The organism is Pedobacter sp. ASV28, from assembly GCF_016428855.1.
Taxonomy (GTDB): Bacteria; Bacteroidota; Bacteroidia; order Sphingobacteriales; family Sphingobacteriaceae; genus Pedobacter.
The window spans coordinates 57,672-115,342 of sequence record NZ_JAELTN010000004.1 but is presented as its reverse complement, the minus strand read 5'-3'; the positions used below and the strand labels follow the sequence as shown (position 1 = coordinate 115,342).

Annotated in this window: 46 protein-coding genes and 2 tRNA genes (2 of these 48 cut by a window edge); 36 read left to right on the top strand and 12 right to left on the bottom strand. The window is 38.1% G+C overall.

Annotated elements, in window-relative coordinates:
- The 16 genes from JHD79_RS02640 to JHD79_RS02565 all read left to right on the top strand — a co-directional run.
- Positions 1-1,557 carry the 3' portion of an ABC transporter permease gene (locus JHD79_RS02640; RefSeq protein WP_199117540.1) on the top strand. Its footprint begins 825 nt before the window's first position, so the window shows 1,557 of its 2,382 coding nt (coding positions 826-2,382); the start codon falls outside the window, past its left edge; it ends in the stop codon at positions 1,555-1,557.
- A 72-nt stretch (positions 1,558-1,629) separates the two neighbouring features.
- A complete protein-coding gene (locus JHD79_RS02635) occupies positions 1,630-4,020 on the top strand; it encodes an ABC transporter permease (RefSeq protein ID WP_199117539.1) in 2,391 nt (796 codons plus the stop codon).
- Between the two features lie 109 nt (positions 4,021-4,129).
- Positions 4,130-6,496 (top strand): ABC transporter permease, encoded by a 2,367-nt coding sequence (locus JHD79_RS02630; protein WP_199117538.1) that lies wholly within the window; start codon positions 4,130-4,132, stop codon positions 6,494-6,496.
- Positions 6,497-6,637: 141 nt separating this feature from the next.
- On the top strand, positions 6,638-9,031 hold the full coding sequence (locus JHD79_RS02625) for an ABC transporter permease (RefSeq protein WP_199117537.1): 2,394 nt from the start codon (positions 6,638-6,640) through the stop codon (positions 9,029-9,031).
- A gap of 79 nt (positions 9,032-9,110) precedes the next feature.
- Complete coding sequence (locus JHD79_RS02620; RefSeq protein WP_199117563.1) at positions 9,111-9,791, top strand: ABC transporter ATP-binding protein; 681 nt, start codon at positions 9,111-9,113, stop codon at positions 9,789-9,791.
- Positions 9,792-9,826: 35 nt separating this feature from the next.
- Positions 9,827-12,244, top strand: coding sequence for an ABC transporter permease (locus tag JHD79_RS02615; protein WP_199117536.1), 2,418 nt, complete (start codon positions 9,827-9,829; stop codon positions 12,242-12,244).
- Positions 12,245-12,342: 98 nt separating this feature from the next.
- Complete coding sequence (locus JHD79_RS02610) at positions 12,343-12,759, top strand: ABC transporter permease (protein ID WP_199117535.1); 417 nt, start codon at positions 12,343-12,345, stop codon at positions 12,757-12,759.
- Between the two features lie 222 nt (positions 12,760-12,981).
- Complete coding sequence (locus JHD79_RS02605; protein ID WP_199117534.1) at positions 12,982-13,779, top strand: helical backbone metal receptor; 798 nt, start codon at positions 12,982-12,984, stop codon at positions 13,777-13,779.
- Between the two features lie 61 nt (positions 13,780-13,840).
- The gene (locus JHD79_RS02600) at positions 13,841-14,143 is read left to right on the top strand and encodes a hypothetical protein (RefSeq protein ID WP_199117533.1); all 303 of its coding nucleotides are present in this window, start codon (positions 13,841-13,843) and stop codon (positions 14,141-14,143) included.
- A 183-nt stretch (positions 14,144-14,326) separates the two neighbouring features.
- Complete coding sequence (locus JHD79_RS02595; protein WP_199117532.1) at positions 14,327-15,145, top strand: hypothetical protein; 819 nt, start codon at positions 14,327-14,329, stop codon at positions 15,143-15,145.
- A 186-nt stretch (positions 15,146-15,331) separates the two neighbouring features.
- A tRNA-Leu gene (locus tag JHD79_RS02590) sits at positions 15,332-15,413 on the top strand.
- Between the two features lie 72 nt (positions 15,414-15,485).
- A complete protein-coding gene (gene tig / locus JHD79_RS02585) occupies positions 15,486-16,832 on the top strand; it encodes a trigger factor (protein ID WP_199117531.1) in 1,347 nt (448 codons plus the stop codon).
- A gap of 59 nt (positions 16,833-16,891) precedes the next feature.
- Positions 16,892-17,248, top strand: coding sequence for a four helix bundle protein (locus tag JHD79_RS02580; protein WP_199117530.1), 357 nt, complete (start codon positions 16,892-16,894; stop codon positions 17,246-17,248).
- A 209-nt stretch (positions 17,249-17,457) separates the two neighbouring features.
- Positions 17,458-18,144 (top strand): ATP-dependent Clp endopeptidase proteolytic subunit ClpP, encoded by a 687-nt coding sequence (gene clpP / locus JHD79_RS02575; RefSeq protein WP_199117562.1) that lies wholly within the window; start codon positions 17,458-17,460, stop codon positions 18,142-18,144.
- Positions 18,145-18,233: 89 nt separating this feature from the next.
- Positions 18,234-19,472, top strand: a complete 1,239-nt coding sequence (gene clpX / locus JHD79_RS02570) for an ATP-dependent Clp protease ATP-binding subunit ClpX (protein WP_199117529.1) — start codon at positions 18,234-18,236, stop codon at positions 19,470-19,472.
- 72 nt (positions 19,473-19,544) lie between these two features.
- Positions 19,545-20,408, top strand: coding sequence for an AMP nucleosidase (locus JHD79_RS02565; protein ID WP_199117528.1), 864 nt, complete (start codon positions 19,545-19,547; stop codon positions 20,406-20,408).
- Between the two features lie 465 nt (positions 20,409-20,873).
- On the opposite strand, the gene JHD79_RS02560 is transcribed toward JHD79_RS02565, so the two are convergent.
- From JHD79_RS02560 to sppA, 5 genes are all read right to left on the bottom strand, one after another.
- On the bottom strand, positions 20,874-21,368 hold the full coding sequence (locus JHD79_RS02560) for a histidine phosphatase family protein (RefSeq protein WP_199117527.1): 495 nt from the start codon (positions 21,366-21,368) through the stop codon (positions 20,874-20,876).
- A complete protein-coding gene (locus JHD79_RS02555; RefSeq protein WP_199117526.1) occupies positions 21,343-22,395 on the bottom strand; it encodes a glycosyltransferase family 9 protein in 1,053 nt (350 codons plus the stop codon). Before JHD79_RS02555 ends, JHD79_RS02560 begins: the two co-directional genes overlap by 26 nt.
- A 28-nt stretch (positions 22,396-22,423) precedes the next feature.
- Entirely contained in the window at positions 22,424-23,026 is a 603-nt protein-coding gene (locus JHD79_RS02550) for a DUF4254 domain-containing protein (RefSeq protein WP_199117525.1), read from the bottom strand.
- Between the two features lie 94 nt (positions 23,027-23,120).
- Positions 23,121-24,812, bottom strand: coding sequence for a DNA polymerase/3'-5' exonuclease PolX (locus JHD79_RS02545; RefSeq protein ID WP_199117524.1), 1,692 nt, complete (start codon positions 24,810-24,812; stop codon positions 23,121-23,123).
- 97 nt (positions 24,813-24,909) lie between these two features.
- Positions 24,910-26,676: a signal peptide peptidase SppA gene (gene sppA, locus JHD79_RS02540; RefSeq protein ID WP_199117523.1), complete on the bottom strand. Its 1,767-nt coding sequence runs from the start codon at positions 26,674-26,676 to the stop codon at positions 24,910-24,912.
- A gap of 95 nt (positions 26,677-26,771) precedes the next feature.
- Here sppA and folK point away from each other — a divergent pair, with 95 nt between their 5' ends.
- The gene (gene folK, locus JHD79_RS02535) at positions 26,772-27,308 is read left to right on the top strand and encodes a 2-amino-4-hydroxy-6-hydroxymethyldihydropteridine diphosphokinase (RefSeq protein WP_233164530.1); all 537 of its coding nucleotides are present in this window, start codon (positions 26,772-26,774) and stop codon (positions 27,306-27,308) included.
- Positions 27,301-27,678, top strand: coding sequence for an Hpt domain-containing protein (locus JHD79_RS02530; protein WP_199117522.1), 378 nt, complete (start codon positions 27,301-27,303; stop codon positions 27,676-27,678). Before folK ends, JHD79_RS02530 begins: the two co-directional genes overlap by 8 nt.
- Here JHD79_RS02530 and pssA read toward each other — a convergent pair.
- Positions 27,675-28,355 carry a CDP-diacylglycerol--serine O-phosphatidyltransferase gene (gene pssA, locus JHD79_RS02525; protein WP_199117521.1) on the bottom strand — a complete coding sequence of 227 codons (681 nt, stop codon included), beginning with the start codon at positions 28,353-28,355 and terminating at the stop codon, positions 27,675-27,677. The two genes, JHD79_RS02530 and pssA, sit on opposite strands and share 4 nt — an antisense overlap.
- Before the next feature lie 73 nt (positions 28,356-28,428).
- A complete protein-coding gene (rho, locus tag JHD79_RS02520; RefSeq protein ID WP_199117520.1) occupies positions 28,429-30,162 on the bottom strand; it encodes a transcription termination factor Rho in 1,734 nt (577 codons plus the stop codon).
- Between the two features lie 284 nt (positions 30,163-30,446).
- Here rho and pyrF point away from each other — a divergent pair, with 284 nt between their 5' ends.
- The 4 genes from pyrF (at position 30,447) to JHD79_RS02500 (ending at position 33,876) form a co-directional block, all read left to right on the top strand.
- Entirely contained in the window at positions 30,447-31,277 is an 831-nt protein-coding gene (gene pyrF / locus JHD79_RS02515; protein ID WP_199117519.1) for an orotidine-5'-phosphate decarboxylase, read from the top strand.
- On the top strand, positions 31,274-32,170 hold the full coding sequence (locus JHD79_RS02510) for a DMT family transporter (RefSeq protein ID WP_199117518.1): 897 nt from the start codon (positions 31,274-31,276) through the stop codon (positions 32,168-32,170). Before pyrF ends, JHD79_RS02510 begins: the two co-directional genes overlap by 4 nt.
- Before the next feature lie 92 nt (positions 32,171-32,262).
- Positions 32,263-33,543: a DUF2851 family protein gene (locus tag JHD79_RS02505; protein ID WP_199117517.1), complete on the top strand. Its 1,281-nt coding sequence runs from the start codon at positions 32,263-32,265 to the stop codon at positions 33,541-33,543.
- 114 nt (positions 33,544-33,657) lie between these two features.
- Positions 33,658-33,876 carry a PspC family transcriptional regulator gene (locus JHD79_RS02500; protein ID WP_199117516.1) on the top strand — a complete coding sequence of 73 codons (219 nt, stop codon included), beginning with the start codon at positions 33,658-33,660 and terminating at the stop codon, positions 33,874-33,876.
- Positions 33,877-33,978: 102 nt separating this feature from the next.
- On the opposite strand, the gene JHD79_RS02495 is transcribed toward JHD79_RS02500, so the two are convergent.
- Entirely contained in the window at positions 33,979-34,635 is a 657-nt protein-coding gene (locus tag JHD79_RS02495) for an ankyrin repeat domain-containing protein (protein WP_199117515.1), read from the bottom strand.
- 449 nt (positions 34,636-35,084) lie between these two features.
- On the opposite strand from JHD79_RS02495, the gene JHD79_RS02490 reads away from it, so the two are divergent.
- The 6 genes from JHD79_RS02490 to JHD79_RS23100 all read left to right on the top strand — a co-directional run bounded on the left by JHD79_RS02490 (position 35,085) and on the right by JHD79_RS23100 (position 40,227).
- On the top strand, positions 35,085-37,688 hold the full coding sequence (locus tag JHD79_RS02490) for a DNA translocase FtsK (protein WP_199117514.1): 2,604 nt from the start codon (positions 35,085-35,087) through the stop codon (positions 37,686-37,688).
- A 34-nt stretch (positions 37,689-37,722) separates the two neighbouring features.
- The gene (locus JHD79_RS02485; protein WP_199117513.1) at positions 37,723-38,373 is read left to right on the top strand and encodes an outer membrane lipoprotein carrier protein LolA; all 651 of its coding nucleotides are present in this window, start codon (positions 37,723-37,725) and stop codon (positions 38,371-38,373) included.
- A 138-nt stretch (positions 38,374-38,511) separates the two neighbouring features.
- On the top strand, positions 38,512-39,276 hold the full coding sequence (locus JHD79_RS02480) for an MBL fold metallo-hydrolase (RefSeq protein ID WP_199117512.1): 765 nt from the start codon (positions 38,512-38,514) through the stop codon (positions 39,274-39,276).
- 18 nt (positions 39,277-39,294) lie between these two features.
- Positions 39,295-39,378: transfer RNA gene (locus JHD79_RS02475), tRNA-Leu, on the top strand.
- A 380-nt stretch (positions 39,379-39,758) separates the two neighbouring features.
- Positions 39,759-40,124, top strand: a complete 366-nt coding sequence (locus JHD79_RS02470; RefSeq protein WP_199117560.1) for a hypothetical protein — start codon at positions 39,759-39,761, stop codon at positions 40,122-40,124.
- A complete protein-coding gene (locus tag JHD79_RS23100; RefSeq protein ID WP_199117559.1) occupies positions 40,117-40,227 on the top strand; it encodes a hypothetical protein in 111 nt (36 codons plus the stop codon). Before JHD79_RS02470 ends, JHD79_RS23100 begins: the two co-directional genes overlap by 8 nt.
- A gap of 119 nt (positions 40,228-40,346) precedes the next feature.
- Here the strand turns inward: JHD79_RS23100 and JHD79_RS02460 are convergent, their stop codons facing one another.
- The 4 genes from JHD79_RS02460 to JHD79_RS02445 form a co-directional block, all read right to left on the bottom strand.
- Positions 40,347-41,909: a serine hydrolase gene (locus JHD79_RS02460; protein ID WP_199117511.1), complete on the bottom strand. Its 1,563-nt coding sequence runs from the start codon at positions 41,907-41,909 to the stop codon at positions 40,347-40,349.
- Between the two features lie 116 nt (positions 41,910-42,025).
- Entirely contained in the window at positions 42,026-42,838 is an 813-nt protein-coding gene (locus JHD79_RS02455; RefSeq protein WP_199117510.1) for an AraC family transcriptional regulator, read from the bottom strand.
- Between the two features lie 231 nt (positions 42,839-43,069).
- Positions 43,070-44,248, bottom strand: coding sequence for a galactokinase (locus JHD79_RS02450; protein ID WP_199117509.1), 1,179 nt, complete (start codon positions 44,246-44,248; stop codon positions 43,070-43,072).
- 1 nt (position 44,249) lies between these two features.
- Complete coding sequence (locus JHD79_RS02445) at positions 44,250-45,311, bottom strand: UDP-glucose--hexose-1-phosphate uridylyltransferase (RefSeq protein WP_199117508.1); 1,062 nt, start codon at positions 45,309-45,311, stop codon at positions 44,250-44,252.
- Between the two features lie 137 nt (positions 45,312-45,448).
- On the opposite strand from JHD79_RS02445, the gene JHD79_RS02440 reads away from it, so the two are divergent.
- The 8 genes from JHD79_RS02440 to JHD79_RS02405 form a co-directional block, all read left to right on the top strand.
- Positions 45,449-46,153 (top strand): NUDIX domain-containing protein, encoded by a 705-nt coding sequence (locus tag JHD79_RS02440; protein ID WP_199117507.1) that lies wholly within the window; start codon positions 45,449-45,451, stop codon positions 46,151-46,153.
- A 428-nt stretch (positions 46,154-46,581) separates the two neighbouring features.
- Complete coding sequence (locus JHD79_RS02435; RefSeq protein ID WP_370583300.1) at positions 46,582-48,060, top strand: DUF4832 domain-containing protein; 1,479 nt, start codon at positions 46,582-46,584, stop codon at positions 48,058-48,060.
- A 16-nt stretch (positions 48,061-48,076) separates the two neighbouring features.
- Positions 48,077-50,131, top strand: coding sequence for an alpha-galactosidase (locus tag JHD79_RS02430; protein ID WP_233164528.1), 2,055 nt, complete (start codon positions 48,077-48,079; stop codon positions 50,129-50,131).
- 11 nt (positions 50,132-50,142) lie between these two features.
- Positions 50,143-52,131 (top strand): glycoside hydrolase family 97 protein, encoded by a 1,989-nt coding sequence (locus tag JHD79_RS02425; RefSeq protein ID WP_199117505.1) that lies wholly within the window; start codon positions 50,143-50,145, stop codon positions 52,129-52,131.
- Positions 52,132-52,138: 7 nt separating this feature from the next.
- Positions 52,139-53,926, top strand: a complete 1,788-nt coding sequence (locus tag JHD79_RS02420) for a glycoside hydrolase family 2 protein (protein WP_199117504.1) — start codon at positions 52,139-52,141, stop codon at positions 53,924-53,926.
- A 199-nt stretch (positions 53,927-54,125) separates the two neighbouring features.
- Positions 54,126-56,852 carry a sugar-binding domain-containing protein gene (locus JHD79_RS02415; protein WP_233164527.1) on the top strand — a complete coding sequence of 909 codons (2,727 nt, stop codon included), beginning with the start codon at positions 54,126-54,128 and terminating at the stop codon, positions 56,850-56,852.
- Positions 56,853-56,860: 8 nt separating this feature from the next.
- Positions 56,861-57,631, top strand: coding sequence for a hypothetical protein (locus JHD79_RS02410; RefSeq protein ID WP_233164526.1), 771 nt, complete (start codon positions 56,861-56,863; stop codon positions 57,629-57,631).
- Between the two features lie 5 nt (positions 57,632-57,636).
- A protein-coding gene (locus JHD79_RS02405; protein ID WP_199117503.1) for a glycoside hydrolase family 3 N-terminal domain-containing protein crosses the window boundary here: on the top strand, positions 57,637-57,671 show its 5' portion. The gene runs 2,161 nt beyond the window's last position; the window shows 35 of its 2,196 coding nt (coding positions 1-35); the start codon lies at positions 57,637-57,639; its stop codon lies off the right edge, out of view.

Genomic DNA, 57,671 nt, shown 5'->3' with positions numbered 1-57,671 from the left:
GCTGGGGGTAAAATAGACGAAGTAAAGTTATTTGCTTTTCTGGCCATCTGTGTTTTGTTTATTGCCTGCATCAATTACATGAACTTATCTACTGCTCGTTCAGAAAAAAGAGCCAGGGAAGTTGGCGTTAGAAAAGCATTAGGTTCCGCAAGAGGCTCATTAATGGGGCAGTTTATGTTAGAATCTATATTGCTTTCATTTTTGGCCATGATGATTGCTTTTGCCTTGCTAGAAATTTCTCTCCCTTATTTTAATAATTTATTGGCTATCCATATTCAAATAAATTATGCTTCTGTTTTATTTTGGACTGTATTAGTTGGTGTAGCGTTAATAACTGGATTTTTAGCCGGTAGTTACCCCGCTTTCTATTTATCATCATTTATTCCGGTTAAGGTTTTAAAAGGATTTAAGGGAAATACCGGAACCTTATCATTTAGAAGATTGCTAGTGGTTTTGCAGTTCACTTTATCTATTTGCATGATTATTTCGGCAATTGTTGTTTATGACCAGATTCAGTTCCTGAAAAATAAACCACTTGGTTTTGAGCAGAATAATATGGTGCAGTTGGATTTAGAAGGGGAATTGAGAAATCCATCTAAACTAGAGTTATTTAAAACCCAGCTCAAAAATAGCGGGGCGATTATTTCTGCATCGGAGTTTGCGCAACAATTTACAAATGGAGGTTCAATTACTGGTGATATCAGTTGGCCAGGTAAACCAGCTGGCGATAATTCAATCATTAGTTACAGAAGTACTGGTTTCGATTTTAGCAATACAATAGGTGCCAAAATTGTTGCAGGCAGAGACTTTTCTCCAAAGTTTACGGCTGATACCAGTACTTCAGTTATGTTAAATGAAACGGCTGTAAAGCACATGAACTTAAAAAATCCTGTTGGTACCATTATTACCTGGGCAGATAATCCGCCCTTAAAAGTAGTGGGCGTAATTAAAGATTATTTTAATGAGGATATCGGAAAAAAAGTTGAGCCAACCATTTACTATTACAATGTTAAGAAGAGCAATGTTTTATTAATGAGGTTAAATGCCAATCAATCTTTAAGTACAAGTATTGGGAATATAAAAAACATCAGTCAACAATTAAATCCTGCTTATCCTGCACAAATCACTTTTGTTAATAATGGGATGGAAGAAAAATTACAAAGCGAAAGGCTGCTAAGCGTATTATCGAATATTTTTGGTGGCTTTGCTATTTTCATTTCCTGTTTAGGCTTATTAGGTTTGGCGCTGTATATGGCAGAACAACGTAGTAAGGAAATCAGCATAAGAAAAGTTTTAGGTGCGAATTTGGGCGATATTCTAGTGCTCTTAAATAAAGATTTTTTAAAGCTGGTTGTCATTTCAAATATCATCGCTATGCCTATAGCATATATCTTGGTTAACAACTGGTTGCAGAAATATGATTATAAAACAGATATTAATTATCTGCCATTTTTACTGGCTATAGTAGCTTCGTTATGTATTGCTGTGCTTACCGTAAGCTTACAAACGTTTAAGGTAGCTAAAGCTAATGCAATTGATGCGCTGAAATATGAATAAATGGGATAACAAGTCATAGGATTTAATTTTTGACACCTATAACTTAATAACTTACCACATAAAGCTTAAAAAATGTTCAGACTAAACCTAAAAATAGCGTTACGGAACCTTTGGAAGAACAAAGGTTATACACTGATCAATGTGTTTGGCTTATCTATAGGTATGGCAAGCTGTATCCTTATCTTTTTGTTTGTTCGGTATCAACTAAGTTTTGATGAAGGCATAAAAAATGAAAACCGGATCTACAGGTTTGTAACCAATTGGAAATATAATTCCTTTGATGACTATTCTGCAGGTGTGCCTATTCCGCTTTTTAAAGTGGCAAAAGAAGAAATTGTTGGGATAGAGAAAAGTGCCGCCATCATACGCCGTGGCGGAACTCTACATGTTAAAGATGAAAAGGGTAAGGATAGGATTAAAAGTCGCGAGACAATATTTTATGCCGAACCCGATTTTTTCGAAATTTTTGATATCAATTGGTTTTTTGGTAAACCTGTATCTGCACTTGGTGAACCGAACACGGTAGCATTATCAGAGACAATGGCACAAAAATATTTCGGTAGTTCAAAAAATGCCATGGACAAGCGTATTACACTAGGTACCAAAACAGCATTAAGGGTTGTAGGTATATTTAAGGATAGACCGCAGAATTCTACTTTCCCTTTAAAAGTGGTGGTCAGCTACCAAACCTTTCCAAGTAGAAATGATGACTGTTGGGACTGTGTAAATTCAAGCACCGAATGTTATGTAATGCTTAAAGATGGTTTAAGAGCTGGTGATTTACAGGCCTCGTTGGCACAGTTTAATAAAAAATATTATACTGATCATAACATTGCTGGTAATCAAAATAATCAGCTTGAAGCATTAAGGGATATCCATTTTAGTGAACGTTATGACAATTTTTCGGATTCCAGCATTACTAAAACCGAAATTTTTGGTTTGATCGTTATTGCTTTGTTTCTCCTACTCACCGCTTGTATCAATTTCGTAAATCTTAGTACTGCACAAGCAATTAATAGAGCTAAAGAGGTGGGTATAAGGAAAGTAATGGGTAGTGAACGAAGACATCTTGTTGTACAGTTCTTGAGTGAAACCCTTATCATTACGCTAATTGCCATGCTAATGGCCTGTGTATGGGCCGAACTGGCCATTCCACAGATGGAAAATCTATTTGATGGACGTATTTCATTCAGCCTGTTTCAGCATCCGATCATCTTTGTATTCATGGTTTTATTGGTGTTGTTTGTAGGTTTCCTGGCCGGATTTTACCCTGCCATTGTAATGTCTGGATTTAATCCGGCGCTAGCCATCAAAAATAAGGTGAAGTTAAATGGTTCAGGCCTCAGCTTAAGAAAAATCTTGGTGATAGTACAATTTTCTATTTCTATTGTTTTGATTATTAGTACGATAGTGGTTTTTGAACAAATGAAATATGTAAAGCAAAAATCGTTAGGCTTTAATGCTAAGGAAGTGGCAATGGTAGATATTCCAAATGATAGCTTAAGTAGGACAAAATTTGAAAATTTTAAGGAAAGGGTACTGAAAATACCAGGTGTTAAAATGCTGAGCTATTGTCAGGATCCTCCACTCTCGCAAAATATAAATTCTACAGATTTTAGTTATAATGGAATCAAAAACAAAGATTTTGAAGTAAGGACAAGTAGAGTAGATGAAGACTATTTTAAGCTTTTTGACCTCAAGATTATTGCCGGAAAAATCTTTGCAAAAAGCGATACGGCCAATGGGTATGTAGTCAACGAAAGCTTCTTGAAAAAGATGTATATCGATGATCCGCAAGATGCCCTTGGAAAAATGATTACTGCCGATGGAAATACCTTGCCCATTGTGGGGGTGGTCAAAGATTTTAACGACAGATCCTTAAAAGAAAGTATCTCGGGTTTGGCCATTTCTGCTGGCAAGAAAAATTATTGGAGCGCAGCCATCAAAATGGATGGTAAACCACTCATGTCTACCACTAAGCAGGTCGAAACCCTATGGAACAACTTATTTCCAGACCATGTTTACAGTGTAAGCTTTGTAAATGAAAAAATAAATGATTATTACGAGAGCGAGAAGATAATGGGTGCCCTATTTAAAGTATTTGCGGGGGTAATTATTTTCATTTCTTTTATTGGTTTATTTGGCCTGATGTCTTTTGTGGCTACACAACGTACAAAAGAAATGGCCATTAGGAAAGTATTAGGGGCAAGCACGTTTCAATTGGTTGGCATGCTGAACAACTCTTTTCTGTTGATGGTCCTTATGGCAAATTTAGTAGCATGGCCCGTGGCCTACCTATTTGTGAAAAGTTGGTTAAGTACGTTTGCCTATCGGATGGAGCTTAGCATCTGGCCTTTCGTTTGGGCAATGAGCATTACCATGATTGTTACCCTGCTAACCATTAGTATTCGCTCTTATAGGGCAGCGGTTGCTAATACCATAGAGGCTTTGAAATATGAATAAACTAAAAACCTAACCACCAAGATTAAAGGAACAAGAAATAAAAGCATTGACAAACAATCTTGGTACCTTATACTAAACTAAATACTTGATACTAAAAAATACGAATAAGATGTTCAAATTAAACTTAAAAATAGCCTTTCGCAATTTATGGAAGAATAAAGGATTTTCTTTAATAAATATAGGCGGTTTAGCTATAGGAATAGCAAGTTGTATGATTTTGCTTTTATACGTAGCATATGAGTTTGGTTACGATAAACAGTTTAAAAACTATAATACTACTTATGTGGCCTACACCAATATGAAGGCAAATGGCAAAACATTTAGTTGGGCTTGGACGCCTGGTTTATTGGCGCCCGAACTTAAAGATAAATATGCTAACGTGGCCAACGCCGCTAGGTTATCTTATCCTTTCGAACAAATGATAAGTCATAACGAACAGAAACTTAAAGATAGGGCAATTTTTGCAGATCCTTCTTTCTTGAAAATATTAGATTACAAATTCTTAAAGGGTAATTCCAATGGGTTACTTCAAAATATAAATACGGTTATCTTAACCAAAACCTTGGCCAAGAATTTGTTTCATGATGAAAATCCCATTGGCAAAACTGTAAAATTAGACCATAGTGAGGCCTTGACCGTTGAAGCCGTTATAGATGATTTACCCGAAAATAGCAGTATAAAATTTAGCTATATCATGCCTTGGAAATTATATGAAAAAAGAGAAAAATGGATACAAGAACAAGGTTGGGGAAGTAATTTCTGTTTAACCTTGGTACAGTTACATAACGGTTCATTGGACCAGCTCAATGATTCACTTAAGGGGCTTTATCAGCGAAACCAAAAAAATTTAACCAATGAATTGTTTTTGCACCCTTTGTCAAAGTGGCATTTATATAATGAGTTTGAGAATGGGAAATTGGTAGGGGGAAAGATAGGACAGCTAAAAATATTTTTATTGTTGGCCATTTGTATTCTTTTAATTGCCTGCGTTAATTTTATGAACCTCTCTACTGCTCGTTCTGAAAAAAGGGCCAAAGAAGTTGGTGTTCGCAAGGCAATAGGATCAAACAGAAAATCGTTGATTGGCCAATTTATATTAGAAAGTACTTTGTTAACCTTTATAGGAACAATTGTTGCATTTATCTTGGTGGAAATTAGCCTACCATATTTTAATAACTTGTTAGATATTAATCTGGTCATTCAATACCAGGATTGGAGGTACTGGACCATATTGTTGGGGCTGGTGTTGTTTACGGGGCTCATTGCAGGTAGTTATCCTGCATTTTATCTTTCTTCTTTTGAGCCTATAAAAGTACTTAAAGGTTTCAGCATTAAATCTGGTTCCTCTTTTTCCATTAGAAAAATATTGGTTGTTTTTCAGTTTGTTTTTGCCGCTTGCCTTATTGTTTGTACGGCGGTGATTTATCAGCAGTTAAACTACATTAAAAATAAGCCTATCGGCTATAACAAGGGAAACCTGATACAGATGGTTGTCCAGGGAAATTTAAAAAGTCAGAAAAAATTAGAATTACTTAAGGAACGATTGCTAAAATCGGGCGCAGCCAAAAATGTTTCCTTACTGAGTATGAACATCGATGAAGGAGGTAATAATACTTCTGATGTAAGTTGGCTGGGCAAGAGAACCGATGACAAAATATTATTTAATCAGCGGGGAATAGGTTATGATTTCGTGGAAACGATTGGCTCGGAAATGGTTGCAGGAAGAGAGTTTTCCATTAAGTTTCCTAGCGATTCGGATAAGGTAATATTCAATGAGGCTGCCATTAAGGCAATGGGACTTAAAAATCCACTTGGTACGATAATCGATTTTGGAGGAAGAAGAGCTGTCATTATTGGCGTAATGAAAGATTTTGTATCAGAATCGCCTTACCAGAAAGTAGCACCAATGGTGTTTTATTCATCTTATAACAATAGCGGGGGCGTAGTAATGATCCGTCTAAACGAAACGAATAACCTTAGTAATTCCCTAAGTCAGATTGATCAGATTGTCAAGGAGATTAATCCAGATTATCCAGTAGATAGGCGCTTTGTAAGCGATTCTTTCGAAGAAAAGTTCCAGGATGAAAAACTATTGGGTACACTTTCCAATTGGTTTGGCGGTTTTGCCATATTTATTTCTTCATTAGGCTTATTGGGTTTGGCCTTGTTTATGGCAGAACAGCGCAAAAAAGAAATCAGTATCCGTAAGGTTTTAGGGGCCAGTACGGCAAACATTCTCACCTTACTGAATAAGGACTTCATCAAATTGGTGGCCATATCAAATGTCATAGCCTTTCCATTAGCTTATATCATTGTTAATAAATGGCTATCTGGTTATGAATATAAAATATCGATCTCCTTTTTGCCATTCCTTATTGCCATTGGCTTATCTGTTCTGGTAGCTGTATTAACCGTCAGTTTACAATCTATAAAAGTGGCAAAAGCTAACCCGGTAGACGCTTTGAAATATGAATAATACAAAGTTACAAGTAGTGAGTTGCTAATTAGTCCCTGGCCCATAAATAAAATGTTAGGGTATGGCATTGTTGAGAAATAAAATAACTTGATTTAATATACATCATGCCAAAATCCGTAATAAATAACCCATAACCCGATTATGTTCAAATTAAACTTAAAAATTGCCCTAAGAAATCTTTGGAAATATAAAGGATATACTGCAATTAATATATTGGGACTGTCAATCGGTCTGGCAAGTTGTATCTTGATCTTTATTTTTATCAGGTATCAGTTAAGCTATGATAAAGATTATACAAATGGCAATAGGATTTATAGGGTAGTATCTTCGTGGAAATATGTAGGCGCAAGTGATTTCTTTTCACAGGGTGTTCCTAGGCCATTGGCTCCTGCAATGCGAAATGATTTCTCCCAATTAGAAAAAGTAGCCGCTATACAACAAAGTGAGGGTATTATAAAAGTACATCCTCGAGCAGGTGCTGCGGAAATTAAGGTATCTGAAGATGTTTACTATGCAGAGCCCTCTTTTTTTGAGATCTTCGATTACCAATGGTTGTTTGGAAAACCAAATTCAGCTTTAAGTGAGCCAAATACGGTAGTGCTTTCCGAAAAAACTGCCAATACCTATTTTGGTGATTGGCGTAAAGCCTTGGGCAACAGTATAAACTTTGACAATAAAACAGATTTTAAGGTCGCTGGCATTTTTAGGGATAATCCCAAAAATAGTAGCTTTCCACTGAAAGTTGTGTTCAGCTATGCCAGTTATAACGATAGGAATAGTAAAAGTTGGGGGGCTGTTTCTTCAGGTTCAGAATGTTATGTGTTACTTAAAAAAGGAGTAACCGTAGATCAGCTAAATGCACCTTTGGAAAGCTTTATCAAAAAATATTATGTGGATAAAGGTCCAGGCAAAGAAGAGCACTCTTTTCAGCCGCTTAGTGATATTCACCATAATGCAGACTATGGTAATTTTGAAGGGAGTACAACGCCTTATAAACAACTGATCGGCCTAGGTGTTATTGGTTTATTCTTATTGTTCACAGCTTGTATCAACTTTGTTAACCTCGCTACGGCACAGGCAATCAGCAGGTCTAAAGAAGTAGGAGTACGTAAGGTCATGGGCAGTAAACGTACTCAATTGATTTGGCAATTTTTGAGCGAAACCTCAATGATTACCTTACTTGCCTTATTATTAGCTTGTGTGCTAACAGAGTTGGCCATTCCGGCAATGGAAAGTTTGCTTAATGAAAATAGCACTTTCAGCCTTTTTGGCCATCCCATTATTTTTGTCTTTTTACTGGCTATGTTAGTGCTGGTTAGTTTTTTGGCAGGTTTGTATCCTGCAATGGTCATGTCAGGTTTTAGCCCGGTATTGGCCATTAAAAACAAGGTAAGTGCTGCGGGGGCTGGTGGTGTTGGTCTGCGTAAAACATTAGTGGTGGTACAATTTGCCATTACGGCGATATTAATAGTGAGCACCTTGGTGGTCATTCAGCAGATGAGTTATATCCGCAATAAATCTTTAGGATTTAATACAGAGTCCATTGCCATGGTCAGTTTACCTACCGATAGTCTCAGCCAATTGAAATACAATAGTTTTAAGGAAGCTATTCTGGGTGAGACAGGAGTAGAACGTGTTAGTTTTTGTAACGAAGCGCCATCATCATTAAGTAGCAGGGAAATGAATTTTGCCTATAACAGCTCAAAAGATGCCGATTTCCAAGTGAATTTGAAGTTCGCCGATGATGAATATTTTAAAACTTTCGGCCTGAAATTGATTGCGGGTACGCCATTACCTAAAAGCGATACCTTAAAAGGCTTTTTGGTAAATGAAACCCTGCTAAAAAAATTAAATGTTGTTCATCCTAACGAAGCATTGGGAAAAATAATTAGGTTAAACGGACATAAAAACCCCATACTGGGGGTGGTAAAAGATTTTAACAATACAACACTACGTGAAGCCATTTCACCGATCGTTATTTTTTCAAGTAAGAACAACTACCGTAGATTGGCCATTAAACTGGAAGCCAAGGGAATGGTGGCTACCATGAAAGCCGTTGAGAAGATATTCAATCATACTTTCCCGAATGACATTTATCGTTCTAGATTTATAGATGATCAACTTAAAAATTATTATCATACCGAGCAGGTAATGGGCGTGCTGTTCAAGGTATTTTCCGGAGTGGTCATTTTCATCTCTTTTATCGGTCTGTTCGGTTTGATTTCTTTTGTAGCTACCCAAAGAACAAAGGAGATTGCCATTCGCAAAGTATTGGGGGCATCTCACCTAGAACTGATCAAGATGTTAAATAGCACATTTTTATGGTTGGTGTTGATAGCTAATATGATAGCTTGGCCCATTGCCTATGTTTTTATTTCTAAGTGGTTGTCAAATTTTGAGTATAGAATAAGCTTAAGTGCCTGGCCATTCGCAATAGCGATGTTCATTTCTATGCTCATCACACTGCTTACGGTAACCTTAAGATCCTATAAAGCTGCAAACGCCAATACCATTGATGCTTTAAAATACGAATAGGATGGTTGTAGGTCATGATCTAAGTTTTAAGCCATAGATCATGACCCGCAACCTGTAATATATAACCCACAATCCAATGATGATCGAATTAAAAAATATAGAAAAATATTACGCAAATAAGGGCGTAAAAAGTTACATCCTTCGTCATGTAACAACCAGCATTAAACAAGGTGAATTTGTGTCTATTATGGGGCCATCTGGTGCCGGAAAATCTACACTCCTTAATATCTTGGGCATGCTAGAAGAACCGACCTATGGTGAGTATCATTTTATGGGCGAAGATATAACCGCCATGAATGAACGTAAAAGGATAGAATTATATAGAAACCATATCGGTTTTGTATTTCAGGCCTATCACTTGATCGATGAAATGACAGTGGCCGAGAATATTGAGGCCCCTTTATTGTACAAGAAAATACCAGGTGCCGAACGTAAAAGCCGTATAGCAGACGTATTGGATCGTTTTAACATGGTGGCTAAAAAGGATTTGTTTCCCAACCAGCTTTCTGGCGGGCAGCAGCAATTGGTAGGCATAGCCCGGGCATTGGTTGCCCAGCCATCTATCATCTTGGCAGACGAACCAACGGGCAATCTTCAATCTGCCCAAGCAGAACAAATCATGGATTTATTTAAGAAACTGAATAAGGAAGAAAACATCACCATTCTACAGGTTACCCACTCGGAAAAAAATGCATTATATGGCAACCGTATGCTCACTATAGAAGATGGTGTGGTGAAAGAGGATGTCCAAATAAAATAATAATATAAAAGGTCTTATACTAACTACCTGGCAAAATGTTCAAACTTAACCTAAAAATCGCTTTACGTAATCTGTTTAAGAACAAGGTTTATACCGCTATCAATATTGGCGGGTTGGCCATTGGACTAACTGCGTTTGTGCTACTTTTGTTATTTGTTAACCATGAAGCGAATTACGATAAATGGAACCCCGAATTGGATAAGGTATATCAGATTAGGGAACGGCATGATTTCTTTACGCCAGATAATAAACAAAATTGGCAGGAGGTCAATGAATCAAGGATAGGAGCACTATTACAGCAAAAGATACCCCAGTTTAAATATATAACTAAGGTCGATAATTCTTGGGGCGATGGATTTGCCTTGAAGGTTGATCATAGTGACCCTATTATAGTATCTAATGTAAATGATGCAGATTCCCTATTTTTTAAGGTATTTCCCTACCATTTTATATATGGTGATAGAATGACTGCCCTAAGTAGACCAAATGCGATTGTGATCAAACAAAGTATTGCGCATCGACTCTTTGGGACAGACAAGGTGTTGGGAAAGCAGATCAGGGTAATGATGTGGCGTAGTGACAAAGGAAGTTTGATGACGGTTACAGGGGTGGTGGCAGAACCAGAAACGGCACAGAGCCATGAATTTAATGCCATTATACATAGTGGAGATCGGGAAAAAGACCCTGAACATGTCGACAATTCCAATTATTGTAAGATTTATGCTCTGGCGCATGAGGTTTTAGATACTTTGGCCATGAATAAAATACTCCAGCAAGTATACGTCGATTTTAAAAAAGCATCATTTGTTAAGCGCAAGATTAATTATAACGATTTCTATAAAAATGGAAAAACACCAGGGTTAAAAGCTGTACAGCTAAAAATGGTACATAGTTCGCCCAGTTATGGGTCAAATTGGTTGACACAGATTAAGCCCATTATTGCTTTGTGTATATTCCTGTTGTTGATATCCATTATAAACTTTGTGAATTTAGCCACTGCCCAATCGGTGCAAAGAGCTAAAGAAGTAGGGGTGAAAAAAGTGCTGGGCGCCTATAAAAAGCAGTTGGTTTTGCAATTTATGTTCGAGGCCGCTATACAAAGTATAATAGCACTGTTCATGGCCACTATTTTGGTGGAAATGTTTCTGCCGACCTTTAACCATCATTTTGGACTGGAATTGAGTTTTTGGTACAACAAACAATTATCTGCCATGGTATGGCAGCTGCTTGGTCTATTGCTATTGATCACTTTGCTTTCGGGCTTCTACCCTGCAATGGTATTGTCGAGATATAATCCGGTAAGCGTACTCAAGGGAAACTATGAAACAGGTTTCAGGGGCATTGCCTTACGCAACGGACTTGTCGTATTACAATTTGTAATTGCGGTAACCTTCATTATTGGGATAGGAATCATGTATCAACAGACAAATTATTTAAGGCATAAAGATTTAGGCTATGATAAATCTAGGTTAATGAATATCAGGTCTAATTATGAAGAAAGCTTTGTACAACGTATTAAACGTATACCTGGGGTTAAATATGTGGCTACCACAACTCAGGTAATGGGCAATACATTTAATGTACCAGAAGAAATTATATACGATCACCAGGAGTTTAATGTAAATACGGTAACGGTAACCATGGAAACACTACCCGCATTGGGAGTAAGGGTCTTAAAAGGAAGGATGTTCTCGCCCGCCTATAAACAAGATACTGTAAATACGGTCATATTAAATCAAGCTGCGGCTAACCTATTGGGCAAAAATGTAGTGGGGAAAATGTATGATGTAAGGGACAGTAAGAAAAAACATACTTTCCAAATTGTAGGGATCATTAAGGATTATCATAACGAGGGATTTGACAAGGCTGTTTTGCCCACTGTTTATAAAGTGACAAGGTTGGGAGGAACCTCGTCCACTAATAATCTTTTGGTAAGATTTGAACACGATAAAAATGAAACGGCCGTAAAAGCCATAGAAGCAGAGTGGAAAAAGAGCTATCCAGATTTTCCGATCAAGTATGCTTTTGCAGAAGAATCTTTTGAAAAAGAAATGCAATCCACCAACAGGTTAATGCAGATGGTGCTGTTGTTCAGTGCCATCTCTGTAGTGCTTTCTTTGCTCGGTTTATTTGCCCTGTCGGCTTTTATGGCTAAACGGAGGACCAAAGAGATAGCCATTCGCAAAATTTTGGGGGCTTCAGATTTGCAAATTGTCAATATGCTCAACCGCTCGTTCCTAATTTTGGTGTTGATAGCCAATCTGATCAGTTGGCCAATCGCCTATATTTTTACTAATAATTGGTTAGCTGGTTTTGCCTATCGAATAAATGTGCCAATTTGGCCTTTTGTAATAGCTACGATAATTTCTGTGGGAATTGCGCTATTAACAGTGAGCTTACAGACTAGAAAAGCTGCGGTAAACAATCCTGTCGATGCTCTGAAATATGAATAAAGGAGGCTTGAAGGTAGAGGACTAAAGCGCCCAAAACCTTTCAACCCTTAACCTTTCGGCCCTCAACCTTAAAAATATGTTCAAACTTAACCTAAAAATTGCGTTACGGAATCTTTGGAAGAACAGAACCTATACAACCATTAATGTTCTTGGATTGGCTGCTGGTTTGTAGGGGTTCATGGTTATTCTGTTGTACATCAATAAGGAAACGGGTTACGATAAGGGTTAAAGAAGTGGTATTGCGAAGGGTATTAGGCGCTTCTACAGGCTCTTTGTTAAAATGCTTGAATAAAGATTTCCTTATTTTGGTAATGTTGGCAAATATCTTTGCAGATCTTTTAGCCTTTATCTACATGAAGAAGTGGTTTGCGGGCATTGCTTACAGGATAGATATGCCCTTTGGTATGTTTATTATGGCAAACCTGGTAATTGTTCTCATCACAATAATCACGGTAAGCTGGCAAAGTTTGAGGGCGGTTAATAGCAAACCTGCAAAAGTGTTGAAGTATGAATAGGATCAAAGACATGAAATTTGAAGCATAGGCATGAGCGCTGAAAAAATGTCTTTTTTAGATTAGTAGTTCGATGGAGGGGGGCACAATTAACCCATTCGGTAATTAACCTCCCGACAGTTCGGGACTAACAATTAACCAGTTCAACAGTTAACCAATTGACCAATTCAACAATTAAATAGTTAGTAAGTTAAACATTAGCTCCACAAGCCGTAACTTTGCGACATGCAAAGAACTGTCATAGACCAGTTGGGCAATAAAGTTGAATTTGATTACCCACCTAAAAGGGTTATTTCTATTGTGCCCTCCCAAACAGAATTGCTTTTTGATCTGGGTTTGGACGAAGAAGTAGTGGGGATCACCAAATTCTGTATTCATCCGATAGAAAAATTTGCAACAAGAGCAAAAGTAGGGGGAACAAAAAAACTCCGTATAGAAGAGATCAGGGCATTGCAGCCCGATTTGATTATTGGAAATAAGGAAGAGAATACACAAGAGGAAATTGAACTACTTAGGCAGGAATTCCCGGTCTGGATGAGCGATATCCATAACCTTGACGAAGCCATGTGGGCCATTGCCGAGATAGGAACATTGGTTAATCGGGGGCCCGAGGCCGCTTATTTGAACCATTTGATCAATGCTGGTTTTACAGATTTGCAAACCTTGGCCATAGCAAACGGAATTAATCAAAGCGTAGCGTATATGATTTGGAAAGATCCCAATATGTTTGCTGGTCGAGATACTTTTATTAACGATATACTACAGAAAATAGGTTTGCGTAACCTGATTGAACAAAGTCGATATCCAGCATTGAGTACCCAACAACTCATAGACCTTAACCCACAACTTGTTTTCTTGTCTTCAGAACCTTATCCCTTTAAGCAAAAACACCTGGAAGATATTCAATCGGCCATGACGAAAGCTAAAGTAATATTGGTAGACGGGGAAATGTTTTCTTGGTATGGTAGCCGATTGGTAAAAGCGGTCCAATATTTTTTTGAATTTCAAAAAGAACTATATTAGCAATGAACTGTCATTTCGCTTAGACATTGTATTGAAAAAATAAATTATAACATTCAGCAATATGAAAAGAACATTAATATTATCTCTATTTGTATCAGTTATTGTGAGTTGCAGCCCTGTTAAGGATGCAAACAATGCCGGCCGTATTACCGCAAGTGGAATAATAGAGAAGCCAGGTATGACAACCTTTCAATATGGCACCCATTTGTTGAAAGCTGAAAATAAGACTTACGCCCTAAAAAGCGAAAATATTAATTTAGATACTTACTTAAATAAAAAGGTAACCATACAGGGTAAAAAGATCTCTGGTTATCCATTGGAAGGTGGTCCTGAATTTATAGAGGTGACCTTGGTAAAATTCTGAGAAGTGCTTCGTCGGTTCTGTCATCCCGGCTTTATTGCAAAATAGTTCGCATATAAAGGCAAATTGGATAATTATATTTTTAAATTATTTTAATAACTATATATTTGTTTTTAAAATAATAAAATTTATATGCGTTTCAACTTTCCAATTTGCTTAATCATTTTATGTCTCTACGCTTGTAGTTTGCATAAAACAGAGGTTAAGGCCATAAGTAAAATTTCACCAGCTTCTACAATTCCAAATGAAATATGGCCAGAGAAACAAAAGCCCTGTTTTAATGGTGCCTATTATAGAAAGCTAGTTTCAAGCAACGATTATTGGTTGGGGATTGAGGGAAAGGTGGTATTACCGCAGATTTATTTTGACGAAACCCGTAGAAACCCGAAAAAGCCCCAACAATATTTGGATAACCCCTCTGTTTACCTAGGAGGTAGAATGGGAGGGCAGGAAACAGATATTGGCCTTACCTGGGAAGTCATAAAAGATGAACATGGCAAAGTATCTAGCGACCGTAAAGCCTTTCGTCCTTTTCTAAGAAGAACAGGCCACCAAAGTGGTCAATTGGCCGTTTTTGAAAATGCCCCGGCTGAAAAAGCTTATTATTGGTATCCTGGAGAAGAAGTAAAGCTATCGCTATTCCTTGTGGGCGAAAAAAAAATACGATTTGTCATAGAAGGTGCAGGGAAAAAATTCCAACGTGATTTTGATTGTGACGGATATGCCCCAAAGACCATAGGTGAATTCAAAAGGGTAAACGCCATAGATCAATTTGCAAATGAAGGCAAACCCGTGCAAAAAAGTAATACCCGGGTAGAGCAGGGCAGATGGAAGGAAACAAACTTATATAGGGAAGTAAATGGAAAAGTAGTGGCCGTACCAATGAAGAAAGAAAGATATACCGAAATGATGTGCCCAGATCCGAAGTACTTTTCTGTGAAAATATCGGATAGCGAAGCTTTACAAGGTGGCGAGACAATAGCTATAAATGGAGCAGGCTATTAATTTAAATAACGTGAGTTGGGGATAAATTTAAAATAGGATGAATAATGTCCCCTTAAGAGCTAAATTTATTCTTCCTGAATATGAATGTTTTAGGGTTTTTAAGAAAATAAAATTATTTTTTTTTGTCATTCTTTGTTAAATAATCAATGTAATTTCTATCTTTGCAGACCTAAATAAATCCTAACTGCGGAAGTGGCGTAATTGGTAGCCGCACCAGACTTAGGATCTGGCGCTTCACGGCGTGGGGGTTCGAGTCCCTTCTTCCGCACAAAAGGTTAAAGCCGTTTCGATTATGTATCGGAACGGCTTTTCAATAAAAGGCATAGATAAAAATTAGAAAATGAATATCGCACAGGAAAAAATTGATGATTTGAACGCTTTGGTAAAAATTACTTTAGCGCCTGAAGATTATACTCCTAGAGTTGAGAAAGCGCTTAAAGAACAAGCCAAAAAAGCAAATTTACCAGGTTTCCGTAAAGGAATGGTGCCTGTTGCCCATATCAAGAGAATGTATGGCAAAAGCATTTTGGTAGAAGAAATCAACAATATGTTGAATGATAACATCTCTAAACATTTAACAGATAATAAGGTTGAAATTTTAGGACAACCTTTGCCAGTGCTTGAAGACGAAAAAGAGTACAACTGGGATTATAGCGATACCTTTGAATTTGGTTACGAACTTGGTCTAGCTCCTGCTGTTGATGTAGAAGTAAGTTCGAAGGATAAATTTACCCACTATAACGTAAAAGCTGATGAAGAAACATTGGCAGAACGTATCAAAAATATCCGTAAAAGTTATGGCAAAATGACAAATCCTGAAGCATCTGCAGAAGGTGATGTGATTTATGCTGAACTTACGCAATTAGCTGCCGACGGTACTGAATTTGAAGGCGGTATTGTAAGTACAGGTTCTATCCGTACAGATTTGGTTACCGACAAAAAGATCCTTAAAACGTTGGTTGGCGTAAAGAAAGAAGATAGCTTCGATCTTGAGGTGAACAAAGCTTTCAATGGTGATGCCGCTACAATAGCAAAGTTGTTGAACATTAGTGAAGAAGATGCCGCAGAACTTAAATCTAAATTTAAGGTTGTGGTTAAAAACGTAAATCGTTTGGAAGAAGCTGATTTGAACCAAGAGTTCTTTGATAAAATTTTTGGTGCAGGCGTAGTTACCGATGAGGCTGGTTTTAAAGCTAAAATTACAGAAGAGGTAGAGAGCATGTTCAAGCAAGATGCTGATCGTAAATTGCAGAATGATATCTATGAGCAATTGACCTCTCAAACTAAGATGCAATTGCCAGATGAGTTTTTACGCAAATGGTTAAAAGCAACTAACGAAAAGTTGAGCGACGAGGAATTGGCACAAGGTTATGATGATTTCGCCAAAAACTTAAAATGGACTTTAATTGAGAATAAAATCATTAAAGACAATGATATTAAAATTGATTATAAAGACGTATTTGAAACAGCAAAACAACGTTTAGATGCTCAATTTAAGATGTATAGCCCACAGGCATTGCCAGAAGACCAATTAGCACAGTATACCGCTAACTTTCTGCAGGAAAAAGAAAACGCAAACCGTATCTTCGAAGAAGTTAAAGCATTGAAAGTTTTTGATTACATCAAATCTGTAGGTACTTTGAACGAAAAGGAAATAGAATACAATAAGTTTAAGGCGTTAAAGTAGTACGCATAGAGCACAGGGCTTAAGTTTTTAAATCCAAGAATAAAATCTTATTTTGTTGAATGGCAAAATTTAGATTTCAAGATTTGATAATATGGCAAAAGTCAGTAGCAGTAGGTAACAGACTTATTGATATTTCTGAGAAATTAGAAGAATCAAAAAAATATAGATTTGCAGAGCAGCTTCGAGGAGCTGCTCTTAGTGTATCTAATAATATAGCCGAGGGATCGGGTTCAAATTCTTCTGCAGATTTTAAGAGATTTTTGAATTTTGCCCATCGTTCTGTTTTTGAGAATGCCAATATAGTTCTTGTTTTACATTTAAGATTGATGGTGTCAGATCAAGATTTGGCAGAAATATTAGAAGAGTTAGACTTATTGGCAAAGATGATAACAAGTTTTTCTAGAAGCTTAAAATAGTTTGACCTGCTATAATGTCATTAAAAGTTTAATTGGTATGTTGTTTGTCTAAACAAAATAAGATTTTAAAATTATAACATCATATTGTAATATATCTCTAAAATGTGCTTTATATTTTGAGATTATGTTTTGACATTATATTTTAAAGGAAAATTTAGATGCGTAAAGTGACACTTTGCGCTATGCACTTGGCTAAAAAGAATTATATCATGAAAATAGACAAAGAAGAATTTAGAAAATATGCTGTTAAACATCACCGTATTAACGGTTTAAATGTAGATAGGTTTATTGGGGCAACCAACAATTCGCCAAAATCAATGACACCGTACATCATAGAGGAACGTCAGCTTAATGTGGCACAAATGGACGTTTTCTCACGCTTAATGATGGATCGTATCATCTTTTTGGGAGATGCAGTATATGATCAGAACGCAAATATTATCCAAGCACAGTTACTGTTCCTGCAATCTGTAGATGCAAATAGAGATATCCAGATTTATATCAATTCACCTGGAGGTTCGGTCTACGCAGGCCTAGGCATTTATGATACCATGCAGTATATCACCCCAGATGTAGCCACTATTTGTACAGGTATGGCAGCCTCAATGGGTGCTGTTTTATTGGTGGCGGGTGCTAAAGGTAAGAGAGCTGCATTGCAACACTCAAGGGTAATGATCCACCAGCCATCTGGCGGCGCACAAGGTGTAGCTTCTGATATGGAGATCAACTTGAGGGAAATGCTGAAATTGAAAAAAGAATTATACGACATCATCTCTTCTCATTCTGGCCAAACCTACGAATGGGTAGAAAAAGCATCCGACCGCGATTATTGGATGACTTCTACCGAAGCAAAAGATTTTGGTATGATTGATGAGGTATTAGGCGGAACAAAATAATTAAGTTACGGGCTACAAGTTGAAAGTTTTGGGTCTAGGCTTATAAACAAAAAACACATCACCCGCAACTCATAACAAAAAAATAAAAAATGGCTAGACAAGGAAAAGATTCACGTTGTTCTTTTTGTGGTACTCCAAAACAGGAAACCTTGATGCTGATCGAGGGCTTGGATGCCTATATCTGTGACAAATGTGTGAATCAAGCCAATGTATTGCTTGCCCAAGAACTGGGTAACAAGAAAAGTAAAGCATTCGACGATTCTTTTAGGTTGTTGAAACCTATAGAGATCAAACAGCACATCGATCAATATGTAATTGGTCAGGACGATGCTAAAAAAGTGCTTTCTGTGGCTGTTTACAATCACTATAAACGATTAAGCCAGAAATTGGAGAAAGATGAAGTAGAGATCGAAAAGTCTAACATCATGCTGGTAGGCGAAACGGGAACGGGAAAAACGTTGCTCGCCAAAACCATTGCCAAAATTTTACATGTACCTTTTTGTATTGTAGATGCAACCGTACTTACCGAAGCTGGTTATGTAGGTGAGGATGTAGAAAGTATACTAACCCGTCTGTTACAGGCTGCTGACTATGATGTGGCAAGTGCCGAACGGGGTATTGTTTATATTGACGAGGTAGACAAGGTAGCCCGAAAAAGTGATAATCCATCTATTACCAGAGATGTGAGTGGAGAAGGTGTACAACAGGCATTGTTGAAAATTCTAGAAGGAACCATTGTAAACGTTCCACCACAGGGCGGAAGAAAACATCCCGACCAAAAAATGATAGCGGTAAATACCAATAACATTTTATTTATCTGCGGGGGAGCCTTTGATGGCATTGAACGTAAGATAGCCAACCGCTTGAAAACCCAGGCAGTAGGATATAAAGTGAAAAAAGACGAAGTAGATCTTGACCTGAAAAATCTTTATAAGTACATCACGCCACAGGACTTGAAAGCTTTTGGTCTTATTCCTGAATTAATAGGACGTGTGCCAGTATTGACGCATTTGAACCCATTGGATAAGACCGCACTGCGCAATATTTTAATCGAACCCAAAAATTCGCTGATCAGACAATATCAGAAACTTTTCGAATTTGAACAGGTAAAGTTGAGTTTTGATGATGAGGTTTTGGACTTTGTAGTAGATAAGGCCATGGAATATAAATTGGGTGCAAGGGGATTGAGGTCCATTTGTGAAGCCATTATGCTCGATGCCATGTTTGAAATGCCATCTGAGGGGGAAGCGAAAGAGTTGGAAGTTACGCTCGAATATGCAAAAGAAAAATTCGAGAAAGCCGATTTCAAAAAACTTAAAGCAGCATAAATTAAAATCCCGACTTGTTCGGGATTTTTTTTAAGCATATAATTTGTAAATTTAAAAGAAAGGAGAAAAAATATGAACGAAGAAAAAGAAGTAAAGAAAAATGAAGAAGTAGCAAAAAACACCAAAAAGGTGAAAGAAGTAGAAACTCCGGTAAAGAAAGGTCTAAAGTCCAAAGAAGATATCGTAAAGAATTGGTTGCCCCGATATACAGGTAGGCCATTAGAAGAATTTGGCCAATACATTTTATTGACCAATTTTAGTAAATATGTTACCCTATTTTCCGAATGGAATGATAATGCACCTATTTATGGACTGGATAAGCCCATGCAGAGTGTAAGTGCCAATGGAATTACCATCATTAACTTTGGAATGGGAAGCCCTCTGGCCGCTACCATGATGGACCTGCTAACCGCAATTACGCCTAAAGCAGTATTGTTCTTGGGCAAGTGTGGTGGACTAAAAAAGAAAAACCAGATCGGCGATCTAATTTTGCCCATAGCCGCCATTAGGGGAGAAGGAACCTCAAATGATTACCTGCCTGCAGAAGTGCCCGCTTTACCAGCGTTTGCTTTACAGAAAGCAATTTCCACTACCATTAGGGATCATTCTAGGGACTATTGGACAGGAACTTGTTATACCACAAACCGTAGGGTTTGGGAACATGATAAAGAGTTCAAGAAATACCTTAAAAGCCTGCGTGCCATGGCTGTTGATATGGAAACGGCAACTGTATTTACCACAGGCTTTGCCAATAAAATTCCAACAGGCGCCTTGTTATTGGTTTCAGATCAGCCTATGATACCTGAAGGGGTAAAAACAAGCGAAAGCGATAGCTCCGTAACAGCCAACTATGTAGAGACCCATCTTAAAATAGGTATCGATTCGTTAAAACAATTGATCAATGGAGGCTTAACAGTTAAGCACCTTAAGTTCTAAAATATTAAATGGAATAACTATTCCATTTAATTATCACTTTAGCATTTAAAAAAGAAACGCTATTTTATTCAGTATAATGTTTGAACGAGGCCTATAGGGCCTTTTTTTATGCTTATATTAATAACCGCACGGTTCAGGTAATAGAATAATGCAGGTTTAGTTTGTAAACATCATCTAATTAAAGCATTAATCTGAATGATAATATGAAACAGGCTGAATGTTGGCGTCCTCGTTAACGTTGACATCATTAAAATAATCGAGTAAAAGGGAGTTTCCTATCTTAAGAAATCGCCATCAATAATTAATTACCATGCGAATACGTAATCCATTAAAATTAGCTGTTTCCCAACAAGAAGTGCCAGTTTCTCACGGATGTAGTGTTTTTTCGATTTCAGTCCAATCAATTATTTGGAAGGGTATGCCGGGTCATTATAAATCGGTTTTTTGGTGTAACGATGTTTAATCCTATCCACTTTTCGGATAATCAAATAGTATTAGTTTTCCCATGCTATTACTGATTTCGCTCCAATGATCGCAGTAAAACTCGATGATCGCCACACTACAAGTAGGCATATTAGATATATGGGTATCAGTAAGGTAGTTTAATAAGTCTGTTAGGCCTGGATTGTGCCCGAACAGGGCAACTTTGTTAAATTGATCATCAAGGTTATTAATGGCTTTCAAAAGGGCTTTTACATTGGCTTCATAAATAGAGGCATTGATTTCGATCTCAACTTCCCTTATTTCCCAGCCTACAGCAAAATATTTGGCTGTGGTGAAGGCCCTTAAGGCAGGACTACTAACTATATGATCAGGTATAATATGGTTTTGGACTAAACGTTCTACTATTTCAGGTGCATTTTTTTTTCCCCTATGGTTAAGCGGACGATCGAAATCTTTGAGATTAAAATCTCCCCAATCTGATTTGGCGTGTCTAATAATTAAAAGTTGTTTTGCCATGAATTAGTTTTTGCTCAATTTTTTCAATAATAGCTTGTGGTTCAATTAGATCTATGCAAGGGGTAACACCGCAGAGGCATGGTTTGTTTCCATAAATGGAATTTGGCCTGTTGGGATGTGCTATCTGCATACAATCATTTTCCGATTGGCCATAGCCTAAGAAGCCTGCATAGGGATGTGTAGGGCCCCAGAGGGAAATTACAGGTACTCCCATCAAGGAAGCCATGTGCATACCCGAGGAATCCATGCTTAACATGAGGTTAAGATTGGAAATAATGGCAAGTTCTTCGGTTAGATTGAAATTGCCAATGGTATTGTAAACGTTTTTGTATTGGCTTTGCCAATGTTGTGCAGTTTCGGCTTCATTTTTTCCACCTCCGAAAATGAACAGGCCATAGCCAAGCTTGCTCAGCTCGTTAATGACTACCTCCATTTTTGTAAGGTCATAAACTTTATAGTGGTGTTGCGCAAATGGGGATATGCCTATTTTTTTTTGATGGGAATCTTTAAAATGGATAGCAGCTTGTTTAGGTAGTTTTAGGGGATTTGGTTGTAGTTGATGGCTTAGTTTTAGACTGAAACCTAAGGCCCTGAAAACAGTGGCATACCTTTCTACAGTGGGCGTGAGTGGTTTGAGTATTTTGTTTTCTGTTCTTGTTAAGGCCTTTTTTTCTGCCCTTCCTTTGTCTATCCGTCTAATTTTTATTCCCGCCAAACGGAAAAATGTACAGAGTATGCGGCTGCGTAAGTTATCGTGCAGATCCGCTATAGCCAAGGGCCTATAAGTTTTGAGTTCCCTGTAAAGTTTAAATAATCCAAAAATTCCCCTATGGACTGTTTTTGGGGCAATCTCATGAAAAATAACAGGTGAAATATGATCAAAGAAAGGCTTAAATAGCTTTCTGCTCACCATAATTAATTCTGCCTTTTCATTTTGTTCAGCAAATTCGCGTAAAACAGATGCAACCATAGCTACATCGCCCATGGCCGAAAAACGTAAAACAATGATTTTATTTTTGGCAGTCATTAGTTTGCAGCTAGTCAGCTATTGCTTTTTAGGCTTTATTGTACAAAACCGGATTGAGGCTCGGGTCATTATACATTTTCATTTGTTTATAGACCTTCATGTACTTTTTGCCACTTTCAATATCTGCTAATAATTCATCAATGCTATTGGATAGGTCTGTACGTTGTGCCAATAAAATGTCGAGCTTATGCTGGCAAAGGGCCCTGTGCTCAGGAGAAGCAGTTTCTCGTTCAGCTTCTTCTTGCATATGGTATATCTTTAATGCCAAGATAGATAGCCTGTCTAATGCCCATGCAGGGCTTTCCGTATTCACTTTGGCATCATCTATTGGTTTTACGGCTTTATATTCATTAAGAAAATAGCTGTCAATAAATTCTACCATGTCTGTACGTATCTGGTTTTGGGCATCAATCCTTCTTTTCCAATTTAAACCCTCTTCAGGGGCTATTTCGGGGTTACGAACTACATCTTCCATATGCCACTGTACGGTATCGATCCAGTTTTTTGTATAAAAAAGATGCATTAAGCTTTCTTTGTCGTATGGATTGTTTATGGGGTGGTCAATTTCATTAAATTGATGGTAATCAACAATGGCTTGGTTGAATATGTTGTTGGCTAGTTCACTTATCATTACACAAAGTTACATTTTTTATCGGTATCTATAATTCGTTTTGACTGCCTAGGCATAGAGGTAGGCGCACTTGAATAAAGGCTAGTGTTTTTCATTAGATAGCGCCAGATTTCATCTTTTTACGTTCAAAATGAGCGGAAATGTCTGCTAAATTAAAGGCATTTAAACATTCTTGTGCAGTGAGCCCACCTTTTCTGCCCACTATTACACCATATCTCATGTCATGGAAACCCTCCCTGCGGTGTGCATCGGGATTGATGCTAAGCAATACGCCTTTTTCCAAGGCATAACGATGCCAACGCCAATCGAGATCCAAACGTAATGGGTTGGCATTGATCTCTATCACCACGCTATTGGCAGCGCAGGCATCAATGACTTTCCTATAGTCTATGTCATAACCCTTACGGCTTAATAATAATCTTCCGGTAGGATGTCCCAAAATGGTGGTATATGGATTTTCGATAGCGTTAATTAGGCGTTCGGTCGCTTTTTCTTCGGTCATTTTTAATTGGCTATGTACCGATGCCACCACAAAATCAAAGGTTTTTAAGATCTCACTGTTATAATCTAAAGAGCCATCATATAAGATGTCGCTCTCTATCCCCTTAAAAATCTTAAATGGAGCCAATTTCTGATTAAGCTCGTCTATTTGCTGGTGTTGTGCATAAACACGCTGTTCATTTAGTCCATTAGCATAAAAAGCTGATTTGGAGTGATCGCAGATTCCTAAATATTCAAGTTTTAATTGCTCCTTACAATATAGCGCCATTTCCGCTAAGGTATGTACGCCGTCACTCCAGTCAGAGTGATTGTGTAAGCTGCCTTTTAAATCACTATCGGTAATCAACGTTGGTAGTTGATGTTTTTGGGCAAGCGATATTTCATCTAATCCTTCACGTAGCTCTGGAATTATATAATCCAAACCGGCTTTTTGATAAATCTCTTCCTCACTTTTAAACGAATGATTTCCAGCCAAGGCCATAACTTCATTTACATGAGCTTCGTTTCCGGTTAATTTAAAATAATGAGAATAGAAATTTTCTTTTGCGACCAAGAATAGTTTGATAGATAAGCCATTTTCAGTTTGGGCTTCATAGGTGTGTGGAGAAGTCTTTACAAAACCAATTTCATGATTGGCAAGTTGCGTACCTAGACTTTCTGTATCTTCCAAGCCCACTACAAATACCACTTCATCTATAATTTCACAAAGCCTGCGGTAATCTCCTGCAATGCCTAGTAGCGCGTGTGGGTCTACTTGATGGAGCCATGTTGAAAAGCTTTGGCGTAGTTGATCTACTATCGGCTCGGCTTGTGCATATAAAAATTTGCCATTGGTGGCCATTTTAAACTCTATAACCTTTTTAATTTCTTCCTGGGTCTTTAAACCAAAGCCCTTAGCCTCTATTAAACGGTTTTCATTGCAGGCATAATAAAGCTCACCAATGTTCTCGATATGAAGATCATGCCAAATAACACCTATTTTTTTAGGGCCAATGCCCTTAATAGCCAACATGTCCACAACACCCGAAGGGGTTTGTGCGACAAGGTTTTCCAGTTCCTGAATGGTGCCGGTCTCTAATAGCTCTATGATCTTGCTGGCAATACTTTTGCCAATACCATCTATTTTCTCAATATCTGCGGTAGGTTTGCCGGCAATAGCAAACGGCAGCTTGTCTATTTTAAACGCTGCATTGGCTACCGATTTTACCTTAAATGGATTTTCATTGTGTAACTCCATTAGCTGAGATAAAAATCTCAATGTACGCGATATGGGTTTGTTTTCCATGAAGGATTTACAATTTTAGGTTTACGATTTAAATTGAATGAAAGTGACAGGCCAGCATATCCGATCTTTCAACTTTGTAATGATGCTAAAAGAAGAGTTATTTAATGCTAATATCGTAGTCCATTCTGGCTTGTACACCAGCATTTACAATGGCTTTCTGCATTTGCTTATAGAGCTGATAGTTTTCGCCCAATTCTTTTTTGGCATAATAGACACTAACATTTTCTTTGGCATTGCTTAGGAAGGCTTTTATAGGATCGATTTTTTCTGGATATTCTACCACTTTATAATCTGATAGTTTTGCTTTTTTTGCAGCAGATTTTATGGCATCTTTAAAACTGCCCAACCTATCGGCCAGCCCAATTTTTACGGCATCGGTACCTATCCAAACATGGCCACCTCCAATGCTATCTACCTGTACTTTTGTTTTCTTTCTGCCATCGGCTACGCGTCCTATGAAAGTATCATAAACATGGTTAACGTCTTTTTGGATAATAAATCTTTCTCCTGCTGTTAAAGGTCTATTGGTACTCATAATATCGGCATATTTACCCGTTTTCACACCATCGAAAGTTAGCCCCAGTTTATTGGTCAGTAAGTTTTGGAAATTAGGGATGATACCAAAAACCCCAATAGAACCCGTAATGGTATTGGGCTGTACAAAAATACTGTCGGCAGCACAAGCAATATAATATCCGCCAGAGGCAGCCACATCGCCAAAAGAAGCAATGACAGGTTTTATTTTTTTACTGAGTACAATCTCCCTCCAAATCACGTCAGAAGCCAAGGCACTTCCTCCTCCTGAATTTACGCGTAAAACAATTGCCTTTACGTTTTCATCTAAACGAGCTTTTCTAATGGTCCTTGATATACGTTCAGAGCCAATCTGTTCATCAGAGCCCTCGCCACCTACAATATCACCATTGGCATAGATCACAGCGATCTTATTCTTTGCGGTAAAGGTGGCTTCTGCCGGTAGGTTTTTAATATAATCGTTAATACTAATAGAGTTGATGTCCTCTTTTTTTCCTTTTCCGGTAATATTTCTCAGTTCATCAAGAATTTCATCCTTGTACTTTAACCCATCCACCATTTTATAGTTTAATGCATCTTTTGGCAACTGGATTTTATATTCGTTAGCCATTTGAAATAAACTGTCTTGATTGATTTTTCTGGTCTCGGCAATTCCCGATAAGAAAGTTTTATACAATCCATTTACGTAGGCCGTAACCTGTTCACGATTGTAATCGCTCATTTTTGTGTTGATGAAAGGCTCAACCGCACTTTTGTAATTGCCTACACGGATAATCTGTGCTTCAATACCCAGTTTTTCTAAAGCTCCCTTAAAAAAAGTAAGCTCTGAACTGAAGCCTTTGAATTCTAAAGAACCTTCGGGGTTAAGGTACACTTTGCTGGCTGCAGAAGCCAGGTAATAGGCGCCTTGCGAATAAATTTCGCTATAGGCAATGATCGGTTTTTTACTTTTCCTGAAGTCTATAATGGCATTTCGCACTTCTAACATAGTGGCCATGCCTGCATTTGGCGCACTTACATTAAGGTATACTGCTTGAATATTTTCATCGGTTTCTGCTTTCTTCAAAGCTTTTATAATGTCGTTAAAACCTAGGCTCTTATCACTGGACGCGCCAATGAAATTGCCAAAAGAATTTTCGGGTGTACGTTCAATAATTGCCTGATCCAGGTTGAGGTATAAAACAGAATTGCTTTTAACGTTGGTTGCTTTATCACTATCTAATGAAGAAATCATACCGATAACGATAACGAAGAAAAGGACTCCCAGAACCACTGCAGAAATAACTATACCCACTACGGTTGCAAAAACATACTTGAAAAATTCTTTCATAAGTTTTATAAATATTTAATTTGTAAAGATAAAAAATGCATTGTGATATACACCAATTGAAAGGTTTAAGGTACGAATATAACTTAACAGTTTCAATGTTTATCACCGCAACGGCTGATATGGAATTAGATAATAAAAGAGCCTATTTGTTACTGGGCAGTAATTTAGGGGATAAATGGCTAAATTTAAGCACGGCCACCAAAAAAATAGCAGAAAGGGTAGGGCATGTATTTGCCAAATCCAGTATATATGAAACTGCAGCTTGGGGCAAAACCGATCAGCCAGGTTTTTTTAATCAGGCCATTGGCGTAGAAACTAAGCTTTCTGCCCTGCAAACGCTTAGAACAATACTAGATATAGAGCAGGACATGGGGCGGATTAGGAAAGAAAAGTGGGGCGCAAGACTCATAGATATAGACTTGATTTTTTATGCCGATGAAGTGATAGATAATGAAGAATTACAACTCCCTCATCCGCAGATGCATCATAGAAAGTTTGTACTGGTGCCTTTGAATGAGATAGCCGAAAATTTTACACATCCTATATTTAATCAGAAAGTTTCGGACATTTTAACTAACTTAACCGATGAATTAGCTGTTCAAAAAATACAACCTTTTATTGACCATGATTAACCCACTCAAGAGTAAAGAAGATTTAGATTTATCCTATTTAAAGGAAATGTCAGGTGATAGCCCAGAGTTTATGATAGAAATGCTGGACACGCTGGTAGAGCAGATCCCTGTTTACATGGAAGACCTGCAAAGGGCTGTCGATGCAAGGGATTGGAAAGCGACCTCGGAATTTGCCCATAAGGTGAAACCAACATTTTATTATGTAGGAAGAGAAGATCTAAGGGATTATATACAGGTAATAGAGCGTAATGCCAAAGAATTAAATCAAGTAGAGACTATTCCAGGCGCATTGAAGGAAATTAAAGATGAGTTAAGCCAAATGTTTATACAGGTAGCAAGGGCAAAAGCAGTATTAGAGCAGCAGCTTTAATTGGTTTTTTTAGAGAAATAAATAAAGGAAAGTCCAATATATAGTGCCAATACCAAGGGGATGGCTATAAACTGTAGCCATGCAAACAAGGTAAATGATAGGATAACAAAAATAAATTTGATTTTATTATCCTTCCAACTAAAGTTGCTGAACTTCAGGGAGAAAATCCTGATCTCGCTAACCAGAAGATAGCTGGTTAGGGCCGTTACTATGCTTAAAATAACCCAGTTGTTAACCAATTCAGGATAGGAAATGGCTACATAAGGCAATGAAACAATAAATAAAGTATTCATGGGTGTGTTTAGTCCAATGAAATCCACAGTTTGTCTTTCGTCTATATTGAATTTAGCTAGCCTAAGTGCAGAAAAAATAGTAATCAGGAATCCAAAATAAGGTAAATATTCATTAGCGGAATTACTTAGTTTGAGCAGTTGGAACATGATCACTCCAGGTAAAAAACCAAAGCTTACCATATCGGCTAACGAATCCAATTGCTTGCCCAAGTCGCCCTTTACATTAAGCATCCTAGCCACCATCCCATCGAAAAAATCAAATATTCCGGATAGGATAACAAAGTAGGCCGCAATTTTTAGTTCGCCGTTAAAAGAGAAAACAATACCAATACAGCCCGAAAGTAGATTGGCGCAGGTTAAAGCATTGGGGAGGTGTTTCTTCATGTTCAAAGTTAAAAGTAAAAAAGTTGAAAGTTAAAAAAGCTTATACTTTTTACTTTCAACTCTTAACTCTTTACTAGCCGTTCATGCCCATAAGAAATTCTTCATTGCTCTTGGTGCCTTTAATTTGGGCTTGTACAAGCTCCATAGCCTCTTGGCTGTTCATGTCGGCCAAATGGTTACGCAGTACCCAAACACGCTGTAGGCTTTCCCTATCTAGCAATAGATCATCTCTACGTGTACTTGAAGCTGTAATATCGATGGCAGGGAAAATGCGCTTGTTGGCCAATTTACGGTCTAACTGAAGCTCCATATTACCAGTACCTTTAAACTCTTCAAAAATTACCTCATCCATTTTAGAACCTGTTTCTGTTAATGCAGTGGCCAAAATGGTAAGCGAGCCACCTTTTTCTATGTTACGTGCCGCACCAAAGAAACGTTTAGGCTTGTGTAGTGCATTGGCATCAACACCTCCTGATAAGATTTTTCCAGAAGCAGGAGCTGTGGTATTATAGGCTCTTGCTAAACGGGTGATCGAATCCAATAGAATAACCACATCGTGGCCACATTCTACCAAGCGTTTCGCTTTTTCTAAAACAATGTTGGCAATTTTCACATGTCTTTCTGCCGGCTCATCAAAAGTAGAAGCAATGACTTCCGCTCTTACGCTGCGGGCCATGTCGGTTACCTCTTCAGGGCGCTCATCGATCAATAATATGATCAGGTAAACTTCCGGATGGTTTTTGGCAATGGCATTGGCCACCTCTTTTAAAAGGTTGGTCTTACCCGTTTTCGGTTGTGCAACGATCAATCCACGCTGACCTTTGCCTATTGGGGTAAAAAGGTCCATAATACGTGTTGAATGATTAGTGGAATCTGTAAACAGGTTTAATTTTTCGGTAGGGAATAAAGGCGTTAGGTAATCAAAAGGTACACGGTCACGCACGTCTGCAGGTATACGGCCGTTTATACTAATCACCTTTACCAAAGGAAAGTATTTTTCACCTTCTTTCGGAGGACGTATACTGCCATTAACGGTGTCACCAGTCTTTAAACCAAATAATTTAATCTGCGATTGCGATACATAGATGTCATCCGGAGACGAAAGATAATTATAGTCGGCAGAACGTAAAAAACCATAACCATCAGGCATAATCTCTAAAACACCTTCATTGGTAATGGTGTTATCGAAATCAAGGTTGGAATAGCTGGTCTCATTTTGTTTATGGTTACCATTGCCATTACCATTGTTATTATTGTTTTGATTCTTGTTCGGCCTATTGTCCTCTTTCTGTGGTTTTTCCTCTTTGACAGGTTTTTCGTCAAGAATGATGACCTCATTGTTAGCGGGAACTTTATCTTTCGAAATACGTTCTCTTTTAGCTTTATTGGCTTGGTTTTGCAATTTTTCTGCAATGCTTTCCAATTTTTCGGGATTTTTGCCCATAGCTAGTTCAATGGGATCGAAATCTGCAGCTGGTGCTTCTACAACAGGGGGAGCGGGAACTGGTTCATCAAAAAGTGTAGGCTTATCTTTGGCCTTGGTCTTTTCTTTTTGGTCGGCCGCAACTGGCTTTTCACTGTCTTTAACAATGCGAGCTCTTTTTCTTGCCGGTTTTTCATTGCTGGCTTCAGTAGGCTCACTAGCAGGTACTGCTGTGGCTTCACTGGCTGCTGCCGTTTGTTTTTTAAGAATTTCTTCTATGAGATCGTTCTTACGCAGTTCGCCTGCATTTTCAACACCATTCGCTTTTGCCAACTCACGTAGTTCGGCAGTTAGCTTTTCACTTAGTTCTGTTTTACTAAACATTTATATTTTGTCGAGAATTTTATTATTAGGGTTCATCAAATTATTCAACGAAAAAACGGCTTAAAAACATTCAAGAAGTTGTTTTGCTGAGATTTTTCTGTAGATATTCAGATAAACTTTCTGGGAATTATGGCACAATTGTAGGTATTTGAATCTTAATCTGCAAGTAAATTTTAAAAATGTTTACAAAAATGTGCTACATCACACCAGTAATTGTACAAATTAAACGAATTAAATCAGCAATTATTTTCATCTTTGCGGCTTCATGATCTGATTATAAAACAATGAATAAACAACAGCTTTTTGAACAAATTCAACAAAAAAAATCTTTTTTGTGCATAGGCTTGGACCCGGTATTAGATAAATTACCTAAACACCTGTTGAAATACAATGATCCTATCCTGGAATTTAACAAACAGCTGATCGATGCTACACATGATCTCTGCGTGGCTTATAAACCTAATACTGCCTTTTACGAAAGTAGAGGAGTAAAAGGCTGGGATACCTTGGTCAAAACTTGGCAGCATTTTCCTAAAAGTGTATTTACCATTGCCGATGCCAAGCGTGGTGATATAGGAAATACGTCTGCCATGTATGCCGAAGCATTTTTCAATGAGGAAAGTTCGGCAATGAGCTTCGATTCCATTACCGTGGCACCCTATATGGGAGAAGATTCTGTATCTCCTTTTCTCTCTTATCCCGATAAATGGGTAATCCTTTTGGCACTAACCTCTAATCAGGGCAGTCAGGACTTTCAGGTTAAACAAAGTGGCGAGCAAAAGCTCTATGAGCAGGTCATCACAACTTCTTCGCAATGGGCTAATAGTGATCAGATGATGTACGTTGTTGGCGCAACCAAGGCTGAGGAATTTAAAAATATTCGCCGTTTGGCACCAGACCATTTTTTGCTGGTACCTGGAGTTGGTGCACAGGGAGGTAGTTTAAGTGCGGTTTGCGAACATGGACTAAACCAGCAATGTGGCCTGTTGGTGAATTCGGCCAGGAGCATCATCTATGCCAGCAATGGAACCGACTTTGCCGAAAAGGCAAGAGCGGAAGCCTTGGCTTTACAACAGGAAATGGAGCAGATCTTAAAGACTGCCAACTTGATATGAACCAAAAAAGAGACGCAGGGCTCATTATAGCACTTTTGGCCGTTGCCATAGTTTGGGGAACAACCTATCTAGGAATTAGGGTGGCCGTACATACCATTCCTGCCTGGTTTGTAGCAGGGTTTCGACAGGTCATCGCGTCTATGCTGTTATTGGCTGTTTTACTTTACAAAGGTCAATTTAAATGGATTGGCTGGAGAAATCTTAGGCGACAAGTGCTGCTTTCAAGCTTGATGATCATTATCGCCAATGGCATGACTACCGTAGCAGAAGAAAGTATCCCCAGCGGGCTGACTTCTCTATTAACGGCATTATCGCCAATCATTGTCTTTATAGGTAGTGTGGCTTTTGGCTTGCAGAAACCAAGTTTAAGAGGACTTACTGGTGTGGTGGTAGGTTTTAGCGGCGTAGCTTTTATTTTTCGAGCGGGTATAGGAGATTTATTGGATCCCAATTATAAAACAGGCGTTTTATTTCTTGGAATGGCCATATTGGGTTGGGCAAGTGGTACGATATATGCCAAGAAATACGCCCATAAAAGCGAAAATATTTTCTTGGATCTCTTTTATCAATTTTCATTTGCAGCCATTGTGCAACTGATTTTTGCCTTTTTGTTTTCTCCTCAGGCTAATTTTCAGCTATGGACATGGAAAAGTATGGCCGCAGTAGCTTATTTGGGTGTTTTTGGATCAGTTATTGGCTATTTCTGTTATAATTATGCCTTAAAAAGGGTAAGTGCCACAGAAGTATCCATACTATCTTATTTTAATACCATTATAGCTATTTTCCTGGGTTGGCTCATTCTCGACGAAATCATCACCTTTGATTTATTGATTGCTACCGTTCTTATTATATTGGGGGTTTTTATCACCAGTTACAGAAAATCTGCTGCTTAAGCACTTTTACTACTTAGAGAAAATTGGAATAATTTATGGGTTGTTGATCTTGTAAGGTATGGTGTTTTTGAATTTTATTGCTAAATTCAAGAATGAACTTTTCTGAAGATTTTTTACATTTTATCTGGCAGTTTAGGTTGTATGATCAAAATCATCTCACTACAACAAGCGGAGAAACTATCCAGGTGCTTAACTGTGGAATACCCAATAAAGACGCTGGTCCAGATTTTTCTACTGCAAAATTATTGATTGGAGATACCGTATGGGTAGGAAATATAGAGGTTCATTTAAAATCTTCAGATTGGAATTTGCATCGCCATCAGCATGATCGTGCCTATGATAATGTGATCTTACATGTGGTTTTTGAGGATAATGAAGCTATCTATCGTACAGATGGAACTTTATTGCCCGTATTGTCCTTAAAATACAGGATAGATAGGCAATTATATGATAACTATCAGCAACTTCTTTATTCGGCTAGTAGTTTTCCCTGTGAACGTCAACTGGGTGATGTGGATGAGTTTATTGTCAATGGTTTTTTATCAAGGGTATTGGTAGAACGCTTGGAACAAAGATCAAATGAAGTTTATCAGCAGTTGAATGGATTAAATGGCGATTGGGATGAAACCTTTTACCGTTTCATGGCCAAAAGCTTTGGATTTAAGATCAATGCGCTGCCCATGCAAATGTTGGCCCAGTCGTTGCCTCAGCAATTATTTGCCAAACATAAGGATCAGCCTTTATATATCGAGGCTTTGCTGTTTGGACAGGCTGGTTTTCTTAACCAACCTTTTCAAGAGGACTATCCAGATCAACTTAAAAAAGAATACCGGTTCTTAGCCAAAAAATATACTTTAACACCTATTGATATTTCTTTGTGGAAGTTTCTGAGAATACGTCCACAAAATTTCGCAACCTTAAGGTTAGCACAATTTGCAGCACTTATTTCGGCTTCCAATCATTTGTTTTCCAAAGTTCTTTCCATTAAAAATGTAAAAGAACTGCGCCAATTGTTTGAAGAGCTGCCGGTAAATCCATTTTGGAAAACACATTATCATTTTAATAAAATGGCCGATAAGGTAGAGCTACAGTTGGGCCGGTCTTCTGTAGATGGCATTCTGGTCAATACCGTTAGTTTATTTCTATTTGCCTATGGCAAATACACTGGGCAAGCTAATTTTCAAACTAGGGCTTTTTATCTGCTGGAAAGTTTGGCTTCAGAAAAAAATGCGATCATTAAGTCTTATGAACAGGTAGGGTTAAAGATAAATACAGCTTATCAGAGCCAGGCCTTATTACAATTGAGGAAAAATTATTGCAATGAAAAGAAATGTCTGAATTGTGGTATAGGTTTGAAGATTTTGAAAAGATAGTCAATTCAAAATGATTTAGGAAGGCTATGCAAATGCATGGAAAATTTTAAAAAATTAGATAAGAACTCATTATTAACTTATTTTTGTAAATTAGTATAACTAATTACAAGAGGTATGTTTCAGCGAATAGTTACGTTTTTTGAACAACGAAGTTTTGGTGTATCCGCATATTTGGCCAATAAACTTGATATGAGCACGGCAAAAGTACGTTTGTTTTTTATCTATTCCTCGTTTTTGGCCGTAGGCTTCCCTATATTATTCTACATCTTGGCAGCCATTGTTTTGGATATCAGAACCTATATGAAAAAAGTAAGATTAAGGGTTTGGGAGTAGTTGAGTGCTGTGTTACCGGTAAAATAGCATAAATGCAGATCTATTAAAACTTTTTGATGTTAGTTAGGTCCTCGTAACTTTCAAGCTTTAACTCGTTACCAATTAATCATCGTCCCTTAAAATTTCGGCAATTTCATGAAACCCTTTTTCTGCGGCTAAATCTGCAGGTAATTTACCACCTTCCATTCTTAAGCCCACTTCTGCTCCATGTTCCAATAGTAAGATGATCATTTCAATATTGCCCAGTTGTGCTGCAGTATGTAATGGCGCTACTCCAGATTTTTGACAAACATTAGGGTAGGCACCGGCATCTAGCAATATTTTGGACATGTTGTAATTATTATTGGCTACTGCCGAATGAATGGGGAAAACATTAAAACCATTTTTACTAGGGAGGTTTACGTCAGCTCCTTTTAATACCAGAAATCTGGCAATTTCCTCGTGCCCAAAATAACAGGCCAGTCCCAAGGGAGTGAAACCATCTACAGAGTATTCGTTTACTGCCTTATGATCTTTAAAGACCAATAGTGTAAGTTCATCAAATTTACCAATGGCACAAGCATCAAAAATGCTTAATTGTGGCATAAACTCAGCAATAACATTGGCAATTTCCATTTTTTTATAATAGCAGGCCAATAGCATCGGTGAAATTTGATGCGAAGTATTTTGAACAGCCAATTGCGGTTTTTGCGATAATAGTGCCACTATTTCTTCCAATTGGTTGTTTTCTATTAAAGTCTCGAGCTGCGTAATGTCCATTTTTAAGGTAAGTTTTCGCTGGTAGGTTAAAATAACGAAAATAAATTAACATTTTTAAAAGAAAAATCCTGTTCAGCTTAACTAAACAGGATCAAAACTAAAATAAAAAACTGTACACTAAATTAATTGCTTTGAACTTTTGACCTTCATTAGCAAGAATGGTTTAAAAAATGATTCTCAAATTCTGTTTTTTTGTCTACAGCTCTTCTTCACATACCTAATGGAATTAAAGTAACGTTAATGCTAAACAAGGAAGGCTTCTCTGATAGAAATCTATAGGCTGTTATTTTCAGAAGAATGTCAATGGAGTTTCTTTTGATGGTAGGCTTGCTATATAAATGTGGAGGGCACTTGCCTAAAACCAATAAAAAATAAGGTAAAAGTTCTGGCAGCAAGAGAAATTTAAACAGTTTCTTATATTTGTTCATTAAAAATATTTAAACGATACGATGTCGGCAAGGGGAAATCAATTTAAGTCTAATTCATTTAAACAAAATACTGAATTGCCTAAGGGTGCTCAGAAAGCAAGCTCAAACAGGGAACCCCGCGTTAAAACCGAGATTTTACCAAAGTTTAATTTGCAGGATGGAAGGTTGTTTAAGATTATTGGACTGTTTTTCATTATTTTATCCATTTATTTTCTGGTCGCTTTTACTTCTTATATATTCACTTGGGAAGAAGACCAGAGCTATGTGATCGATGCCAATGGCGGATGGGGCAATTTATTTAAAACGGTAGATGAATTAAAACATAATGGCGTAGAAGACCCCATTGTACAGAATTGGTTGGGAAAAATAGGTGCCTTGTTATCACATCAGTTCATTTATGAATGGTTTGGTGTAGCCTCTTTTCTTTTTGTTTTTGTATTTTTTGTAATTGGCTATCGCCTATTGTTCAAAGTGAAGATCTTTTCCATAGAAAAGGTGTTGGCCTATAGTTTTTTCTTCTTGATGTTTATCTCGTTGGCTTTTGGTTTTGGCCATTCCTTTCTGGCGAAGACACCACATTTTCTGGAAGGGGAATTTGGCTTTTGGACCAATAGGCTTTTGGTTGCCCAAATAGGCCAGACAGGGGTAGGTGGTTTACTGGTGTTTTTGGGTTTAAGCGTACTGATTATTGCCTATAATATAGATTTTAAACTTCCACAAAAAGAGGCTGTGCCAAATCCTAGAAGGATCATAGAACCTGAAATACCTGAAAATATTCCATTGGAAGAAGAACAAAGGTCTGAACCCGTAGAGTTTAGCCTGAACGATAAATATAGGGATCAACAGAAACGAGAACAGCATATCGTTTTAACACCCAGCAGATTCGATAGGAAGGAGGAAGAAGAGAAAATAGTGGTAGAAGGTCCATTGGCGACCAATGTATTGCTTACGCCAACGGTAAGTCCGGTTGTTGCCACAGCGGCGGCAAGCTTAATTCCAGAAATGGAAATTACCCCTCCTCCAGTGGTAGAGAAATCAGTTGAACCTGCTTTTACAATAGAAAAAACAGAAGAAGAGGTGAAGTCGGAAGAATTGGTTGAGCAATTTGGAAATTATGATCCTACCCTAGACCTATCGGGCTATAAATACCCTCATTTAGAATTATTGGAAAATTATGGCTCTAATAAGATTTCTGTAAATTCAGATGAATTGGAAGCCAATAAGAATAAGATTGTAGAGACCTTAAACCACTACAATATTGAAATTGATAAAATTAAGGCCACCATTGGACCAACGGTAACTTTATATGAAATTATTCCAGCTCCAGGTGTGCGTATCTCTAAAATTAAAAACCTGGAAGATGACATTGCCCTAAGTTTGGCTGCTCTGGGCATTCGTATCATTGCACCAATGCCTGGTAAGGGAACTATCGGCATTGAGGTGCCGAATTCGCATCCAGAAATGGTGGCCATGCGGAGTGTATTGGCTACCGAAAAATTCCAGCAATCTACCATGGATTTGCCCATTGCTTTGGGCAAGACCATTAGTAATGAGGTTTACATTGCCGATTTGGCGAAAATGCCCCACCTATTGGTTGCAGGTGCTACAGGTCAAGGTAAGTCCGTAGGGATCAATTCCATTTTGGTTTCTTTGCTTTATAAAAAGCATCCATCACAATTGAAGTTTGTATTGGTAGATCCTAAAAAAGTAGAGTTAACCCTATTCAATAAAATAGAACGCCATTTCTTGGCTAAATTGCCCGGTGGCGAAGATGCCATCATTACCGACACCAAAAAGGTGGTACATACCTTAAATTCACTTTGTATTGAGATGGATCAACGTTACGATTTGTTGAAGGATGCAATGGTAAGAAATTTAAAGGAATACAATGAGAAGTTTATTAAGCGTAAGCTTAACCCAAATAATGGCCACCGTTTCTTGCCTTACATTGTGTTGGTGGTTGATGAGTTTGCCGATTTAATTATGACTGCCGGCAAGGAAGTGGAAACACCTATTGCCCGTTTAGCGCAATTGGCTCGTGCCATTGGTATCCATTTGGTACTGGCTACACAAAGACCATCTGTAAACGTAATAACCGGTACCATTAAAGCTAACTTCCCTGCCAGATTGGCGTTTCGGGTGCTGTCAAAAATAGACTCCCGTACCATTTTAGATAGTGGTGGTGCCGATCAATTGATTGGTAGAGGAGATATGCTTTTGGCTACTGGCAGTGACTTGATTAGGCTACAGTGTGCATTTGTAGATACACCGGAAGTCGATCGGATTTCCGACTTCATTGGTAACCAACGTGGTTATCCCGATGCTTATCTATTACCAGAGTATATTGATGAAAACGGTGAAGGAAGTACCAAAGACTTTGACCCAGATGACAAAGATCCATTATTTGAAGATGCAGCAAGGCTGATTGTTATGCACCAACAAGGCTCTACCTCGCTTATCCAACGTAAAATGAAATTGGGCTACAATAGAGCGGGTAGAATTATAGACCAATTAGAAGGCGCCGGCATTGTTGGTCCGTTTGAAGGAAGTAAAGCTCGTGAAGTTTTAATTTCAGATGAATATGCTTTGGAACAATTCTTGAGTAACCTTAATGGAAAACAATAAAAAACAGAAAAAATTTAGATAAAAGAGATAGAAGATGAAAAGATTCGCATTAATGTTTTTGACACTAGCCGTATTTAGCTCAGCAGTTTGCGCACAGAATGACCCCAAGGCAAAGGCCATCTTAGCTGAAGTAAGTAAAAAGTATCGTTCTTATGATGTGGTTAAAACAGAATTTAGCTTTACACTCGATAACAAACAGGCTAAGGTAAAGGAAACACAGCAAGGCACCTTATATGTAAAAGCAAACGCCAATAAGTATAAAGTAGCCATGACCAACCAAGATCTCATTAGCGATGGAAAAGTACAATGGACCTATTTAAAAAATGATAAAGAAGTGCAGATTTCGAATGTAGACCCTAGCGGAGAAGCATTGAACCCGGCCAAAATATTTACCATCTATGAAAAAGGTTTTAAATATATCTATACTGGAGAACAGAAAGTGGGTGCAAAGACTTATGAAATGATCGACCTTTCTCCTGTCGATATCAAGAAATCGGTATTTAAGGTACGTTTGAGTATTGACAAAGTGACCAAACAGATCGCCAATGTCGTGATTTTCGAAAAGAATGGGAATACCTATACCTACAATGTAAAAACATTCTCTCCAAATGTAAAAGTGCCAGAAGCTACCTTTGCTTTCGACACGAAAAAATACCCAGGAGTAGAAGTGGTAGATTTACGATAATATAAAATAGAAAGATATCTTGAAAAGGTTTAGGCGAATGGCTTAAACCTTTTTTATTTTATCAATTTTTAGGTATTATTGCCTTATCGGTTGTTGGCTTTACAGGAGAGATCAATACATCCATTAATTAGAACAGTTTTGAGGATAACTTTTTTAGGTACGGGTACATCACAGGGCATTCCAGTAATTGGTTGTAGCTGTGTAGTTTGTCAATCTACCGATAAAAGAGATAAACGCCTAAGGGTTTCGGTACTGGTCGAGACAGCAGACAAAACCATTGTGATCGATAGTGGCCCCGATTTTCGCTATCAGATGTTAAGGGCGGGGGTAAAAGACCTCGACGCCATTTTGTATACCCACGAGCATAAAGATCATATTGCAGGCCTTGACGACATCAGACCCTTTAATTACATCTTAAAGAAACGTATAGATATTTATGCTACAGAAAGGGTAGAAGAAGCTTTAAAACGGGAATTTCAGTATATATTTTCGGAAGTTAAATATCATGGCTTGCCCCAAATTAATTTACATATCATAAATACCGAAAGCTTTAATATAGGTAATACGAAGATTGTTCCTATAGAGGTGATGCATTACAAACTTCCTATATTGGGTTATAGAATAGGCGATTTTACCTACATTACCGATGCCAAGACGATTAGTGATGAATCGTTGGAAAAGATGAAGGGAACAAAGGTATTGGTGTTAAATGCCTTGCAGAAGGAGAACCATATTTCTCACCTGACTTTTGACGAGGCCATTGAAATGGCCGAAAAAATAGGAGCGGAAACTACTTATTTCACACACATCAGCCATAACTTGGGCCTACATGCTGAAGTTGAAAAAGAATTACCGCCAAATATTAAATTAGCTTTTGATGGTTTGACATTTGAGTTAGATTGATATCTTTGCAGCATAAATACCCGGGTGGCGAAATTGGTAGACGCACCATCTTGAGGGGGTGGCGCTGGCAACGGCGTGGCAGTTCGAATCTGCTTCCGGGTACACTTTTAAAATAGCTAGCATATTGATTGTTAGCTATTTTTGTTTTAAAAATCTTTCTGTTCAAAGTATTTTTGCCGTACTTTTTTTTAAAAAAAAAAACTGATTTTTCAGTTTTCAAACACTTCAAAATCGTAGATTTTAGATATTTTTATTGTTTTTTGCATTATTGGCTACCAATTCATTAAGGTTTGGCCTGTTGTTCATTAAAAATAAATTGATCTCTGCTAACATGAGCAGGCCAGCTTAGAACTTTTTTCAGTTTTGTCTCAAGTTTTTACAATTTCGGCCATGATTTGAGTTGTCGATTTGATGAACTTTTCGTAAATGTTGGGTTTGGAACGAAATAGATTGGCTACTTTTACTGGAATCCATAGCGGAATATCCGTGAGGAACTTGAAAAGAACGGATTTGCCAATGTCGGTATATTAAGCTATGCGGCAAAATATGCCAACTCATTCTACGGACCGTTCAGAAGTGCTCTGGACCGCGCTCCAAAAGACGAAATGGAGATTCCGAAAGATAAAAAAAACTATCAGATGGATTTCCACAATTCCAGGGAAGTAATGAACGAAGTGTTTAAAGACATTGAAGAAGGAGCGGATATCATCATGATCAAGCCTGGACTTCCTTACCTTGATATTTTCACCAAGGTTCTTGAAGCGATTGACCTTTCAGTTGCGTTATATAACGTGAGTGGGGGAATATGCGATGGTAAAAGCAGCCGCAAAAGAAGACTAGCTGGATAACGATAGAACGATCATTGAAAGTCTAACGTGCATCAAAAGAGCTGGAGCAGATATGATTTTTACTTATTTCGCCAAAGAAGCCGCCATGATTTTAAACGGATAGTTAGTAAAGTGGGCTTGCAATTTTCATATTAGCAAGAGAAACCATGAGAAATGAAGTGTAACTGTCGGGCTTTTGGTGCAACAACTATTCTTATATCATCTTGGAAGTATCATAGGAAATCATTTTACTCTAATTAAATTTAGATCACCAAAATCGAAACTAAAGTCAATGGATGGTGAAATGCCTTTCATGTTGAAAGATTGCGCCTTACCCTTTTCTTTAACAGAAAAAGTGGCAAATGCATCGCAATTCATATCCTGGTATTCCCATTTAATGGCAAAGGTATTTGCGTTATAGAAATACATTGGGCCATTTAATTTTGGTGAACGCAAACTTTTAATCCAAAGTTGTTTGCCCTTCATAAAAACCTCCATTTTTCCAAACCATTTATCTTCATACATACCCATGTAATCCTCGTTTTTAATTTTGGTATGTTGCATGGAATCTACTTTTTCCCAGACCTTCTTTGTTACTTCATCAACATTACTTACATTTTTCATAAGATTTCTTGCCCTGTTATCGATCCAATGGGCGTCGTCTAAGCCAAAATAGCTATCCGTAATTGCTCTCGAAACTGCAAAAGCAAGACTTCCTCCACCACTTTCTGTATTGGTTAACACTACAATACCTAAATTCAAATCTGGAACTAATGTTACTTGTGACAGCATACCTGGCAAACCTCCAGTATGCATAGCTACCAAATTCCCCTTTACATCGTTCAGGAACCAACCTAAACCATATCCGTTAAAATGGGTATTATACCGCTCAGATACATAGTTTGGTAAAACTGTTTGTATCGTCCACATTTTAGCACTGTTGGCTGTAGAGAACAAAGAAAATTTCAGGTCATTTCCATATTTGCCTTTGTTAAGCTGCATGATCATCCACTTGGACATATCATGTACATTTGAGTATATCCCCCCTGCCGGACCAATCATTCCAATATTGAAACGATTAATTGTTTTTAAAGTGCCTGTTGCTGTAGAGTGTGGTGTTGCAAGATTTTTTATTTCATTGATTAGAGAATCTCCAATAAACGAATTATTCATGTTTAAGGGTTGGAAGATGCGTTTTTGAATAAAATCTTCAAAGCTCATTTTACTTACTCTTTTAATAACTTCACCTGCAATAATATAGAGTAGATTGTCATAATTATATTTTGTTCTAAATGCCGAAACTGGTTTAAAATTCTGAAAAATGGTGGTGATATCTTTTACTGTGAAATCTGTTCCATCTGGAATAAATGTTAGATCACCAGCGCCAAGTGCAAGGCCACTTCTGTGAGTTAATAAATCTACAATATTAAAATTATCAGTTACATAAGCATTGTACATTTTAAATTCTGGGATGTAATCCTTTACCTTGTCGTCCCATTTTATTTTCCCCTCATCAACCAATATGGATAGGGCAGCTGTTGTAAATGCCTTGCTATTGGAAGCTATCTGAAAGTTCGTAAATTCTGTTGTTGGTTGTTTTGTATCAATCGAACTAAATCCATAGCCTTTTAGATGTATCACCCTCCCGTCTTTTACAACTGCTACTGCAGCTCCAGCTACTTTTAATTTGGTTATTGCTTCTTGCATAAGCGAATCGATCTTAAGAGAAGATAGCTGTGAAAAACTTTGTAGGCCAGTAAAAAGAATAGCAAAGGCGATAACTATTGTAAAAATTATTTTTTTCATAGTGGTTGGCTTTAATATTAAAATGTTGTTAGTTTATTACAGTATTACGATTAAATAATAAGTCTGCAGCAAAGTAACCGAGAAAAAAAACATCGAAATTGTAAAATTGTTACCAACTATGTAAAAAGCCAAACATTTTTATTTGCTGTGTTCACATTTTTAAAGAAAAGATTAGGATTGATTTCAGTAAGGGATTTAAAATCTTTAATAAGGTGAGACTGATCGAAAAAAGAATTTTCATATGACAGTTCAGTTAGATTTTTTAGATCTTTTTTATTGCTAATCGCGTTTCTGAATCTAAATATTTTTCTGTACTCAACTGGTGATTTGCCTAAGTTTTTCTGAACTATATTGTTTAAGTGTTTTCTAGAAATATGATGTTTTTTTGCAATGTCTTCGATTTTCATGTTGGATTCAATGTCTAATAAAATACTTTTCATAAATGCTAGGTCTTTCACTATCAGTTTTGATAGCCAATAATTTTCTAGCGCATCTATTTGTAAGGTTCTTTTATCGATATGAAAAATTTTATTCATCTCCGCTTTAAAATCTGAAAATTGCGGAATAAATTCTGTCATTTTTTTTTGAGAAAACATCGTTTCTAGGTTATCTACGAAATAATTAATGCCCAATGGTCTAAAATAAATGGTGATCTCTTTGCAGGGCTTGACGTAATGCACCGTTATTGGGTTTACATAACGATAGACAAAACTTGCATAGATGTGCTGAGTAGGGCAGGGCTCAATATAAATGGCATTCCTACCTAGCTGTACTTTAGCATTAAGGTTAACACTAACAATGCAGTAATTGTTGGGAAAAGTCATATATTCCTGATCAGCCTCAGTTCCATGATCACTCAAAAAATAGTAACCCTCTATATACTGTTTTAATCTATCGTTTTTTGGTATGTAAAAATGTGATTCCAACATGCTCATTTAAATAAATCCATAATAATAGACACGCAAAAAATCTTCATGTGACAACATCTATTGATTCCAAATTTTGCACGATGTGTATGTAGAACAATATTCATTTTATACCTCAGTTTTAGGTTCTAGAGATAATAAAAGCGATTTAAGTGTTTAAAGTACTCCTGCTTAACGGTACACTTTTAAAATAGCTAGCATGTTAATGGCTAGCTATTTGTTTTTTAAATGATTTTAAGGGGTATGTTCTGCTATTGTAGCTGTTTCTATAATTTTAGAACCATTTCCGGTTTCCACTATATAGGCGCTCAGCACTAAATCAAATTCGTGAAGATAAGCCTTGCTTATTTTTTGAATAAGCTGATCAATTTCTTCTTCTTTTATAATGTTGATCGTGCATCCTCCAAATCCGCCACCCATCATTCTGGCCCCTAAAACATCAGCTAAATCTTTAACTTGTTCTACCAAAAAATCTAACTCCTTGCAACTTACTTGGTAAGCTTTGCTTAAACCTTCGTGGGTTTCGAACATGAGTTTGCCCAGTTCGTCCAAATCTCCATCCTTCAAAGCTATAGCCGCTCTTTTTACGCGTGCTATTTCGGCCACTACGTAACTACATTTGGTATAGGTTTCGTTGTTTTTAGGTTTAACATACTCCAATAACATTTCTTCGGTTACATCTCTTAAATATTGTACCGAAGGGTAATGCACTTTAATCCATGCTACTCCCTGTTCACATTGTGCTCTTCTTTCATTATAAGCCGATTCACTAAGTGAGTGCTTTACATTGGTATTAAAAAGAACTAATTTGTAACCGTCCAATTTTAAGGGAATATATTCATGTGCTAATGACCTGCAATCTAACATCATCGCATAGTCTCGCTGGCCAAATACAGAGGCAAATTGGTCCATGATACCACAATTGACACCTGCAAATTCATGCTCGGCTTTTTGCGCAATAAGTGCCAGGTCCATTTTGGAAACCGCAAACTGATTAAGCTGCGCTAAGGCATAGGCTGTAGCACATTCTACAGCAGCAGAAGACGACAATCCAGCACCCAAAGGCACATTTCCATACATATAAAGATTGAAGCCGGAAAGTGGGAAATCACGTTTCAAAAAGCCATCAACTACACCGAGGATATAATTTGCCCAAGCCTTATCTGCTATTTTTACGTTGTTGATGTTGCCTGTATACTTTTCCTGATAGCTTTCGGAAAATAAATGTATTTCACTGTCGTCTCTTTTAGAAATGGCTACATAAACCGCCTTGTTAATTGCTGCGGGCATCACCAAACCACCATTGTAATCGGTATGTTCGCCTATAATATTGATACGTCCTGGCGACTTTACCAAAATAGGCTCGGCATCATAAATTTCTTTGAAAGCTTTTTTAAGTTGTAACGATTCCATGCTAGTATTTGTGTGATTTGCTTTTATAATGTTCGGCAGGTAATTCTTTTAAACGGGTCGCTGCGTATTCGGGGGTAATGTCGCGCTGTGGATTGGCCAACATTTCGTAACCCACCATAAATTTCTTAACGGTGGCCGAGCGTAGCAATGGGGGATAAAAATGCATGTGCCAATGCCATTCTGGATGATCTCCATTGTTTACCGGAGCTTGGTGCATTCCGGCCGAGTAAGGAAAAGAGGTTTCGAACAGGTTATCATACTTGGTGGTTAACACTTTGATGGCTTCGGCGAGCAACGTTTTTTTATTTTCGTTAAAAGCGCCAATTTGCTGTACATGCTTTTTGCTTATAATCATCGTTTCGTATGGCCATACCGCCCAAAAAGGAACCAATACCACAAAGGCATCGTTTTCGTAGACAATACGCTCTCTTTTTTCTAGTTCCATTTCTAGGTAATCTTTTAAAAGACTGCGCTTGTGAATGGCATAGTGCTTTTTCTGACGTTCACTTTCTTTGATGATTTCTACGGGCAAATCGCTTTGTGCCCAGATTTGTCCGTGTGGGTGTGGGTTGCTGCAGCCCATAATTTCGCCTTTATTTTCGAAAATCTGAATGTATTTTATCCAGTTATTGCTAGCCAAATTGGCATATTCTTTTTGCCATAAGTCTACCACCTTAGTAATTTCAGCTACACTTAATTCTGGTAGCGTAAGGTGATGTTTTGGACTAAAGCTGATCACTTTGCAGATCCCACGCTCATTCTTAGCGACCAGCAAATTATTTTCGTTGTAGCGACCAGCAGCTGTTTCTTCTAGTAAAGCTGAAAAATCGTTCTTGAAAACAAAGCTTTCCTTATAATCGGGATTGGTATCGCCATCAGCTCTGCTGTTGGTAGGGCATAGGTAGCACTTTGGGTCGTAACTTGGTCGGTTGTCTTGTGGTAAATCCTCTACCTTACCTTGCCATGGGCGCTTGGTTCTATGAGGTGAAACTAATACCCATTCTCCGGTAAGTATATTTAGCCTGCTATGGGGATTTTCTTTAAGGTTGTTCTGCCCTTCCATTTTATGATGAATTTGGTTAATTGGATTGGGCTAATCTACAGATAATTTATTAAAAGTCAATATGACTATTAATAAATGGCTAAGGTTTGTTAATTTTGAACAGATCAGAAGCCGTAGTAATTTAAACAAAACAAAAAATGATTGAATATTCTAGCCAACCACATTACCTTGTTGCAGTAGATTGTATTGTGTTTGGTTTTGAAGATGGGCGTTTAAAGCTGTTGTTGGTGAAGAGGGGTTTGCAGCCAGAAATAAATAAGTGGAGTTTAATAGGAGGCTTTGTTGGTCCAGAAGAAAGTACGGATGACGCTGCCATTAGGGTGTTGAAAAAAAACACTGGCCTGGACGGCATTTATTTAGAACAGTTCAAAGTCTATGGAAAGCCAGATCGTGATCCCATTGAAAGAACACTGTCTGTGGCTTATTTTGCCCTTATCGATATTCAAAAATATAGTAATCAGTTGAACACCTATTATCATGCGGAATGGTTTCCCATTAACGAGAGCCCGCAGTTAATATTTGACCACGATACGATGGTGGCCGATGCCAGAAAAAGATTACGCTATAAGGCAGCACTACATCCAGTATTATTTGAATTGCTTCCCAAAAAATTCACACTTCCGCAGTTGCAATTGCTGTTTGAGGAAGTTAACCACATGAAAATAGATACCGGGAATTTTAATAGGAAAATGAACTCCACCGGTTTACTGATCCGCTTACAAGAAAAGGATAAATCAAGCTCTAAAAAAGGCGCTTACTATTTCAAGTTAAATCATAAAAGATATGAATCTGATTTCCATTTGATCTTGAATTTGATTCCTGGTCTTAAACTAGATTTGTAGATCGTTAAAACTAAAAATTTCGCAATACATGCATTAAATCATAGATGTTTAGCATTTCTGTACAAATTTGAACCATTTCTGAACAAATTAGTACCCTAAGAAAATGGCTGTTTCTATACTTTCGTAACATAGTACTTTCAAGCAAATGGCGTAGGCTGTTTATGGGTACCTAAGAACTGTTTAGAAACTAACCAAATTAAATGTATGATTAAAATCACAAGAGCTCAATGGCCTTTCTTTGGTCTTTTCATGGCTCAATGTAATTTACAGCTAATACTCATTTGCGAAAGAAGCACTACTCGAACGCCGTATTTTATTTATAGGTTATCTCATTTGAACATTAGATGATGACTTGTAAGATGATCAGATCTGCTTTAATATTTTTTTCATGTCTTCCATTATTCGCACTCTCGCAAACTAGCTTTATTGTGAAGCAAGTAGAAAATAAGGTAGGTAAGATATTAATTGAACCCAAATACGATAGTGTATCTGTGTTGCGAAACCCCTTGAATGGTTGGGTAATGTATGCCGCACGCAGTGCTGATGAATCTTATTGGGATACTGAATATTTTGTGCCAGAATTCAATAAAAAAGTAAAAGCAATTGATTACGCTTCTGCTTGTTACCTGCGTACAAGTTGGTCTTCACTAAATCCAAAAGATGGTGTTTATGCTTGGAATGATCCAAAATCTAAGATTGGAAAACTGATAAAAGGCGCACAAAAAAGAGGTTTGCCCATTGCTTTCCGTATTGTGGTAGATGGGCGAGATCAAGGACAAAATACCCCACAATTTGTATTTGATGCGGGTGCTAAGTATTATGTAGAAAATCCAGAGAAACCTGACAGGCAAACACCTTATCCACAAGATCCGGTTTTCAGAAAATATTATACCAAGTTTATCGAAGCATTTGCCAAAGAATTTAACGATCCAGACCGCGCCTCATTTATTGATGCTTATGGCTTAGGCAAATGGGGCGAGGCACATCATGTGGTTTACGAAGATCCCAAAACGACAACTTCAGAAAATATAGAGAAATTGAAAGAAGAAGTGTTGGATTGGGTAACCGATCTATATGCCCGAACTTTTACAAAAGTGCCATTGGTCATCAACTATCACCGTTTGGTTGGCCATCCAGAAAGTTGGGCACCAGCAAACCCGAATAGCGAAAGATTACTAGAAAAGGCGATAGCAAAAGGATATAGTTTAAGACATGATGCTTTTGGAATGACGGGGTATTATCAACAATGGGAAAAAGATTTTGCCAAGAAATGGAATTTCAAACGTCCTGTTATTATGGAAGGTGGCTGGATCACTTCTCGTACACATCGTTATTGGATAGATCCAAGTGGTAAATATAGGGAAGGACATGCTGAAGACGTTAGGAAGGGGGAATATGAAGCTTCGGCAGAGGCACATGTAAATATGATGGATTTTCGTTCGGGAGATACCGATTCGTGGTTCGAAAAGGCGTTTCCTTTAGTACGGGGTTTCATATCTGAAGGTGGGTATCGTTTATATCCAGATCAGATCAATCTTCCAAATCAAATGAAGTCTAGAGAAACGGCTGTAATTACCCATCGTTGGAATAACATGGGTTGGGGATATTTTCCCAATAACATTCCGCAATGGAACTATAAATACAAAGTGGCCTTTGCCTTATTGGATGAAGAAAATAAAGCAAGGCAAATTTTTGTAGATAAAGAAAGTGAGCCTTCTAACTGGTTAAAAGATAATCCAGTATCTTACGATTTAAAAACCACTGTAGATCTTCCGAGGGGAAACTATTCTTGGGCGGTAGCTATCGTTGATACGACTAATGAAAACCAACCAGCCATAAAGTTAGCTGTTGAAGGAGTGGCGACTGTAGATGGATGGATAAGGCTTAATGATCTTCAGGTACAATAATGCTATAATTAAGAAAATGAGAAGAATATTTTTAGTGCTATCTGTTTTTATCCCAGTTTTTTCAGCTTATGGACAAAGTGACTGTTACAGTCGATTGGAGAAAGATACCCTAGTAGTGGGGAATAAATGGATAGAAAGGAAATTTCTTTGGAATAAGGGTAATCTGATTACTTATAGTTTAACTGATAAATCTACAAAACAAACTTGGTTGAACAGGTTAAAAACTGCCGATTTTCAGATTGCCAAAGATGCTGTTACCTCAAATGGAACCTATACTTCAAAGGAAATTAAAGAAACTGCTATTCATCCCCATTATTTAGCTGTAGAAGTAAACGTTTCGTTGGGGAACTTAGCGATCAAAAAAGTATATCGAGTTGATGAGGATAGTTCTGTAATTGCTTGTGATATCTATTTAAAAGGGAGTACGGAATTAGCATTGGATAGCAAAGTAATTAATGCCGCAGATAGGAAAAATATTGAGTTTACAGAGGATATGAAATCTCAGCAAATGACGGCCATATTAGATCAGATCAAGTTGGACGGCTTCCATTGGCAAACTAAAATTGTAGAGTTTTTCGACGTTACCGATTGGAATAATAACCTGATACAGGAAAAAAATATTATTCCTTACCGTAAAACCAATTATAGGGGTAATTTACTGGTAGCACACAATAACGAGAACAATAAGGGCTTTTTCTTCCTGAAAGAAGCCCCAACTTCTAGTGTACAGTTGGCTTACCAAGGCTATGATTTCACTACCGATTTTGGGCACTTTACCATAAGCGGTTTGGGATTAACTGCGAAAGATATTAAAGCGGAAGAATGGACTAAAGCCTACAGTAGCGTAATTGGCGTGTACAGTGGAGGTGAGTTACAACAGCTAACCGCATTGCGTAAATACCAAAAAAACATCCGTAAGTTATTGCCAAAACGTGATGAGATGGTGATGATGAACACTTGGGGAGATCGAAGTCAAGATTCTAAGGTAAATGAGAAATTCAGTTTGTTGGAAGTAGAGAGAGCCGCAGAATTGGGCATTTCACATTTTCAGATAGACGATGGCTGGCAAGTTGGCAAAAGCCCAAATTCGGCATTGGCTAAGGGTTCTTTTAAAAATATTTGGGATAATCCTGATTACTGGAAACCTGATCCCGCAAAATATCCAAGAGGTTTGCATCCAGTCGTAAAACGAGGTAAAGAATTAGGTGTGGAGATTTGTCTTTGGTTTAACCCAAGTGTACAAAATGATTATGCCGATTGGGAAAAAGATGTCAATGCTTTAGTGGGTTTGTACAAAGAATACGGTATCCGCACCTTTAAAATAGATGGTTTAGCCATTCCAACCAAGCAATCGGAAATTAATCTCAGAAGGTTATTTGATGGTGTATTGGAAAAAACCAATAATGAAGTGGTGTTTAACCTAGATGCCACGGCTGGTCGCAGGGCAGGTTATTATACATTCAACGAGTATGGAAACATTTTTTTGGAAAACCGTTACACCGATTGGCAGAACTACTATCCTTATTGGACCTTGCGCAACCTTTGGCAGTTGGCTAAATACGTGCCTGCCGAAAAATTGCAAATCGAATTTTTAAATAAATGGCGAAATGCAGATAAGTACGGCAACGACATTTTTGCGCCGAACAACTATTCTTTCGACTATTTATTTGCGACGACCATGGCAGGGCAACCTTTGGCCTGGTTTGAAGGTACAGGTTTGCCCAGCAAAGCGCTAAAGATCAAAGGGCTGATTAAAGCCTACCGAAAAATTCAGCACGATTTTCATACTGGAACTATTTTACCTATTGGCGATGAACCTTCGGGCAGGTCTTGGACGGGTTTTCAATCGCTAAACGGTAATCAAGGTTACTTCATTTTTTATAGAGAAAACACAGTAGGAGCAGTGGGTTCGGTGAAAACTTGGTTGCCAACTGGAACCAAAGTGAAATGTACCCCTCTTCTAGGAAACGGAAAGACAATGAATACGACTATTGCTAAAAATGGCACCATCGAAGTTACACTCCCAAAAATAAATGATTTCGTGATGTACCGTTACGAAATCACCAAATGAGACGAAAAAATATGAGAACTATCCTTACTATATTTTTACTAGCCCTTACCATCAGCTCTTGGGGACAAAAAAAATATCAATTAAAATCTCCCGATGGGAAATTGGTAGCTACTATTTCTGTGAATGACAAAATTAGCTATGTGGTCACACATCAAGGAGATACCATCCTCAAACCTTCTGCCTTTAACATGAGCTTAGCAAACGGTGTGACTTGGGGCAAAGGCTCGCAACTAAAAAGTGCAAAACCAACTACGCTCCATCAGCAGGTTAACGCGCTGTTTTATAAAAGAAATCAAATTGACGACCATTACAACGAACTTATTTTAAGCTTCAAAGAGAACTTCAACCTCATTTTTAGAGCTTATAACGAAGGTATCGCTTACCGATTTGTATCCACAGGCGATAAAGCGATCATAGTCAAAAATGAAGAAGCTGTTTTCAATTTCTCTAGAGATTTCAATGCTTATGTGCCTTATGTAAAAGGAAAATTTAAAGATATCGAAAGTCAGTATTTCAACTCTTTTGAAAACGAATATACTTATACGCCGCTGAGTAAAATCAGTGCAGATAAGTTGGCTTTCTCGCCTTTGGTGGTGAGTTTAGACAAGGGTAAAAAGGTTTGTTTAGCAGAGGCCGATTTAGAAGGCTACCCAGGCATGTACCTGACCAATACCAATGGATCTACCTCATTGCAATCTAATTTTGCCCCTTATCCTATGGCAACTCAACAAGGCGGTCATAATGAGCTGCAGCAATTGGTTACTTCCCGTCAACCTTATTTGGCCAAAAGTAAGGCCAAAGCTAAATTTCCTTGGCGTATTGTGATGGTTTCTACCAGCGATAAGCAATTGGCCGATAATGATATGGTCTACAAATTGGCGGCCCCATCAAGAGTGGCAGATGCTTCTTGGGTTAAGCCAGGAAAGGTAGCTTGGGAATGGTGGAACCACTGGGGAATTTCTAATGTTGATTTTGAGGCAGGTGTAAATACGGAAACTTATCAAGCTTATATCGATTTTGCCTCTAAAAATGGCATTGAGTACGTAATTCTAGATGAAGGTTGGGCGGTGAACAAAAAAGCCGATCTATTCCAGGTAGTACCAGAAATAGACTTGAAAAAACTGATCGCTCATGCGAAAGCTAAACATGTAGGTATCATTCTTTGGGCGGGTTATTACGCTTTTGAAAGAGATTTGGAGAAAGTGTGCAAGCACTATTCTGGAATGGGTGTGAAGGGCTTCAAGATTGATTTCATGGACCGTGATGACCAACAAATGGTAGATTTCCATTACCGTGCGGCAGAAGTAGCGGCTAAATACAAATTGATGCTAGATTTCCATGGCACTTATAAACCAACGGGTATCAACAGAACGTATCCAAACGTAATCAACTTCGAGGCGGTACACGGCTTAGAGCAACTCAAGTGGACTGGACCAGAGTTAGATCAGGTCACTTATGATGTTACTATGCCTTTTATCCGAATGGTAGCTGGCCCTATTGATTACACCCAAGGGGCCATGCGTAATGCGACCAAAAGAACTCATCGTGGTATCAATGATGAACCGATGAGCCAAGGTACTCGTTGTCGCCAGTTGGCACAATATGTCATTTTCGAATCGCCCTTGAATATGTTGTGCGATAGCCCAACCAATTATGAAAAAGAGCAGGAATGCACCGATTTTATTTCGGCCGTCCCAACGGTTTGGGATCAGACAATCGCCTTAGACGGAGAGATTGGAAAATACATCGCTATGGCCCGTAAAAAGGCAGAAACATGGTACGTAGGCACAATGACCAATTGGGATGCCCGCCAATTGGTATTGGATTTGTCTTTCTTGGGTGAAGGAAATTATATGGCGGAGCTGTACAGAGATGGTGCAAATGCCAATCGTATAGCTTCTGATTATAAAAAAGAAACGATCTCCATTCCTGCCGACCGCAAAGTGAGCCTTTCTATGGCTAAAGGTGGCGGTGTAGCCATGAAAATTTACAAGAAATAACACATTTATGATGAAGCCGAGCACATTTTATTTTGTATTATCCCTGTCTTTAAGTTTAGTTTTTTCTAATTCCATTGCACAGCAGACCATGACAAACGTTTATGGACGAAATGTGCAATCGTTAAATGGGAAATGGGATGCCATTATTGATTTGTATGATCAGGGCAGAAAAAACAAAATCTATCTCGATAAAAAACCAGAAAGTAAGATTGATTTTTACGAATATTCTTTTGATCATGGCTATCGTTTAAATGTACCTTCAGATTGGAATAGCCAAATGCCTGAGCTTAAATATTACGAAGGTACTATCTGGTACGCCCGCCGTTTTGATGTAGCAAAGGAGAACCACAAGCGTTTATTTCTATATTTCGGAGCGGTGAGCTATCGTTGCCGAATTTACCTTAACGGTGAGGAGATAGGTCGGCATGAAGGTGGGTTTACGCCGTTCCAAATCGAAGTGACCAATGCGGTAAAGGATAAGGACAATTTTCTAGCGGTTGAAGTGAACAATACCCGTACGGTAGATGCTATCCCTGCCATGGCTTTCGATTGGTGGAATTATGGAGGCATTACCCGTGATGTGTTCTTGGTAGCTACGCCGAGAGTATTTATCGAAGATTATTTCATCCAATTGGATAAAACCAAAGCAGATAAAATTAACGCTAGCGCAAAACTATCGGAAAAGGTAGCTAATCAATCTATAACTATCGAAATTCCTGAATTGCAGTTGAAGCAAACACTTAAGACAGATGCGAACGGCGCAGTGAAAACTACATTTGCTTCGAAAAAAATAAAGCGTTGGTCACCTAGCTCGCCAACTTTGTATAAAGTAAAAGTATCAAACGAAAACGATCAAGTTGAAGAGCAAATCGGGTTCCGAAATGTTTGGGTAAAAGGAGAGGATGTGTATTTGAACGACAAGCCCACCTTCTTAAAATCCATCTCTTTCCACGAAGAAATTCCGCAGCGTAAGGGGCGTGCTTTTTCTCAGGCCGATGCGGTAATGTTGTTATCGGAAGCCAAAGCTTTAGGTTGTAACATGATCCGTTTGGCACATTATCCGCAGAATGAATATATAGTAAGGTTGGCCGAAAAAATGGGTTTCTTGTTATGGGAAGAAATTCCGATTTGGCAGGGTATCGATTTCAAAAATGAAGCTACCAAAGAAAAAGCGGGTAAAATGATGCATGAAATGATCATGCGTGACAAAAACCGTTGTGCACTCACATTTTGGGGCGTCGCTAACGAAACACAACCTTCCATGCCACGTAACGCATTCATCAAGTATTTAATTGAAATCACCAAAGCAATAGATACTACCAGGTTGATCACAGCAGCATTCGATTTAGTTCGCTTCAACAAGGATAGACAGGTTTTTGTGATGGACGATCCTTTTATCAAAGAACTAGATGTGGTGGCGGTGAACAAATATATGGGCTGGTATCATCCTTGGCCGGTTACCCCTGATAAGGCCATTTGGGAGGTGGCCAAGGGTCAACCTTTAATTGTTTCTGAGTTTGGTGGCGAAGCACTTTATGGCAAAACAGGCAATGCTGATGTAGTGAGCTCATGGAGCGAAGACTACCAAGCCACCCTGTACAGAGAAAACCTAGAGATGTTTAAGCATATTCCTAACCTACGTGGCACTTCGCCTTGGATCCTTTTCGATTTTCGTTCGCCGTTCCGTTTTCATCCCACCAACCAAGAAGACTGGAACCGCAAAGGTTTGGTTTCCGATCAAGGTTATAGAAAAAAAGCTTGGTACTTGATGAAGGAATATTATGATGGTAAGTAGACGTTTCGTTAGTGCGGGGCACTGCCTGTCCTGACAAATTCGGGGAAGCAATCTTAAAGCTAAATGGTTAGCGATAGTTGTAAGATTGCTTCGTTGTTCCTCCTCGCAATGACGAAAATAGTGGCGTCATTGCGAGGCACAAAGCAATCTCTTATGACATGATTACCATATTATAATGAAATAAAACTAACACCCACAAATGAACCTATACAAAAACTTAAAACACTTACTTTTGATGCTGTTTTTAATGCAGGCTTATGCCTTAAAAGCGCAGACCGTATCTTTAGATTTATCTGGTAAATGGAAATTTCAAACCGATGTGATGGATTTCCGCAGAGGATCTCTTTCCCCTCGATATAATCATGTTTTGCAAGAAGAAATCCAGCTTCCGGGTATTACCGATGATAAGCAAATTGGTTATAAAGTCCCATATCAATATATAGACCGCTTAACCCGAAAGTATGAATACATGGGGCCAGCTTGGTACCAACGTGATATCGAAATTCCGGCAGCTTGGAAGGGCAAAAAAATCTTCATGTATTTTGAACGTACGCATTGGTTAAGTTCTATTTATGTAGATACCAAAGAAGTAAGCAGCATAGATTATATCAGTGTACCCCACAACCACGATTTAACAGCATTTGTTAAGCCTGGTAAAACACATCGCATTACGGTTTGTATCGACAATAGATTTCAGTATAAAACCCATAAATGGAACCATGCCCATACCGAGTTTACCCAAATTAACTGGAATGGTATTTTGGGGGAGATGAAATTGATGGCGATAGATCCGGTTTATGTGGAAGATCTTCAGGTGTATCCAAACATTGAAGATAAATCTATAAAAGTACGTTTGCAGGTAAATAATGAGACTAAAAAGCAGTTCAAAGGAAAAGTTTCTTTTACCATTACCGGAGCAAACTATAAGCTCAAAAATGAGGTTGCCGTAGTAAGCACAGACACGGTTTCTTTTGTAGAAGCCAATATCCTTTTGGGTAAAAATGCGCAGTTATGGGATGAATTTAATCCGAATGTTTATCAAATTAATGTGCAGTTAAATACGTCTGATGGTAAAGAAAACTATCAACACGAAAAAGCGGCCACTTTTGGATTACGTGAGGTAAAGCAAGGTAAAAACCACGTGCTACTCAATAATAGACCTATCCATTTGCGTGGTAACGTAGAAAATGCGGTATTCCCGAAAACGGGTTACGCACCAGTAGACGATGCTTCTTGGGAACGGATCATGTTATTGATGAAAGATTATGGCATGAACCACCTTCGTTTCCATTCTTGGTGTCCACCAAAAGCGGCTTTCCGCATGGCGGATAAACATGGAATTTATTTCGAAGTGGAAATGCCAATGTGGGGCAAAGATGCCGAACCTGATGAGGACAGGTACAATTTCTTCCGCAGGGAAATTAAGGCCATTTTAAAGGAATACGGCAACCATCCTTCTTTTGTGTTGTATTGCAATGGGAATGAAATCACCGGAAATTTCGATTTTATTGAAGAATTGACTGCCGAAGGGATCAAATTAGATCCCCGTCATTTATTCAGTGGTTCTACTGCTCGTACCCGTGTCAAGTCCGATCAATATTATGTATCGCAGCAAACCAACAAAGGACCGGTAAAAGTTTACGAAGGCTTGCCAAATACCGATTGGGACAGAAGTACGGAATCGGATGTAGATGTACCGGTAATTTCCCATGAGTCGGGGCAACGTTGTATATATCCAAACTTCGAGGAAATCAAGAAATATGCGAATAGTCCAGTAGAAGCCCGTAATTTCGAGGTGTTTAGAGACATGCTTCAGAAAAATGGCATGCTAGATCAAGCCAATGATTTCTTCCGTGCTTCTGGAGCATTGACGGTGTTAGAGTACAAAGCTGTAATTGAGGCGCTTTTGCGTTCGTCTAAATCTGCTGGTTTCCAATTGCTGTCCATCAACGATTTCCCTGGACAAGGCTATGCTCCTGTTGGTATTTTAGATCCTTTTTGGGATTCTAAGGGCTTGGTTACACCAGAGAAGTTCAGGGAGTTTTGTGCGCCTACCGTTGCCTTGTTGCGCTACGAGAAAAGCAGTTATTTCAATACCGAAATCTTTAGGGGCAAAGCAGAGGTATACAATTTCAGCAATGCGGCCATTAAAAATGCGAAATTGAAATGGTGGTTGACCGATGCGAACGGGAAAGTGCTTCAAAGGGGAAATTTAAAGAGCCAAAGCATTGCTAACGATAAGGTGTCGCCGGTTGGCGAATTTTCTATTGCCTTGAAGAATGTAGCTGTTTCGCAAAAGCTAACGGTACATCTGTCAGTTAATGATCAAATCAAAAACAGCTGGGATATTTGGGTATATCCAAGTCATCAAAATTTGATGCAGTCTACCCCTGAGGTACTATACACCTCTGTTTATGATGATGTGGCTAAAAAGCAATTGGCACAAGGTAAATCAGTGGTGCTTTATCCTTCACCAACGGATGTAAAAGGATGTAAATCGATATTTCATAATCACTTTTGGAATCCGATTATGTTCGCTTGGGCACCAATGACTATCGGAAATTTGGTACACAACGATCGGCCTATGTTTAAAGATTTCCCGACTTCTTACCATACCGATTGGCAATGGTGGGATATCTTGAACAATGCCAAAGTAATCGAGATGCAAGACACCCCACCACAACTTCGCCCATTTATTCAAGTGATTGATAGTTATGATAACAACCAAAAGTTGGGAATTGGTTTCGAAGCCAAAGTGAATGGTGGAAAGTTGTTGGTGCTGGCCGTAGATACGAAGACTGATTTAGACAAACGTCCAGCTACGCAGCAGTTGCTGTACAGTATAGATCATTATGTAAAGAGCGATAAATTCTCACCACAGGTACAAGTGGAAGAGACTTTTATCCAATCGTTTTTAACAAAATAAGAAAGGATATGATGTTAGGGAAAATTGCATTAGGGGTAACGATGCTGGCAAGTCAAACTTTATGGGCACAGGAAATCGTGTTCAATCAAAAAGCATCTTTGGAGCAGGTGTATAAAAAAGCTGTTGAAGCTGATGGTCTGTTATCCATGAACGATTTAAATGTAGAGTTTGGCTACGTGCTTTATCAGTCGGAAATAGTAACCCAATCGGAAAGTGAGGAGTTAGAATTGGAAAACGTTCGCGATTATGCTGCGGTGTATGTAGATGGGAAGTTGCAGGGGAGGATGACTGATAATAATAAGAAAATTGCTATTAAGACTAACCCAGGGAAATATCTACTGCAGATCTATGTAGAAAATATAGGAAGAATTACCTACGGACCAGAAATTACTGACAATTCCAAAGGCTTGTTCGGAGAAGTTACTTTAGATGGAAATGAAATTGAAAATTGGAAAATGGTGCCGCTTAACATCAGAAAATATCCCATCAATGAACTCGTTTTCGAAGACCGTTCTGAAGCTGAAACGCCCGGTTTTTATAAAGGGACATTTGAGCTTGGTACAGTAAAAAATAATTATCTAGATATCTCTGGATGGGGTATGGGAGAAGTATGGATCAATGGAAAATATGTAGGTTCTTATTGGGAAGAAGAGAAACAACGGTCCATCTTAATTCCTTCAGAGTACTTGGTGCAGGGAGAAAGTGAAATCGTCATTTTCGAACTGAAAAACAACCAGCAAAAAACAATGAAATTATCACAAACACCTGTTTTTAAATAGAAATTATGAAAAAAGTTATCTTAGGGCTAGCCATTATAAC

Bases quoted from the DNA above. Each gene is read 5' to 3' on its own strand.
- JHD79_RS02635 (WP_199117539.1), top strand. From the start codon at position 1,630: ATGTTCAGACTAAACCTAAAAATAGCGTTACGGAACCTTTGGAAGAAC.
- JHD79_RS02630 (WP_199117538.1), top strand. From the start codon at position 4,130: ATGTTCAAATTAAACTTAAAAATAGCCTTTCGCAATTTATGGAAGAAT.
- JHD79_RS02625 (WP_199117537.1), top strand. From the start codon at position 6,638: ATGTTCAAATTAAACTTAAAAATTGCCCTAAGAAATCTTTGGAAATAT.
- JHD79_RS02620 (WP_199117563.1), top strand. From the start codon at position 9,111: ATGATCGAATTAAAAAATATAGAAAAATATTACGCAAATAAGGGCGTA.
- JHD79_RS02615 (WP_199117536.1), top strand. From the start codon at position 9,827: ATGTTCAAACTTAACCTAAAAATCGCTTTACGTAATCTGTTTAAGAAC.
- JHD79_RS02605 (WP_199117534.1), top strand. From the start codon at position 12,982: ATGCAAAGAACTGTCATAGACCAGTTGGGCAATAAAGTTGAATTTGAT.
- JHD79_RS02600 (WP_199117533.1), top strand. From the start codon at position 13,841: ATGAAAAGAACATTAATATTATCTCTATTTGTATCAGTTATTGTGAGT.
- tig (WP_199117531.1), top strand. From the start codon at position 15,486: ATGAATATCGCACAGGAAAAAATTGATGATTTGAACGCTTTGGTAAAA.
- JHD79_RS02580 (WP_199117530.1), top strand. From the start codon at position 16,892: ATGGCAAAATTTAGATTTCAAGATTTGATAATATGGCAAAAGTCAGTA.
- clpP (WP_199117562.1), top strand. From the start codon at position 17,458: ATGAAAATAGACAAAGAAGAATTTAGAAAATATGCTGTTAAACATCAC.
- clpX (WP_199117529.1), top strand. From the start codon at position 18,234: ATGGCTAGACAAGGAAAAGATTCACGTTGTTCTTTTTGTGGTACTCCA.
- JHD79_RS02565 (WP_199117528.1), top strand. From the start codon at position 19,545: ATGAACGAAGAAAAAGAAGTAAAGAAAAATGAAGAAGTAGCAAAAAAC.
- JHD79_RS02560 (WP_199117527.1), bottom strand. From the start codon at position 21,368: ATGGCAAAACAACTTTTAATTATTAGACACGCCAAATCAGATTGGGGA.
- JHD79_RS02555 (WP_199117526.1), bottom strand. From the start codon at position 22,395: ATGACTGCCAAAAATAAAATCATTGTTTTACGTTTTTCGGCCATGGGC.
- JHD79_RS02550 (WP_199117525.1), bottom strand. From the start codon at position 23,026: ATGATAAGTGAACTAGCCAACAACATATTCAACCAAGCCATTGTTGAT.
- JHD79_RS02545 (WP_199117524.1), bottom strand. From the start codon at position 24,812: ATGGAAAACAAACCCATATCGCGTACATTGAGATTTTTATCTCAGCTA.
- sppA (WP_199117523.1), bottom strand. From the start codon at position 26,676: ATGAAAGAATTTTTCAAGTATGTTTTTGCAACCGTAGTGGGTATAGTT.
- folK (WP_233164530.1), top strand. From the start codon at position 26,772: ATGTTTATCACCGCAACGGCTGATATGGAATTAGATAATAAAAGAGCC.
- JHD79_RS02530 (WP_199117522.1), top strand. From the start codon at position 27,301: ATGATTAACCCACTCAAGAGTAAAGAAGATTTAGATTTATCCTATTTA.
- pssA (WP_199117521.1), bottom strand. From the start codon at position 28,355: ATGAAGAAACACCTCCCCAATGCTTTAACCTGCGCCAATCTACTTTCG.
- rho (WP_199117520.1), bottom strand. From the start codon at position 30,162: ATGTTTAGTAAAACAGAACTAAGTGAAAAGCTAACTGCCGAACTACGT.
- pyrF (WP_199117519.1), top strand. From the start codon at position 30,447: ATGAATAAACAACAGCTTTTTGAACAAATTCAACAAAAAAAATCTTTT.
- JHD79_RS02510 (WP_199117518.1), top strand. From the start codon at position 31,274: ATGAACCAAAAAAGAGACGCAGGGCTCATTATAGCACTTTTGGCCGTT.
- JHD79_RS02505 (WP_199117517.1), top strand. From the start codon at position 32,263: ATGAACTTTTCTGAAGATTTTTTACATTTTATCTGGCAGTTTAGGTTG.
- JHD79_RS02500 (WP_199117516.1), top strand. From the start codon at position 33,658: ATGTTTCAGCGAATAGTTACGTTTTTTGAACAACGAAGTTTTGGTGTA.
- JHD79_RS02495 (WP_199117515.1), bottom strand. From the start codon at position 34,635: ATGGACATTACGCAGCTCGAGACTTTAATAGAAAACAACCAATTGGAA.
- JHD79_RS02490 (WP_199117514.1), top strand. From the start codon at position 35,085: ATGTCGGCAAGGGGAAATCAATTTAAGTCTAATTCATTTAAACAAAAT.
- JHD79_RS02485 (WP_199117513.1), top strand. From the start codon at position 37,723: ATGAAAAGATTCGCATTAATGTTTTTGACACTAGCCGTATTTAGCTCA.
- JHD79_RS02460 (WP_199117511.1), bottom strand. From the start codon at position 41,909: ATGAAAAAAATAATTTTTACAATAGTTATCGCCTTTGCTATTCTTTTT.
- JHD79_RS02455 (WP_199117510.1), bottom strand. From the start codon at position 42,838: ATGTTGGAATCACATTTTTACATACCAAAAAACGATAGATTAAAACAG.
- JHD79_RS02450 (WP_199117509.1), bottom strand. From the start codon at position 44,248: ATGGAATCGTTACAACTTAAAAAAGCTTTCAAAGAAATTTATGATGCC.
- JHD79_RS02445 (WP_199117508.1), bottom strand. From the start codon at position 45,311: ATGGAAGGGCAGAACAACCTTAAAGAAAATCCCCATAGCAGGCTAAAT.
- JHD79_RS02440 (WP_199117507.1), top strand. From the start codon at position 45,449: ATGATTGAATATTCTAGCCAACCACATTACCTTGTTGCAGTAGATTGT.
- JHD79_RS02430 (WP_233164528.1), top strand. From the start codon at position 48,077: ATGAGAAGAATATTTTTAGTGCTATCTGTTTTTATCCCAGTTTTTTCA.
- JHD79_RS02425 (WP_199117505.1), top strand. From the start codon at position 50,143: ATGAGAACTATCCTTACTATATTTTTACTAGCCCTTACCATCAGCTCT.
- JHD79_RS02420 (WP_199117504.1), top strand. From the start codon at position 52,139: ATGATGAAGCCGAGCACATTTTATTTTGTATTATCCCTGTCTTTAAGT.
- JHD79_RS02415 (WP_233164527.1), top strand. From the start codon at position 54,126: ATGAACCTATACAAAAACTTAAAACACTTACTTTTGATGCTGTTTTTA.
- JHD79_RS02410 (WP_233164526.1), top strand. From the start codon at position 56,861: ATGATGTTAGGGAAAATTGCATTAGGGGTAACGATGCTGGCAAGTCAA.